This window comes from Spirulina sp. CCNP1310 (genome assembly GCF_034932185.1).
Classification (GTDB): Bacteria; Cyanobacteriota; Cyanobacteriia; order Cyanobacteriales; family Spirulinaceae; genus Spirulina.
In genome coordinates, this window is the sequence record NZ_JAYGHW010000094.1 from 1 (window position 1) to 56,453 (window position 56,453).

55 protein-coding genes (1 of these 55 running past the window's edge) are annotated in these 56,453 nt (G+C 51.9%); 23 read left to right on the forward strand and 32 right to left on the reverse strand.

Annotated features, from left to right (window positions below; genetic code table 11):
- Nucleotides 1–559 (reverse strand): response regulator (locus VB712_RS17370; protein WP_323257017.1); only part of this gene is annotated, 559 nt, incomplete at its 3' end.
- 185 nt (nt 560–744) lie between these two features.
- Between VB712_RS17370 and VB712_RS17375 the strand changes: the two genes are divergently transcribed.
- Nucleotides 745–2,187 carry a phospholipase D-like domain-containing protein gene (locus VB712_RS17375; RefSeq protein WP_323257019.1) on the forward strand — a complete coding sequence of 481 codons (1,443 nt, stop codon included), beginning with the start codon at nt 745–747 and terminating at the stop codon, nt 2,185–2,187.
- Between the two features lie 134 nt (nt 2,188–2,321).
- On the opposite strand, the gene VB712_RS17380 is transcribed toward VB712_RS17375, so the two are convergent.
- Genes VB712_RS17380 through VB712_RS17390 form a run of 3 tightly spaced genes read right to left on the reverse strand, consistent with a single transcriptional unit; the run spans nt 2,322 to nt 6,922 of the window.
- Complete coding sequence (locus VB712_RS17380) at nt 2,322–3,686, reverse strand: response regulator (RefSeq protein ID WP_323257021.1); 1,365 nt, start codon at nt 3,684–3,686, stop codon at nt 2,322–2,324.
- Entirely contained in the window at nt 3,679–6,027 is a 2,349-nt protein-coding gene (locus VB712_RS17385; protein ID WP_323257023.1) for an ATP-binding protein, read from the reverse strand. The genes VB712_RS17380 and VB712_RS17385 overlap by 8 nt, the downstream gene beginning before the upstream one ends.
- 25 nt (nt 6,028–6,052) lie before the next feature.
- Nucleotides 6,053–6,922 carry a phosphate/phosphite/phosphonate ABC transporter substrate-binding protein gene (locus tag VB712_RS17390; protein ID WP_323257025.1) on the reverse strand — a complete coding sequence of 290 codons (870 nt, stop codon included), beginning with the start codon at nt 6,920–6,922 and terminating at the stop codon, nt 6,053–6,055.
- 148 nt (nt 6,923–7,070) lie between these two features.
- On the opposite strand from VB712_RS17390, the gene VB712_RS17395 reads away from it, so the two are divergent.
- Genes VB712_RS17395 through VB712_RS17405 form a run of 3 tightly spaced genes read left to right on the forward strand, consistent with a single transcriptional unit; the run spans nt 7,071 to nt 10,749 of the window.
- Entirely contained in the window at nt 7,071–9,974 is a 2,904-nt protein-coding gene (locus VB712_RS17395) for a tetratricopeptide repeat protein (protein WP_323257027.1), read from the forward strand.
- 21 nt (nt 9,975–9,995) lie between these two features.
- The gene (locus tag VB712_RS17400) at nt 9,996–10,247 is read left to right on the forward strand and encodes a UPF0175 family protein (protein WP_323257029.1); all 252 of its coding nucleotides are present in this window, start codon (nt 9,996–9,998) and stop codon (nt 10,245–10,247) included.
- The gene (locus VB712_RS17405) at nt 10,240–10,749 is read left to right on the forward strand and encodes a DUF3368 domain-containing protein (RefSeq protein ID WP_323257031.1); all 510 of its coding nucleotides are present in this window, start codon (nt 10,240–10,242) and stop codon (nt 10,747–10,749) included. Before VB712_RS17400 ends, VB712_RS17405 begins: the two co-directional genes overlap by 8 nt.
- Nucleotides 10,750–10,875: 126 nt before the next feature.
- Here the strand turns inward: VB712_RS17405 and VB712_RS17410 are convergent, their stop codons facing one another.
- Entirely contained in the window at nt 10,876–11,628 is a 753-nt protein-coding gene (locus tag VB712_RS17410; RefSeq protein ID WP_416236389.1) for a pyridoxine 5'-phosphate synthase, read from the reverse strand.
- Between the two features lie 387 nt (nt 11,629–12,015).
- On the opposite strand from VB712_RS17410, the gene VB712_RS17415 reads away from it, so the two are divergent.
- Entirely contained in the window at nt 12,016–13,080 is a 1,065-nt protein-coding gene (locus VB712_RS17415) for a hypothetical protein (protein ID WP_323257035.1), read from the forward strand.
- 205 nt (nt 13,081–13,285) lie between these two features.
- Here VB712_RS17415 and VB712_RS17420 read toward each other — a convergent pair whose 3' ends face one another.
- The 4 genes from VB712_RS17420 to VB712_RS17435 all read right to left on the reverse strand — a co-directional run bounded on the left by VB712_RS17420 (nt 13,286) and on the right by VB712_RS17435 (nt 16,510).
- The gene (locus VB712_RS17420) at nt 13,286–13,669 is read right to left on the reverse strand and encodes a hypothetical protein (protein ID WP_323257037.1); all 384 of its coding nucleotides are present in this window, start codon (nt 13,667–13,669) and stop codon (nt 13,286–13,288) included.
- A gap of 177 nt (nt 13,670–13,846) precedes the next feature.
- Nucleotides 13,847–15,532: a GH3 auxin-responsive promoter family protein gene (locus tag VB712_RS17425; RefSeq protein WP_323257039.1), complete on the reverse strand. Its 1,686-nt coding sequence runs from the start codon at nt 15,530–15,532 to the stop codon at nt 13,847–13,849.
- Nucleotides 15,533–15,672: 140 nt separating this feature from the next.
- Nucleotides 15,673–15,921 (reverse strand): hypothetical protein, encoded by a 249-nt coding sequence (locus tag VB712_RS17430; protein ID WP_323257041.1) that lies wholly within the window; start codon nt 15,919–15,921, stop codon nt 15,673–15,675.
- 214 nt (nt 15,922–16,135) lie between these two features.
- The gene (locus VB712_RS17435; protein WP_323257044.1) at nt 16,136–16,510 is read right to left on the reverse strand and encodes a hypothetical protein; all 375 of its coding nucleotides are present in this window, start codon (nt 16,508–16,510) and stop codon (nt 16,136–16,138) included.
- Between the two features lie 88 nt (nt 16,511–16,598).
- On the opposite strand from VB712_RS17435, the gene VB712_RS17440 reads away from it, so the two are divergent.
- From VB712_RS17440 to VB712_RS17450, 3 genes are all read left to right on the forward strand, one after another.
- Nucleotides 16,599–16,781 (forward strand): hypothetical protein, encoded by a 183-nt coding sequence (locus tag VB712_RS17440; protein WP_323257046.1) that lies wholly within the window; start codon nt 16,599–16,601, stop codon nt 16,779–16,781.
- Nucleotides 16,782–16,830: 49 nt separating this feature from the next.
- Complete coding sequence (gene treS / locus VB712_RS17445) at nt 16,831–20,163, forward strand: maltose alpha-D-glucosyltransferase (protein ID WP_323257048.1); 3,333 nt, start codon at nt 16,831–16,833, stop codon at nt 20,161–20,163.
- Between the two features lie 182 nt (nt 20,164–20,345).
- A complete protein-coding gene (locus tag VB712_RS17450; protein ID WP_323257050.1) occupies nt 20,346–23,021 on the forward strand; it encodes a chloride channel protein in 2,676 nt (891 codons plus the stop codon).
- 53 nt (nt 23,022–23,074) lie between these two features.
- On the opposite strand, the gene VB712_RS17455 is transcribed toward VB712_RS17450, so the two are convergent.
- Together VB712_RS17455 and folD are read right to left on the reverse strand one after the other, a co-directional pair.
- Complete coding sequence (locus tag VB712_RS17455) at nt 23,075–24,175, reverse strand: quinone-dependent dihydroorotate dehydrogenase (protein WP_323257052.1); 1,101 nt, start codon at nt 24,173–24,175, stop codon at nt 23,075–23,077.
- Between the two features lie 2 nt (nt 24,176–24,177).
- The gene (folD, locus tag VB712_RS17460) at nt 24,178–25,047 is read right to left on the reverse strand and encodes a bifunctional methylenetetrahydrofolate dehydrogenase/methenyltetrahydrofolate cyclohydrolase FolD (RefSeq protein WP_323257054.1); all 870 of its coding nucleotides are present in this window, start codon (nt 25,045–25,047) and stop codon (nt 24,178–24,180) included.
- 81 nt (nt 25,048–25,128) lie between these two features.
- Between folD and VB712_RS17465 the strand changes: the two genes are divergently transcribed.
- From VB712_RS17465 to VB712_RS17475, 3 genes are all read left to right on the forward strand, one after another.
- Entirely contained in the window at nt 25,129–25,446 is a 318-nt protein-coding gene (locus VB712_RS17465) for a hypothetical protein (RefSeq protein WP_323257055.1), read from the forward strand.
- A gap of 359 nt (nt 25,447–25,805) precedes the next feature.
- A complete protein-coding gene (locus tag VB712_RS17470; protein WP_323257057.1) occupies nt 25,806–26,138 on the forward strand; it encodes a hypothetical protein in 333 nt (110 codons plus the stop codon).
- A gap of 48 nt (nt 26,139–26,186) precedes the next feature.
- Entirely contained in the window at nt 26,187–26,372 is a 186-nt protein-coding gene (locus tag VB712_RS17475) for a chlorophyll a/b-binding protein (RefSeq protein ID WP_323257059.1), read from the forward strand.
- 82 nt (nt 26,373–26,454) lie between these two features.
- Here VB712_RS17475 and VB712_RS17480 read toward each other — a convergent pair whose 3' ends face one another.
- From VB712_RS17480 to VB712_RS17500, 5 genes are all read right to left on the reverse strand, one after another.
- Complete coding sequence (locus VB712_RS17480; protein WP_323257061.1) at nt 26,455–27,666, reverse strand: NAD(P)/FAD-dependent oxidoreductase; 1,212 nt, start codon at nt 27,664–27,666, stop codon at nt 26,455–26,457.
- A complete protein-coding gene (locus VB712_RS17485) occupies nt 27,653–28,414 on the reverse strand; it encodes an HAD family hydrolase (RefSeq protein WP_323257063.1) in 762 nt (253 codons plus the stop codon). Before VB712_RS17485 ends, VB712_RS17480 begins: the two co-directional genes overlap by 14 nt.
- 123 nt (nt 28,415–28,537) lie before the next feature.
- On the reverse strand, nt 28,538–29,743 hold the full coding sequence (locus VB712_RS17490) for a nucleotidyltransferase family protein (RefSeq protein WP_323257065.1): 1,206 nt from the start codon (nt 29,741–29,743) through the stop codon (nt 28,538–28,540).
- The gene (locus VB712_RS17495; protein ID WP_323257067.1) at nt 29,716–30,339 is read right to left on the reverse strand and encodes an Npun_F5749 family FMN-dependent PPOX-type flavoprotein; all 624 of its coding nucleotides are present in this window, start codon (nt 30,337–30,339) and stop codon (nt 29,716–29,718) included. Before VB712_RS17495 ends, VB712_RS17490 begins: the two co-directional genes overlap by 28 nt.
- A 212-nt stretch (nt 30,340–30,551) precedes the next feature.
- Entirely contained in the window at nt 30,552–32,354 is a 1,803-nt protein-coding gene (locus tag VB712_RS17500) for a proline--tRNA ligase (protein WP_323257069.1), read from the reverse strand.
- 140 nt (nt 32,355–32,494) lie between these two features.
- Here VB712_RS17500 and VB712_RS17505 point away from each other — a divergent pair, with 140 nt between their 5' ends.
- Nucleotides 32,495–33,700 carry an aspartate aminotransferase gene (locus tag VB712_RS17505; protein WP_323257070.1) on the forward strand — a complete coding sequence of 402 codons (1,206 nt, stop codon included), beginning with the start codon at nt 32,495–32,497 and terminating at the stop codon, nt 33,698–33,700.
- Between the two features lie 124 nt (nt 33,701–33,824).
- Nucleotides 33,825–34,208 (forward strand): hypothetical protein, encoded by a 384-nt coding sequence (locus VB712_RS17510; protein WP_323257072.1) that lies wholly within the window; start codon nt 33,825–33,827, stop codon nt 34,206–34,208.
- A 104-nt stretch (nt 34,209–34,312) separates the two neighbouring features.
- Here the strand turns inward: VB712_RS17510 and VB712_RS17515 are convergent, their stop codons facing one another.
- From VB712_RS17515 to VB712_RS17540, 6 genes are all read right to left on the reverse strand, one after another.
- Nucleotides 34,313–35,119 carry a hypothetical protein gene (locus tag VB712_RS17515; RefSeq protein WP_323257073.1) on the reverse strand — a complete coding sequence of 269 codons (807 nt, stop codon included), beginning with the start codon at nt 35,117–35,119 and terminating at the stop codon, nt 34,313–34,315.
- Between the two features lie 191 nt (nt 35,120–35,310).
- A complete protein-coding gene (locus tag VB712_RS17520; RefSeq protein WP_323257075.1) occupies nt 35,311–36,507 on the reverse strand; it encodes a hypothetical protein in 1,197 nt (398 codons plus the stop codon).
- 11 nt (nt 36,508–36,518) lie between these two features.
- Nucleotides 36,519–37,238: a hypothetical protein gene (locus VB712_RS17525; RefSeq protein ID WP_416236386.1), complete on the reverse strand. Its 720-nt coding sequence runs from the start codon at nt 37,236–37,238 to the stop codon at nt 36,519–36,521.
- 369 nt (nt 37,239–37,607) lie between these two features.
- Nucleotides 37,608–37,913: a hypothetical protein gene (locus tag VB712_RS17530; protein WP_323257079.1), complete on the reverse strand. Its 306-nt coding sequence runs from the start codon at nt 37,911–37,913 to the stop codon at nt 37,608–37,610.
- 82 nt (nt 37,914–37,995) lie between these two features.
- On the reverse strand, nt 37,996–39,120 hold the full coding sequence (gene tgt, locus VB712_RS17535) for a tRNA guanosine(34) transglycosylase Tgt (protein ID WP_323257081.1): 1,125 nt from the start codon (nt 39,118–39,120) through the stop codon (nt 37,996–37,998).
- Between the two features lie 51 nt (nt 39,121–39,171).
- Nucleotides 39,172–39,624 (reverse strand): hypothetical protein, encoded by a 453-nt coding sequence (locus tag VB712_RS17540; RefSeq protein ID WP_323257082.1) that lies wholly within the window; start codon nt 39,622–39,624, stop codon nt 39,172–39,174.
- A 276-nt stretch (nt 39,625–39,900) separates the two neighbouring features.
- Here VB712_RS17540 and cobS point away from each other — a divergent pair, with 276 nt between their 5' ends.
- Nucleotides 39,901–40,695: an adenosylcobinamide-GDP ribazoletransferase gene (gene cobS, locus VB712_RS17545; protein ID WP_323257085.1), complete on the forward strand. Its 795-nt coding sequence runs from the start codon at nt 39,901–39,903 to the stop codon at nt 40,693–40,695.
- A gap of 163 nt (nt 40,696–40,858) precedes the next feature.
- Here cobS and glpK read toward each other — a convergent pair whose 3' ends face one another.
- Nucleotides 40,859–42,373, reverse strand: a complete 1,515-nt coding sequence (gene glpK / locus VB712_RS17550; protein ID WP_323257087.1) for a glycerol kinase GlpK — start codon at nt 42,371–42,373, stop codon at nt 40,859–40,861.
- A 208-nt stretch (nt 42,374–42,581) separates the two neighbouring features.
- Here glpK and pyk point away from each other — a divergent pair, with 208 nt between their 5' ends.
- The 4 genes from pyk to VB712_RS17570 all read left to right on the forward strand — a co-directional run bounded on the left by pyk (nt 42,582) and on the right by VB712_RS17570 (nt 46,122).
- Nucleotides 42,582–43,994 (forward strand): pyruvate kinase, encoded by a 1,413-nt coding sequence (pyk, locus tag VB712_RS17555; protein ID WP_323257089.1) that lies wholly within the window; start codon nt 42,582–42,584, stop codon nt 43,992–43,994.
- A 35-nt stretch (nt 43,995–44,029) separates the two neighbouring features.
- Nucleotides 44,030–45,109 carry a glycosyl transferase gene (locus VB712_RS17560; protein WP_323257091.1) on the forward strand — a complete coding sequence of 360 codons (1,080 nt, stop codon included), beginning with the start codon at nt 44,030–44,032 and terminating at the stop codon, nt 45,107–45,109.
- Nucleotides 45,060–45,701, forward strand: a complete 642-nt coding sequence (locus VB712_RS17565) for a hypothetical protein (RefSeq protein WP_323257093.1) — start codon at nt 45,060–45,062, stop codon at nt 45,699–45,701. The genes VB712_RS17560 and VB712_RS17565 overlap by 50 nt, the downstream gene beginning before the upstream one ends.
- A gap of 127 nt (nt 45,702–45,828) precedes the next feature.
- Nucleotides 45,829–46,122: a hypothetical protein gene (locus tag VB712_RS17570; protein WP_323257095.1), complete on the forward strand. Its 294-nt coding sequence runs from the start codon at nt 45,829–45,831 to the stop codon at nt 46,120–46,122.
- A 60-nt stretch (nt 46,123–46,182) separates the two neighbouring features.
- On the opposite strand, the gene VB712_RS17575 is transcribed toward VB712_RS17570, so the two are convergent.
- The gene (locus tag VB712_RS17575) at nt 46,183–46,767 is read right to left on the reverse strand and encodes a phycobiliprotein lyase (protein WP_323257097.1); all 585 of its coding nucleotides are present in this window, start codon (nt 46,765–46,767) and stop codon (nt 46,183–46,185) included.
- Nucleotides 46,768–46,954: 187 nt separating this feature from the next.
- On the opposite strand from VB712_RS17575, the gene VB712_RS17580 reads away from it, so the two are divergent.
- The 3 genes from VB712_RS17580 to VB712_RS17590 are packed head-to-tail and all read left to right on the forward strand — an operon-like array spanning nt 46,955 to nt 47,695.
- Nucleotides 46,955–47,257: a DUF2499 domain-containing protein gene (locus tag VB712_RS17580; protein ID WP_416236390.1), complete on the forward strand. Its 303-nt coding sequence runs from the start codon at nt 46,955–46,957 to the stop codon at nt 47,255–47,257.
- 4 nt (nt 47,258–47,261) lie between these two features.
- Nucleotides 47,262–47,555, forward strand: coding sequence for a DUF3593 domain-containing protein (locus tag VB712_RS17585; RefSeq protein ID WP_323257101.1), 294 nt, complete (start codon nt 47,262–47,264; stop codon nt 47,553–47,555).
- Nucleotides 47,556–47,566: 11 nt separating this feature from the next.
- Nucleotides 47,567–47,695 (forward strand): hypothetical protein, encoded by a 129-nt coding sequence (locus VB712_RS17590; RefSeq protein WP_323257103.1) that lies wholly within the window; start codon nt 47,567–47,569, stop codon nt 47,693–47,695.
- Nucleotides 47,696–47,727: 32 nt separating this feature from the next.
- On the opposite strand, the gene VB712_RS17595 is transcribed toward VB712_RS17590, so the two are convergent.
- The 5 genes from VB712_RS17595 to VB712_RS17615 all read right to left on the reverse strand — a co-directional run bounded on the left by VB712_RS17595 (nt 47,728) and on the right by VB712_RS17615 (nt 53,975).
- A complete protein-coding gene (locus tag VB712_RS17595; RefSeq protein WP_323257105.1) occupies nt 47,728–49,368 on the reverse strand; it encodes an NAD+ synthase in 1,641 nt (546 codons plus the stop codon).
- Nucleotides 49,365–49,685: a hypothetical protein gene (locus VB712_RS17600; RefSeq protein WP_323257107.1), complete on the reverse strand. Its 321-nt coding sequence runs from the start codon at nt 49,683–49,685 to the stop codon at nt 49,365–49,367. The genes VB712_RS17595 and VB712_RS17600 overlap by 4 nt, the downstream gene beginning before the upstream one ends.
- Nucleotides 49,686–49,827: 142 nt before the next feature.
- Nucleotides 49,828–51,288 carry an Asp-tRNA(Asn)/Glu-tRNA(Gln) amidotransferase subunit GatA gene (gatA, locus tag VB712_RS17605; RefSeq protein ID WP_323257109.1) on the reverse strand — a complete coding sequence of 487 codons (1,461 nt, stop codon included), beginning with the start codon at nt 51,286–51,288 and terminating at the stop codon, nt 49,828–49,830.
- Between the two features lie 64 nt (nt 51,289–51,352).
- On the reverse strand, nt 51,353–52,498 hold the full coding sequence (locus VB712_RS17610; protein ID WP_323257111.1) for a glycosyltransferase: 1,146 nt from the start codon (nt 52,496–52,498) through the stop codon (nt 51,353–51,355).
- A gap of 61 nt (nt 52,499–52,559) precedes the next feature.
- The gene (locus VB712_RS17615) at nt 52,560–53,975 is read right to left on the reverse strand and encodes a DUF3370 domain-containing protein (protein WP_323257113.1); all 1,416 of its coding nucleotides are present in this window, start codon (nt 53,973–53,975) and stop codon (nt 52,560–52,562) included.
- 347 nt (nt 53,976–54,322) lie between these two features.
- Between VB712_RS17615 and VB712_RS17620 the strand changes: the two genes are divergently transcribed.
- Nucleotides 54,323–54,496 carry a hypothetical protein gene (locus VB712_RS17620; protein ID WP_323257115.1) on the forward strand — a complete coding sequence of 58 codons (174 nt, stop codon included), beginning with the start codon at nt 54,323–54,325 and terminating at the stop codon, nt 54,494–54,496.
- Nucleotides 54,497–54,853: 357 nt separating this feature from the next.
- On the opposite strand, the gene VB712_RS17625 is transcribed toward VB712_RS17620, so the two are convergent.
- From VB712_RS17625 to VB712_RS17635, 3 genes are all read right to left on the reverse strand, one after another.
- Nucleotides 54,854–55,183, reverse strand: a complete 330-nt coding sequence (locus VB712_RS17625) for a hypothetical protein (RefSeq protein ID WP_323257117.1) — start codon at nt 55,181–55,183, stop codon at nt 54,854–54,856.
- A gap of 61 nt (nt 55,184–55,244) precedes the next feature.
- Nucleotides 55,245–55,595, reverse strand: coding sequence for a DUF5615 family PIN-like protein (locus tag VB712_RS17630; RefSeq protein WP_323257119.1), 351 nt, complete (start codon nt 55,593–55,595; stop codon nt 55,245–55,247).
- Nucleotides 55,592–55,921 (reverse strand): DUF433 domain-containing protein, encoded by a 330-nt coding sequence (locus VB712_RS17635; protein WP_323257121.1) that lies wholly within the window; start codon nt 55,919–55,921, stop codon nt 55,592–55,594. Before VB712_RS17635 ends, VB712_RS17630 begins: the two co-directional genes overlap by 4 nt.
- 225 nt (nt 55,922–56,146) lie before the next feature.
- On the opposite strand from VB712_RS17635, the gene VB712_RS17640 reads away from it, so the two are divergent.
- Nucleotides 56,147–56,453 carry the beginning of a heavy metal translocating P-type ATPase gene (locus VB712_RS17640; protein ID WP_323257123.1) on the forward strand. It continues 1,952 nt past the right edge of the window, so 307 of the gene's 2,259 nt are visible here — the first part of the coding sequence; its start codon is at nt 56,147–56,149; its stop codon lies off the right edge, out of view.

A 56,453-nucleotide genomic window follows, 5' to 3' on the forward strand; every position in this document is an offset into this window, starting at 1 on the left:
GTGTAGCAACCTGCGCTTTAGGAGGGGGAGGGGGAGCAGCAACCTTGGCCCGTTGGGAGGGCGGCGGGGGGGCGGGGACTTGTGCGGCTTTGGGGGGAGCTTTAGGGGGTGGGGGGGGTGCGGCTACTTTAGTTTTCGGCGGGGCGGTTTTCGCTGCTGCGGGCGCACCATCACGGGGGAGGGCGGCACGATGGACAGCTTGCTTAATGGCGTTTTGAAATTGTTTGCGGTTAAAGGGTTTATGGATAATCGCAAAATAGCGGGGTTCGGGCAAAACTTTGCTAACGGGATCATGGGCTTCTGCCACTAAAACCATGGGAATTTCCCGCAGTTTGGGGTGTTCCTGAGCTTTGCTGAGGATTTTCCAGCCACTCACTTGAGGGAGATTGAATTTCAGCACCATCAGGCGCAAATTTTTCACCTCATCTTTAATCACGGTGAGGGCAGCTTTCCCGTCCATGACTTCGATAAGGCTAAAATTTCCACCGGGAAGCATCCCGCGTAGCTCTCCGAGGCTCACGGGGTCGTCATCGAGGAGTAGCACTTTATGATCCGCCATTATTCGCCCTGATCGCTATGGCAAAAGTGTACCGAATTTCTGAACCCCTCGCTAGGGAAATTGTGATTCTGCGGGTGAGTGATCCCCCAGGAAAATCCTGATTTGGGAGGAGATTTGAGCAACAACCTCATTCGTCGCTAAAATTCTGATCAAAATCCTGATCAATGTATGGGGAACGTTCCAAGATGGCAAAGGTAGAGTATTGGATCCGGCGGCTAGGGAGGCGATCGCTCTCTTTAGCCCTTTTCGTCACCTTGGGGGGATGCCAACAGGCCGCCCCCTTGTTTCAGCAAGTTTTACCGATCGCGCCCCCACCGCAACGCCCCGCCCCTCTCCCCCAAGACCCCCAAATTCAGGTTTACATGAACCAAAACCTGGCCCAAGGGGCGGATTACCGCGATCCCTATCGCGAGATCGAGCGGCCTGGGGATGATCTTGAAGCGGTGATTTTAAGCCAGATTAACGGGGCAAAAACCAGTATTGATCTGGCGGTGCAGGAATTGCGCTTACCCGGTATTGCCCAGGCTTTGGTGGCGAAACAGCAAGCGGGGGTTAAGGTGCGGGTGGTGATTGAGAATAGCTACCATCGCTATTGGCATGAGAGTGATTCCGGCAGTTCGAGTTCTAGTGATTTTCAGCGGGAAGTATTGGCTTTTGTGGATACCGATGGAGATGGGCAGGTGAGCGCGGCGGAATTGGCGGTTAGGGATGCGATCGCCATTCTTCGTAATGGTCGCGTTCCCCTCCTCGATGACACCGCCGACGGCAGCAGGGGATCGGGGCTGATGCACCATAAATTCATGATCATTGATGGGGCAGTGGTGGTGACGGGTTCAGCAAATTTCACCCTCAGCGATGTCCATGGCGATGTGACAGAACCGGAAAGCCGGGGTAATGCCAATAATTTACTCGTAGTGAGCGATCGCCCCCTCGCCCAAGCCTTCACTGAAGAATTTAACCTGATGTGGGGGGATGGCCCTGGTGGCCGCCCAGATAGCCGGTTTGGGTTGCAAAAACCCCGCCGGTTGCCCCAAATGTTGCAAATCGGCAACTCCCGCGTCACGCTCAATTTTTCCCCCACCTCCCCCACCCGCCCCTGGGCCGAAAGCGGCAACGGCGTGATTGCCCTCGCTCTCCAATCCACCCAGCAGCGGGCAGATCTTGCCCTCTTTGTTTTTTCCGATCAGGGTTTAGGAAATACCCTCGGCAATCGTCACGCCCAAGGGGTGAAGCTCCGGGTTTTAATCGATCCCAGTTTTGCCTTTCGTTATTTCAGCGAAGGCTTAGATTTATTGGGGGTAGAAATACGCGAACAATGTCGCCTTGACCCCGATAATCGCCCTTGGCCCAACCCCATCGACACGGTGGGCGTTCCCAACCTACCACCAGGGGATAAGCTCCATCACAAGTTTGGGGTGGTGGATCAGCGGTTAGTGATTACCGGCTCTCACAATTGGTCAGCGGCGGCTAACCATACCAATGATGAGACAGTGTTAGTGATTGAAAATCCGGTGGTGGCGGCCCATTATGACCGGGAATTTGAGCGGCTTTATGGCGATGCTAGGTTAGGGTTAACATCCAAAACCAAGGAAAAAATTGCGGAAAATATTAAAACCTGTGGACGATGAGTTTTAGGAGTGAACGGTGCGTCAGACCTGTTAATTTATGATCAAAAAGAGCAGCATAACGGCTAACGCACCATTGACGACGCACCATTGATTATGGTGCAACCTGCGCAATATTAGTTCTTTAGAATCGATATTCATAGGACTGAATGGACTTGAGTGGGGGCTAGTAATGTTTCATGATTGGAAGGGATCAGGATGGGTAATTCAATTTCCATGGTTGTGCCTTGGCCTGGGGTGGAATAGCAACGGAGTTGGCCATGGTGTTTATCGACGATGATTTGATAGCTGATCGATAACCCTAAGCCTGTGCCTTTATTGATCGGCTTGGTGGTGAAAAAGGCATCAAAAATTTTGCCCTGTATGGCTTCATCAATACCCGGCCCATTGTCAGCAATCACAATGCAGATGCGATCGCCCCCGATCCGCTTGGTTTGGATCCGAATTTGCGGGGGATGATCCGGCGGGATTAGGTGATGGGCGATCGCCTCATCGAGGGCATCCAGGGAATTGCTCAAGATATTCATAAAGACCTGATTTAATTGGCTGGGATAACATTCCACTAAGGGCAAATCACCATAGTCTTTCTCAACGGTAAATTCCACCGTTCCCGCCTTCGCCTTAAAGCGATTATGCAAAATTAATAACGTACTTTCTAGCCCTTCATGAATATCCACTGCTTTGGTTTCTGATTCATCGAGCCGCGAAAAATTGCGCAACGACAGGACGAGATCACGAATCCGCTGGGTTCCCACGGTCATCGATTGCAGTAAACGGGGTAAATCAGCCCGGAGGAAATCAAGATCTATCTCTTCAATACGCTCCTTCACTTGAGCCGAAAGCTGGGGATTTTCTGCCCTTAATAAATCTACTAATGCTAACAAATCATGAATATAGTCTTGAGCGGGTTTTAAATTACCATAAATAAAATTAACCGGATTATTGATTTCATGGGCAATCCCCGCCACTAACTGCCCTAAAGAGGACATTTTTTCACCATGAACTAATTGCACCTGTGTATTTTTCAAGTCTTCCAAGGCTTGATGCAGAGCCGCTGTGCGTGCGGCCACCTGTTGTTCTAAATTCTTTTTCAAATGATGCAGTTGCAAATGAACATTCATCCGCGCCAATACTTCTTCATGTTGAATCGGCTTCGTAATATAGTCCACCGCCCCTAAATGCAATCCCTTAATCCGATTCACGGGATCTGAGAGGGCCGTCATGAAAATAATCGGAATATCCCCCGTCCCTGGCATGGCTTTAATCTGCTGACAGGTTTCAAAGCCATCTATCCCCCCCGGCATCATCACATCCAGGAGGATCAGGTCGGGAATATGGCGCTGCAAACATTTGAGGGCAGCTTCACCACTTTTGGCGATCGCCACCTGATAACCGGATTTATCCAACAGATCAAACAAAACTTGAATATTGGTCGGGGTATCATCCACCACCAGAATTGTGCTTGTGGGGGGCATCTCAGCCGCAATGATTAACTCAGACATAGGGTTCTAACCACTCCGTAATTGCTTCAAAATCAAAGGTATTCGCCATCTCCAGCAACCGATCCGCAAAGGGGACATAGGTTGATGAATGGAGTTTTAACTGTTGGGCTAAATGGCGCAGTTTTGTCACTAATCCCCCCTCAGCGGCTTGGTGTAAGGCTTGAAGATAGTCCAACGCCGGTAAAACCATTGCCCCAGGTAATGTAGCGGGCAAGTCTTCACCCGTTTCTGATTCTGGATAGCACCATGTTAGCGTGAGATGATCTTGCAGGGCAGTTAATAACTGATCAATGCTGACGGGTTTCGGCACAAACCTGTTGCAGCCGACCATAAAACTACGTTGGCGATCGGGCAAGGAAAGACTGGCAGAGCAGGCAATAATCGGTGTTTTCGCAAATTGGGGATCTTGGCGGAGGCGGCGGGTCATTTCTAAACCATCGAGTTCTGGCATCACCATATCGGTAATAATCAAATCTGGGGAGGATTGCATTGCCTGCTTTAACCCCTCCAAGCCATTTCTAGCCTCGATAACTGTAAATCCGAGGGGTTCTAAGATCCCCCGGATCACTGCCCGATTTTCAATGTAATCATCCACCACCAACACCGAGCGGCGCGGCCCTAAATACCCCACCACCGGCGGTTTAGGGGGCTGTTCTTCTAGGGCGATCGCCGCCTCTGCCACCGGAACATTCAAGTCAAAGCGAAAACAACTCCCCCGCCCCACTTGGCTTTCTACTTCAATTGCACTCCCCATGAGTTGAATGATTTGATGGGTAATGGCTAACCCTAATCCTGTGCCTTGTTCTTTCTGACTGTGATGGCCCACCTGTTCAAAGGGGAGAAAAATACTCTTAATTTTTTCCGGTGGAATCCCAGGGCCGGTATCTTGGATGGAAAAGTGAATACGAGCAGTTTTATTTTCACGGTTAACGGGATCTGCCAAGTTGACCCGAAATGTTACCACCCCCTGCTGGGTAAATTTCACCGCATTACTTAATAGATTTAACAACACCTGTCGCAGTCGTTTTTGATCGGCACAAATCACTAAAGGTAAATTAGGAGCGGGTTCAAAAATGAATTGCACACCTTTTTGTTCGGCTTTAATCCGACACATTTCCGCAGTGGTGGCTAAAAAGTTGGGAAGTTGCACCTCTTCGGGATACAGTTCAACGCGGCGGGCTTCAATTTTGGCCAGATCTAAGACATCACTAATCAACGTCAAGAGGTGCGTGCCACAGCGTTGAATAATTTGCACGCCTTGGATTTGTTGGCCGCTGAGGGTGGCATCTCGTTCGAGGATTTGGGCATAGCCGAGGATGCCATTGAGGGGGGTGCGGAGTTCGTGGTTCATGTTGGCGAGAAACTCGCTTTTGGCGTTGTTGGCGACTTCGGCGGCTTCTTTGGCCTGTTGGAGTTCAATGGCGCGGGCGGCTTGTTCGGCGAGGAGGGTTTGGACGCGATGGATCAGGTCGTTAAAGGATTGGGTAAGCTGGCCGATTTCGGCGTGGTCGGTTTGGGGGATTTGGCGATCAAAGTTGCTGTCTTGGGTGATTTGGCGGGCGATGTGGGTGACGTTTTGGAGGGGACGGGCGATCGCCCGACTCGTAAACACCGCCAAGGCGATCGCCACTCCGATGGAAACTGTTATACTCAGGGCAATAATCTGCATCCGCAAATTGCGGGCTTGCTTAAATTCTACCTGAGCCTGTTGGTATTGCTCATCCGCTGTGCGGGTGACTTGCAATAACTGCTCTGCCAATCGTTCAAACTGAATCACGAGCCGCAGTGTATCCCCGGTTGTGGTGAGGGTAAACACCTCTTGGCGGGCGGTTTGAAAATCGGGGCTATTGCGCACCACTTGGGCGGGGTTTACGGTTTCCCAAACGTTTTCCATTTGCCGCTCATAGGCTTCTGCGGTGGCCCGATAGTCCTGGGCTAGGGTTTGAAAGGTGTCATCATCGGCGGCGATATTGAGGTGAGTTTGGGATGCAAACCCTTTGAGGTCGTCACTGAGGGCCAGCACTTCTTTCACATCTTCTTCTAGGCGTTTGCGTTCGTATTGGATCCAGACTGAATTGCCCAAAACCGCTAATAACCGTTGGGGATGATCCTGTACTTCTAGGACGGCTTTTTCTAGCTGGGTGAGTAGGAGTTGTTGTTCTGTAGCGAGGGTGAGTTGTTCTAGGGCTTGCCGTTCTAGCCTTTCCCCAAGGATTAAGCCCGTGGTTACGCCAATGGTCGCGACTCCCAAGGTGAAGAGAAAACTAAGGCTGATCTTGGGAGCAATCCCTAAGGACTGGATGGCTGGGGCGATGCGGGTTGGGAAGGAGAAGAAGGGCATGAATTCAGGTTAAAAAAGAGCAAGGCTACTGGATAAATTCGCCCTGGCCAATGGCACGGTAGGCATCACGGATGGAGTCATAATCACTATCTTCAACGCTGGTTAGGGTGGAGCCGACATATTTGGCATGGTGGAGGGCGATCGCCTCTGTTAATGCTTCCTCATGGGCGAGCATCCGCTCTTTAATCACCGTGATCCATTCTGGCCGCAGGCTACTACTGGCGAGAAAAATATCATTGGGCAAGAGGGGGCCCTCTTCTAAAATCGGAAAGGCAGCGGCATCTCCTCCACTCAGGGCTTCATAGTCTGTTGCTGACCCGCCCCAGGCATCGACGGTTCCCTGTTGGAGTGCGGCAATACTACCATCATCCCCCAACATTTCCAGTTTGACATCGTTTTGGGGATCTAACCCTGCGGCGATAATCATCGCTACGGGGCCAAGATGGCCACTGGTGGAGCCAATATCAGAAAGGGCGATCGTTTTGCCTTTGAGGTTAGCGAGGGAGGTGATGGGTTTACCGGCTTTGGTGGCTAAAACGGAGCGGTAGTTGGGTCGCGTAATGCCCACGACGGGGACAGCATTACTGCGTGTGCGGATAACGACATATTCTGACGGCCCGGCTAAGGCTAGATCGATATCACCGGATTTAATGAGGACTGCTGCTGCGTTTTGATTTTCAACGGCGACGAATTCGACTTCGGTTTCGAGGGCTGCTGCTAAAGCCAGACGTAATTCTGAAAATTTTTCCTCTAGGGGTTCGATGCCGGTTTCATCGGTGACGCTGAAGCGAATCACCGCCGGGAGGGGGGGATTGTCGGCATTTTGGGAAACTTGAGCGCCGGTACAGCCGGCTAAGAAGAGGGCAAAAAATCCTAAAAACTGTCGTCGTTGCATGGTTTTGGCAGGATGAAGAAGTGGCTCAACATCATGAGTAGCGGCTGACCCTGTGGCCTTTAGGGTATTGAATCAGGGTTAACAGGAAATTAAGGGTTGAAAATTCTTAACTGTGGCTTTAGGCAGGGGGGAATATGGGGGGTTTAGAATGGTTGAAGATTTTGGTGGTGATGCCATGATGGATCGGGCGCTGGCTTGTCGGTTGGGGACGTTTGGGGCGGCGGTGGTGGTGGGGACGGCGGCGAGTGCGATCGCCGCTGCTAGTTTGGCCCCCGCACTTCCCCTGTTAATCGCAGGGACAGCAGGAACCGCTCTTGCGTCGGTGGCGGCGGGGCTGTTTGCCAATGATTTGGGGGGGATTGATGCTCTAGGTGATCCGGATTTACGCAATGGGCATTTAACGCAGGCGGTGGGGGAGGCGATCGCCCTTGTGATTGAGGATGTAGCGAAAAACCAGGAGGGGCGATCGCGCCTGGCCCTGGAGGCATTAGCCCAAAATGCTCGTCAAAACTGGCCCAACATTGTTAAAGAAATTCTAGGCGATCGCACTCCAGCGGGGCTATTTGAGGAACGTTTAGCGGCGAATTACTTTGCAACGGCGGCGGAGCGGTCTAGCGAGGTGAAGGCGTTGGAGCGTTGGGAAGATTGGCGGCTGGTGATTGATGGGTTGCGGCCAGGGGCGCGGCGTTGGTTGCGACAGTCGTTAGGGGGGCGATTGCGGCGGTGGCGTGCCGGTGGGGTGTATCCCTTGGGGGCGTTGGATCAGGGTTTGGTGGATGTGGTGGCGCAGGCTTTACATGAGCAGTTCCCGAAGGCGATCCGGGAGGTGTTGAAGCGGGATTTTGCGGCGGGAAAAGAGGCGTTTGCGGGGATGGTGTTTGATCTGTTGGGGAATGTAAAGGCGGGTCAGCAGGATTTGGCGAAACAGTTGGCGGAATGGCGGGCGGTTACGCCTTCTCTGTCTCAGGCATTGGCGGAGCAGTTGACGGCAGATTTGCAACGGTTAGAGGGGGTGGTGATTGAGCAGGGGATAGAAACCCGCAACACCGTAACCGAGGAGGGTGGAAAAACCCGCGACACCGTAACCCAAGAAGCGGATCGCATCATCTCAGAACTGAAACAACCACTCCCCACTCCCCACTCCCCACTTCCCCCTCCCACCAACCTCCCCCAATATCGTCGCACCGTCCCCAAGTTCGTCGGGCGGGATGTGGCGATGGATGAATTAACGGCGTTGGTGCAGGAATGCGAGACGGTGGCCATTGCGGCGGCGGTGTCCGGGATGGGGGGATTGGGTAAAACGGAGTTGGCTTGGCAGTGGGCGAATCGGGAATATGAGGCGGGGAATTTTCCCGGTGGGGTGGTGTGGTTGGATTTGGCGGCGGGGAATCCGGGGGAGCAGTTGGTGCTGTTTTATCAGACGGAGTTTAAGGTTGAAATTCCTGCTGAGTTAACGGAGGTTGGCCAGCGGGTGGACTATTGTTGGCGGCATTGGTTGCGGCCGGGGGCGGTGTTGGTGGTGTTGGATGATGTGGTGCGGGAGCGGGATGGGGCGAAGTTGGCGATGTTTGGGCCGGGGGGGGTGTTTCGGGTGTTGTGGACGACGCGGGAGGAATGGTCAGGGGTGAAGCGGTATCCGTTGGATCAGCTTTCGGATGGGGCGGCGCGGGAGTTGTTGGCGAGTTATATTGACGCGGCGCGGTTGGATGCGGAACCGGAGGCGGTGGCGGGGGTGTTGCGGTGGTTTGGGGGGTCGCCGTTGGGGTTGGAGTTGGCGGGGCGATATTTGGCGCTCTACCGACCGCTCAAACTGGCGAACTATCTGAAGAGTTTAACCCTCACCCACCAATCCCTAACGAAGGAGAAGCGCGAAGAGATGGGCTATCCCCACGGGCTGGAGGCGGCGTTGGCGTTGAGTTGGGAGCGGTTGGAGTCGGCGGCGGCGCGGCGGTTGGCGTTGCGGTGGGGGCTGTATGGGGCGGCTCCGATTCCGCTGACGGAGGCGGAGCAAGTGGACGGATTGGAGCCGTTGGTGGCGTTGATGAATTTGAGTTTGGTGGAGCAGGAGGGGGACGCGGTGCGGTTGCATCCGTTGGTGCGACAGTTTGTTCGTTCGCGTCTGGGTGTGGAGTTGACCCCGGAGGAGGGGGAGGTGTTGAAGCGAGAGGTGGCGGGCGCGATCGTAGCTCAGGGGCGACAGATTCCGGATGTGTTCACTATGGCGCAAGCGCGGGACTATGCCCCCTGGATTCCCCAATTGGAGGAGGTGGCGGGAGAGTTGTTGCCCTGGGTTGTGGATGAGGATGCTATATGGCCATTCATCAGTATTGCCCGATATTACCAAGGGCAAGGACTATATGAAACAGCCGAACCATGGAGGATTCAATGTGTTGAGATTGCACGGAAATTCTTGGGAGATCAAGATTCGGACACAGCAGGTGTAATTAACAGCTTAGCTTTGCTATATCGATTGCAAGGTAAGTATGAAAAAGCAGAAGCTCTGATTAATGAAGCCCTATCCATAATTAGCGAAAAATCACCTTCTAATCATCCCCACTTGGTTTATTTTCTCAGGAATTTAGGAGGATTATATCAGTTGCAAGGTAAGTATGAAAAAGCCGACCCTCTTTATTTTAAGGTCTTATCTATTGATCGTGAAAGTCAGTCACTTGATTCTGCTGCTTTAGCAAGTAGCCTCAATAATCTGGCAAATTTGTATCGATTACAGGAAAGATATGATGAAGCAACAGTTCTTTTTGAAGAAGCTCTTTCAATTCATCGCATTAGTCTAACTCCAAAAAATTCTAGTTTAGGTATGTGTCTTGTTAACTTTGCCCAATGTCAAGGAAAGCAGGGAAACCATGAAAGCGCTGAATCAAAAATGTTAGAGGGTATAGAAATATTATGTGATTCATTGAGCTTTGACCATCCAAAATTCCAAGAGAAGTTTCAGGAATGTATCAACTTCTACCGCACCGCCCTCGCCGCCGGACTCCCCGACACCCGCCTGCAAGCCCATCCCCTCGGCGACACGATCCGCTCTCGGTTGTAGTTTTTCCCATCCATCCCCATCATGAACAGTTTCACCATCACCTACCACGACACCCTCCCCGATGCCCTTCAAGTCAATCGCGATCGCTTTGAAGAAGAAGCACGGTGGGCAATGGCCGTCAAACTCTTTGAATTGGGGCGATTATCCTCCGGTTTAGCTGCAAGCTTAATCCCGTGCGATCGCGTTACCTTTTTGCTCAAACTTGCTGATTATGGCGTTGCCGCGATCGACCTTGACGAAGACGAATTAATTGCAGATCTTGATCATGCTTAACACCCTGCGCAAAACCATTGTCACCAATACCTCGCCACTCATTGCCATTGTTGCAGCGACAGGTGATCTAACCTTGCTTAAAAACTTACAATTGCAAACCATTGTTCCCTGTGAAGTAGCCCAAGAAATTCGTTGCGGTGGAGGCGATCGCCTAGGAACTCAAGCCTTTAATCAAGCGACTTGGTTAGAGATACAATCTGAACCGATCAATATTGCCCCTTATCTTCTCAATACCCTGGATCGCGGCGAAGCTTCCGTTATTCAAACTGCACTCAATCGTCAAATTGAAACTGTGTGTATTGATGAAAAAGTCGGGCGACGAGTTGCCCGCCTCAGTCAACTACAACTCACGGGTAGTATTGGTTTACTGCTCAAAGTCAAAGAAAATGGTCAACTAGATTCAATAGCAAACGCGATCCAGAGAATGCAACAATCAGGCATTCGTTTAAGTGAGCGTGTGATTCATTTTGCAATGGTGCGATCGGGAGAAATGCAGCAATGAGCTTTTACAAACGGCTTGAAAACCCAGTGCGATCGCCTAAATGTGGGCGCAAGCATTGCGCCCCTACAGAACAATCGCCGTAGGGGCGCAACGCTTGCGCCCTCCGATCCGCTTTTTTCGTAAAGTTTAGAGCTTTCCACGCATGGCCTTTTTCATATCCTGCACCGCCCGCTCCATCCCCACCAAAGCGGCCCGGCTGATAATCGTGTGGCCAATGTTCAATTCTTCCATGTGGGGAATTGTGGCAACGGGGTAAACGTTTTGGTAGGTGAGGCCATGGCCCGCATTGACCCGCAACCCCAAACGGTGGGCCAAGATCGCCCCTTCCGTGAGGATCGCCAATTCTCCGGCCCTTGCCGCTTCCCCTTCAGCGTTGGCATAGGTTCCGGTGTGGAGTTCGATAAATTGCGCTCCGGTTTGGGATGCGGCTTCGATTTGGGGGGCATCGGCATCAATGAACCAACTGACGGGAATGCCGGCCCCTTGGAGGCGATCCACTACAGAGCGATAGCGATCGCCATCCGCCAAAAGGTTTAACCCCCCCTCAGTGGTGATTTCTTCGCGTTTTTCGGGAACGAGGGTGACATAATCGGGTTTGATATCGAGGGCGATCGCCACCATCTCATCGGTAGCGGCCATTTCCAAATTCAAATGGGTCTGCACGGTTTCCCGCAACACCCGAATATCGCGGTCTTGAATATGGCGACGGTCTTCCCGCAAATGGGCGGTAATCCCATCGGCCCCCGCCAATTCCGCCAAAAATGCCGCCGCCACCGGCTCCGGCTCGACGGTCTGCCGCGCTTGGCGAATCGTTGCCACATGATCAATATTTACACCCAGAGTTGCCACAGTATTCTCTCCACAGATCCGGGAAATCATCCTACTACGAATCGTGGGCTGTCTCTCACTCCCCATCGCTTCGGGCCAATTCACCACCAGCCCCCGCGTCCTTAAAATCTAAAGGATTTGGGATGAGATGTAACATTTTATTCAAGATTTAGCTTTGTTTGTAAATTTTTGATGTGCAGATCGCTTGTCTTGACAAAGTGATCAAAAAATGTGTGTTATCTTTAGGCGGTGTTGGTTTGTCAAACTTCCGCGAAAATTATGAGCATGAAAATCTATCACACCTGCGCTGGCTTCCTCGCCGCTTGCCTTTGCTCCTTGAGTGCTGCGCCCACGTTAACCTAGTGTCCACCTGACATAGAGTTAAAAATTGCTCATTGTGGCATCTTCTTAATAATTGTTATCAAATGTAAAAAGATAATGAAAAAATATTTTCTTGATGAACAAAAAAGGCAAACAACTAAGAAATTATATCAACTAAATACTCTAAACATAATATTTTTAGGAGGACTACATCGTTTCCACATAGGACACAATAACCTATTGAGTTTTTTGTACTTATTAACGTGTGGGTTTGGAGGATTTGGTGCAGTCTTAGATTTAAGATGTATGCCTAATTTGGCAAAGAAAAAAATCCAGCCAACGCAAGAACACAATACTGCAATTCCAAAAGTGTGGCAGGGCTGTATGTTAGAATTTTCAGCAAGGTCTACTATTCAATCTCAAGTAAAAAATATAGAAACGTGCGTTCTGTCTATTGATTTTGAAAAGCAGCGAACCAAAAGAATTCTAAGACAGGTTGACAATAAAATACTGTCGTTGATAGAAGGTACTGCTGGTTTTTTTACATCAGCCTTGATCACAATTCTGGGTTCAAGTATTAAAGCTATGCTGACTGGAGACTTCGATTGGAGTATGGGATTCAGCATTGACAGTTTTCAGGACATTCAATACATTGCCGAATGTACAAAAAGTGGTGTTGAAGGATGGAGTACGTCAACGCTATCGCGTCAGCAAAAAGTTAACTATCTCGTTCTGGCAATCAAAAATCTTGAAGAGTTAAAAAAAAGCTATTGCCAACTAATTGATCTTGGCAGAAAGGCACAAATGTCCGACACATTTTTAAATGAAATAAAAAATAAAGAAAAACAATATATGGCATTTTGCCAAAAAATTCTAGGTAGGAATCAAAATATTCGAGATTTCATAACTATAGCTTGTTTCATTTTGTTGGCATTTGTTTACATTAAAATCATATTTTTTTCTTTGTTTTATTTTTGGATTCTCTTTTTTGTTGCATTACCTGTGGCCTCTCTCTTGTGTGTTTATCTTGATCACAATGCAAAAATCACTCTTTCTAAGATGCAAGAAGAAAATGAAATTGTAGTGATTTGGAAGAAAATTTATGAAATACAAAAAACCTTGACACAAATGCAATTTATTTCTGTTATCAAGAAGTTTGAAAACGATCTAAACTTGAAGTAATTTATCTCCTGTGATAATCTTCACTGAATCATCAAGAATTCTCATCATAATTCAAAAGAGTTATTTTTTGTCCCTAAATACTTCAGAAGTTAATAATGAACAGTTTCACCATGATCTACCACGACACCCTTCCCGATGCCCGCCAAATCGACTGCTTAATCTTGTGCGGGATGCTCACCCACCTGTGCCAAAACTCGACGCAGATTCACAACACTATCTCGATTTCTGGCGGGGTTAACATTGCGTATAAACTCTGAAAATCCACTTGACGCAATTGAGCTAAAGTGGCGATCGCCCCCACCCTTTCCGCATTCCACGCTTCCAACAAATCGCTATAGGTGAGAAATTCTTGATAGGCTCGGTCATCTAAAGTCTCAGTTGCTAATTGTTCCTGGAGTTTTTGCCATCGTGCCTGCTGCGAATCCGGTAAACGGCGTTGAATAATACTTAATAATTCCACTTCTTGGGCAGCTTGATTTATCCGCTGCGTAAGGTCTTCCAGATATTGCATCGCATCAGCTAAAGCTGTTGCGGGGAGTTGTTCCACTAATTGATGAAGGTGTTGGCGAGAGACGGTAGCAGATTCCATGAGCCTAGACGTAATCTACAATGCAATTGATTTTAACCAATAACTGAGCCTCCCATCCAGTCAATCGGTTTCTGAACCCTTGGGAAGACAACTATCCCAACATGGTTCAGGATGAACAACTGAGAGCATGAGACCCCGAATTCCCACCACATCAGCCGGGAGATCATCCTCCTCGAATCACTCCGCCGCCGGCCAATCCACCGCCAGCACCACCGGAAATTCCGTCAAAAACTCCCGGTCTTCCGTAATGTGGGGAATCTTTAATTGAGAATCAAACATTCCTCGCCGGATCTGCCGTTGGCGCACCTGCACAAAACTCCCCGGCGCTAACACCCGTAAACAAGGGGGCGGCACTTGGCTCGATCGCACCGTGCCATAGGGTTGATTAACCTGAATGAGCCAATATTCAAACCGCTGTAAAAAGGCTTGGGGATCGCTGAGATCATGACCGGGGGCCAATTCAATATTGACCACATAACGGGCGGGAAACTCCCCATCGGAAAGCGTGATACAAAAATCATCCAGCTTAATGCCAAACTCCGCCTGAAGCTTTTCCATCACCTGGATCGTGTGAAATTCCGTCGTTTTTTCCGTCGTCGAAGACAGCAAACCCCCGTAGCGATGGCGAAACACAATCAAGGGGGCCTCATGGTAATAGCCCACCACCTCCACCACATCGCCAATATCGTAGCGATAGAGGCCGCTATAACTGGTGACGAGAACACGATAGCGATCGCCCACCGTTAACTCATGGGGTAACAACGTTTGCGGCTGCTCCTGACCCCATTGATCCGGCGGCATAAACTCAAAAAAACCGCTCTCAATGGCGAGAATTCCTGCATCACTGTCTAAATCCGGGCAAACGCTAAAACTCGCTTCCGCCGTCCCATAGATCCCCCCAAATACCGGCGTATCGCCAAAATAATCCGGAAAACGGCGCAGATAAAAATCAGAAGTTCCCCCCCGTGCCGTGGTGATATAGCTGAGGTGGGGCCAGGCCAGTTGCGGCGTGAGGCGGCCATTAGCTCTGTAAATGGCGGCTAACTCCTCCGCCCTTTGGGGATGGGGCCGCCAGCGTTTTTCTAACTGTTGGCGGATGAGGGGATCGAGGGTGAGCCAGGGGGCGATCGCCCCTGTTCGCAAATCACTAATCAACGCCTCGGCGTACTGCTCCAAATAAGCACAGGTACGCAGAATCAACATCGGGAAATTCGCCACCCAACCCCGCAATTGTGGGTTAGCCAAGCCAAACAGCAGGCAAATATAATGGCGGCTATCAATATCGCCAATTTCCAACGCCGCAAAAGGTTGACTAAACAGTTGATCCACCAAATGCTTCCCCTCGCGGATACTGCCAGCGGTGACGGGGCCGTAGGGAATCCCCGCCGGAGTGAGGCCCTGGAGTTGGGCGTTATTCGTGAGCAGAGCTTTACCAAAGGGGCGGCCCCGTTTTTCCAGACCCGCAATCATAAACCCAATACTGGCCAGATCCGCCCGCCGCAGAAATTTCTGATAACGAGCGGTGACGGGGACGCGCTTTTTATTCCCCGTTGAGCCGCTGGTGAGGTTGATATATTTCACCGGGTCGGGGTTGAGCACATTCTGCTCCCCTTGGGCGATGCGATCGGCGTAGGGTTCGTAAAAACTGTAATTGTAGATGGGGACTTGTTCGCGAAATTGGCCCACAGTTTGGATCTGCCCTAACCCGAATTTTTGCCCCAGTTCTGTGGATTGATGGGCTGTTAAATATTTCGTCAAAAAGGCCGTTTGGGTAGCCGCTACCTGATGCGTTTTACGGATCAGGCGGTGCTTGGCATAGGTGGTATAGGCAGCAATCAGCGAAAAGGTAAGACTATCAGCCATGGGATCTGTTCAGGGGCGTAAAAAATAGGTCTATCCTCTTCAGGAAAGACCCGTCGCAAGTCTATCAGGAAAGTTGCGCCTTAGTGGGAAGGGAGTGAGCCAATTGGGATAGCGATCGCTCCCTTCCGCCATCAACGACCCTACCAGCCTAAACTGGTTTCTCCTTGTGTCCCCCGTTGACAGGTGGAGCAGGCACAGCCCAAGCCCTCAATCAGGGCATCATCTTGGACAAATTGGCTATGGGGAGCCATGCCTTGAGTTTGGAGGGCAATTTGCGCCGGATGCAATGCGATCGCCTCTGGAGTAGCCACAGCGGGCTGGGCCACCAAAAGGGCAACAGTGAGGGAACCAGAGCAGCCGAGCAACGTCAAAATAGAACCTTGATTCATAATTTAGCGCAGGATAAACGATGTTACCCCCACTATAGCAATCTAAATTGGCTGGAGAGATTCAGATCAAAAACAGCCCATTGCGGGCCACCACAAGGCTGATGGAGCGGACTCAATAACGAAGAATGGATGAGGGGAAAAGACCAATAGCCCCATCTTTTACGCAAAGATAGGGCTATTTTTGGAAGGTAGATGCTTGAATGAATCAGTTCGACTATTCCTCGTAGGTTACTTCAACCAAAATATCTTCGAGCAACTCAATCGCGGCGACAAAATATTCATCGCTAACCTCTTCATCATCAACGCCATCGACGACAACATCACAGGCAAAATCTAAAGCATCTTCTTCTTCATCATTGAGATATAGCCCCATTTCCTCTAAATCGTCAAAAGATTTTTCGCACAACTCCATGATGTTATGGATCAAAGCATCCATTTCCTCGTCAGTTTGAGCTTGGGCAGGCAAAACAGTTCCAGTTGCCGCAACCGTTAAACCGATAGTGAAGGCCAGAAGCTTTTTGATCAACATAGGATTTTGGATTTTGTAAAGAACAAGCCCATTATGCGCTATTGCTTTTGCGATTGCCAAGGGGGTTTTTGATGTTTTTTAAACAGGGATAAAAGGACGGCTGAATATTGCTTTTGAGTTTTGTAGCGATTAATTCAAAAGCACTGCTATGCAGGACTCATTAACAATCCCCACAACCCAACCCATGGATAGAGGTACGGATTGGAGCGCGGCGATCTGGGATCAAAAGGATCACCCCCAAGGCACAATCCACCGTGAGGACGTTGCGATCGCCCCCCCGCTAATGCTTACAATGGAAGGCGATTCGCGTAAGCGTACCCATCACCCATGAGACTGAACGGATGCATTCTACCTCCCTCCCCCCTTTACCCCTGGCTACGATGCAAACGACTCACCTCAATGATGATCCCCTCTGGTTTAAAGATGCGGTTATTTACGAAGTTCCCGTTAAATCCTTTGCTGATAGCAATGGGGACGGCATTGGCGACTTTCGCGGTCTGATGGAAAAGCTCGATTATTTACAGGATTTAGGCATTACCGCCATTTGGATCTTGCCCTTTTTCCCCTCACCCCTGCGGGATGATGGCTATGATATTGCTGATTATCTTTCTGTTAACCCCATCTACGGCGGCTTAGAAGACTTTCAAGAATTTCTCAACGAATCCCACGCTCGCGGCATTCGGGTGATTATTGAACTGATCGTTAACCACACCTCCGATCAGCATCCCTGGTTCCAGCGGGCCCGCCAGGCTCCCCCCGGTAGCTCCGAACGGGATTTCTATGTGTGGAGCGAGACCCCCGATCGCTTCCCCGATGTGCGGATTATTTTTCAAGATTTTGAAACCTCCAATTGGGCTTGGGATCCCGTGGCGAAGTCCTATTATTGGCATCGTTTTTACTCCCACCAGCCCGATATTAACTACCGCAACCCAGCGGTACAGCAGGCGGTGTTTGATGTGGTGGATTTTTGGATTGAAATGGGTGTCGATGGCTTGCGCATGGATGCAGTGCCTTACCTTTACGAGCAAGACGATACCAACTGCGAAAACCTGCCGGAAACCCATGCCTTTTTGAAACGGCTCCGCAGCCATGTGGATGAAAAATATAGCAATATCATGCTTCTGGCGGAAGCCAACCAATGGCCCGAAGATGCCGCCACCTACTACGGCCAGGGGGATGAATGCCACATGAATTTTCATTTCCCCCTGATGCCGCGCCTGTTTATGTCCCTACGGATGGAGGATAGTTTTCCCATTGCAGACATTCTCAAACAGACCCCGGCCATTCCCGATAATTGCCAATGGGCGTTATTTTTACGCAACCATGATGAGCTAACGCTGGAAATGGTCAGTGATGAAGACCGGGATTATATGTATCGCACCTATGCCCAAGATCCCCAAGCCCGGATTAATTTGGGGATTCGTCGCCGTTTAGCGCCCCTGTTGGGGAACGATCGCCGCCAAATAGAGTTAATGAATGGCCTGCTCATGTCCCTGCCCGGTACGCCTGTTTTATATTACGGCGATGAATTGGGGATGGGGGATAATATTTATCTGGGCGATCGCGATGGTGTGCGCACACCGATGCAATGGAGCGCCGATCGCAATGCTGGATTCAGCCGCGCCAACCCCCACCGCCTTTATCTCCCCGTCGTCCTCGATTCTGAATACCACTACGAAGCAGTGAATGTGGAGGCCCAGCGGGCGAATACTTCCTCCCTCTGGTGGTGGATGAAGCGGTTGCTGGCGGTGCGGGCGCGGTTTAAAGCCTTTGGCCGGGGGACGTTTGAGCTACTTTATCCCGAAAACCGTAAGGTGCTAGCCTTCACCCGCACCTATGGCGGTGAGCATATTTTAGTCGTGGCCAATTTATCGCGGTTTGTCCAGTCGGTGGAGTTGGATCTCACCGCCTTTCACGGCATGATTCCTGTGGAAATTTTCGGTCGCAACCCCTTCCCAGCGGTGGATAGAGCACCCTATTTCCTCAGTATTGCCCCCCATGCTTTTTATTGGTTCCTATTGCAACCAGCGGAGGTGCTCCAAGGGCCCGCCCAACGGGCCTACGAGCCGCCCACGTTGGAAGTACCGGGGCAATGGCAAAATCTCCTCACCCAAGCGGAATTTAAACCTGTGCTCGATGGTTTATTGAGCCGTTATTTGCTCACCTGCCCCTGGTTTCAGGGCAGCCAGCGCACGATTCAGGGGGTGAATGTTTTAGATACGATTCCGATTAATAGCCGCAATCAAGAGATTTTGATGGTGGTGTTGAAGGTGGAATATACGGAAGGTCTGCCGGAATGTTATTCTCTGCCCTTAACGTTTGGGATGGTGGAGCCGGAACAGGGAGAAGGGGCGATCGCTGAAATTGAGGTGATCTCAACAACGAAAACGAAGGGGAAAGAATCCGTCGCCAAAGGCTGGCTCATTGATGCGCTGTTTGAGCCGAGCTTTTTGCCGGTATTGTTGGAGGCGATCGCCAAAAAACGCCGCTACAAAGGCAACGAGGGGCAATTAGTGGCCACCACCACCGCCGCCATCAAAACCCTCGATCTAGGGGCTATGTCCCTAGAACCTCACCTCTATCGGGGCGAACAGGATAATAGTGCGATCGTCTACGGCGATCAACTGATGCTCAAGCTCTATCGCAATTTAGAGGACACGATCAACCCCGATTTGGAAATGAGCCAATTCCTCACCGAACGACAATCGGATCTGATTTCCCCCACCTATGGCGCATTGGAATACCGCCGCCCCAACCAGCCGGCCATGAGTGTGGGGATTTTGCGGGGTTATGTGCCGGATACGACGTTAGCTTGGAACTATAGCCTAGATCGCCTGCGGGATTATTTTGAGCAGGTGTTGGTGAATCAAACGCCGATTAGTGATCTCGAATTTCCCGACCCCACTATTGCCACCGCCCAAGGGATTGAAATCCCGGAAATTGTCTACGATCGCCTTGGCTCCTACCTCGGTTCCATCGAACTCCTGGGCCAACGCACAGCGGAACTCCATTTAGCCTTGGCAAACGATCAGCGAGAACCCGCCTTTGCTCCCGAACCCTTCACGTCCTTCTATCAACGCTCCATCTATCAATACAGCCGCAACCTCGCAGGGCAGGTGATGTTAACCCTCAAGAAACGGCTCAACCAATTCCCCGAACCCCTCCAACCCCTGATTCAAACCACGCTCAACCGCCAGGATCAAATTTTGGATCGCTTCCAACGGGTGTTAAACCAAAAAATCACCGCAATGCGATCGCGCTGCCATGGGGATTACCACCTAGGGCAAGTCCTCTATACTGGCAAAGACTTCGTGATGATTGACTTCAAAGGGGAAAGTAGCCGCCCGATGAGTGAACGGCGGATGAAGCGATCGCCCCTCCGGGATGTAGCGGGAATGCTGCAATCCTTCTACTACGCCGTCAGCATTGGGTTACGGCAAGAATTAAATAGCGGCTTAATTCGCCCCGAACAACAAGGTTATATGGAGCAATGGGCCGATTATTGGTATCGCTGGGTGAGTTTAACGTTCCTTCACCACTACCTCACCACCGCTGCACCGGGCCATTTCCTCCCCACCACAGAGCAGGAATGCCAAGTGATCCTCGACAGTTATCTCCTAGAAAAAGCCCTCCAGGAGTTAAGCGACAATCTGGAATATCGCCCCGATTGGATTGAACTAACGCTGCAACGGATTTTGCAATTGCTGGATTAAGGGATGGAGGGGCGAAAAGATGGGGTGCATCTCACTTTGGATACTCTGGGATAACGACTAAAGTCGTTACTACGAGCGTTTGTAGTAAGGACTTTAGTTCTCTCCAGACAACACTTTGCTCCGGAGCACCGCGCCCCTTTCGGGTTATTCTGAAAGGCCCAATCCTCCATTCCCCTGTTGTGATGAAGCGGTACTTACCCGCAGGACTTCAGACCTGGCTAGCGCGGCAGCATTTTGGCTCCTACGTCACCAGTGATCACTATGCCCTCCTCGAAGCCTGCTTAATTGGGTGTATTTCGGCGATCGCCGCCCTCATCCTCAAAGAAGGTATTGGGATGGTCGGCAACTTTCGCCTCCAACTGATCACCACCTTGCCCCAACTGGCCGGCCGGTGGCCCCTCAGCTTACCCCTGTTTAGCTTTGCCCTCTGTTGGCTCGCCGGGTGGCTCGTGGAAACCTGGGCCCCCGATGCCAAAGGGGGCGGTATTCCCCAAGTGAAGGCCGCCCTAGCAGAATTTCCAGTGCTGCTATCGCTGCGGGTGGCAGTGGTAAAAATGTTGGGAACGATTTTGATCCTGGGTGCGGGCCTCACCTTGGGCCGACGCGGCCCCACCGTCCACATCGGAGCCGCCCTCGCTGCCCAACTCAGCCAATGGGTTCCCACCTCCCCCCAGCACCGCCGCCAAATGATCGCCGCCGGAGCCGCCGCCGGGCTAGCCGCCGGGTTTAATACCCCCATTGCCGGGGTCTTATTCGTCATCGAGGAACTATCGCGGGATATGTCCGGCTTAACCCTCGAAACCGCCATCCTCGCCTCCTTCACCGGCTCGGTGGTCTCCCGCCTCTTGGGTTCAGCGGGTTTAAACCTACCCCCAGCGATGCTAGCAGTTAACCAATATCACCACTTCACTACAGGTGAGATCCCCTTGTTTCTTCTACTGGGAACCTTAGCCGGCCTTTTAGGGGTGGCTTTTAATCAGGGAATTTTAGCGAGTTTAGCCTTTCATCAACGGTGGCGCAGGTATCCCCTGGGCGGCTCGCCCCTCGCCTGGCGTATGGGGGTGGTGGGGTTAATCTCCGGGGCGGTGATTGCCTTTTCGCCCCCGACACTGCTCAATAATGCCGGCCTGCGGGATTTCCTCATTGCTGGGGGCGTGGGTTGGGAGCAAACCCTATTAATTTTTACGATTCATTTTTGCCTAACCATCCTTGCTTACAGTTCCGGCGCACCGGGGGGCCTCTTTTCTCCGGCTATGGTATTAGGTTCGGCTTTGGGGTATTGGGTGGGGGAATTGGCGGTCATTTTGGGGGGAGTGGATGCAAGGGTGACCTATGCGTTGGTGGGGATGGGGGCCTTTTTTACCGCTGTGGCCAGGGTTCCCATTACCGCCATTGTGATTGTTTTTGAACTGACGATGGATTTTCAATTGGTGCTGCCTTTAATGATTAGCACCGTGGCAGCCTATGGGGTGGCGGAAACGTTAAAATCTGGCTCCCTGTATCAGCATCTTTTGGGCGTGAGCGGTATTGATCTCAAGGATGAAACCAGTAAGCGGGAGATCTTGACGGATTTACAGGCGGTGGATGTGATGCAGCGTAAGGTGGAAACGCTCCTGGCAACGATGCGGGTGGGGGATGTCTATGGTGTGGTGGGGGAATCGTTACACCATGGTTTTCCGGTGGTGGATGAGGGGGAATTGGTGGGGATGGTGACGGAGCAAAATTTGGCGCGGTTGAATAGTTTGGATCCGGATCAGTTGGTACGGGAAATGATGACGGCGGGGCCGGTGACAGTGCCGCCGTTGTTGCCGGTGGGGGATGTGATGTATTTGATGGATCGCTATCAGGTTTCCCATTTGCCGGTGACGGAGGGGCGTAAACTGTTGGGGATTATTACCCGCAGTGATTTGATCCATGCGACGGCAAGCCATTTACAGGGGAAATCCACCCCAGGGATGCCGCGCCAGCCTTCCTATGTGGTGTACCAAACGCGGGGGCCGGCGGTGGGGAAGGGGCGGATTTTGTTGCCGTTGGCGAATCCGGAGACGGCTCCGAGTTTGTTGAAAATTGCGGGGGCGATCGCCCTTCAGGAGGGCTATGAGTTGGAATGTCTACTCATTAAGCCGGTTCCCCGCCATACGCCCCCGGCTCAGGCGCGGGTGGATTGGGGGCGAGAATATCAGTTTTTAGGGGAAATGATGGCGATGGCTGAATCCTTAACCTCGGTGGTTTCGCTCCACAGTCAAATCCGCCTAGCCCAAGATACCGCCCAAGGGATTTTAGAGACGATTCGCGATCGCCACATTGATCGGCTCATCCTCGGTTGGAAGGGGTCAACGAGTACACCGGGGCGGATTTTTGGCGATGTGGTGGATACGTTGGTACAGCGGGCCAGTTGTGAGGTGATGTTAATTAAATTTGGCACATTATCCCAGAATTATCCCAGTATGGCGGAGCATTCCCATTGGTTAATTCCCATGTCTGGGGGGCCAAATATTCGCCGCGCTCTCCATTACCTCCCAGCCTTAATCCAACTGCAAACCCCGGCCCAAATTTTCCTCGCCCAAGTCATTCCGCCCCATCGGAAATCCTTCAGTGGCCGAAGGCTCAAGGCCCTAGCTCAGGATTTACAAACCCATCTAGATTGTGAGATTACCCCCCTATTATTGCGCTCTACGGATGTGGTGGAATCTGTAACCCAATTCGCCCAACGGGAGGCTTGTCCTTTGATTATTGTGGGAGCGAGTCGGGAGGGGATGATTCAACAGGTGATCCATGGCAATATCCCGGAGGCGATCGCCTCCCAAACCGAGGCCACGGTGATCCTCCTGCGGGCGGGGGAGGGAGGGGAAGGATGAAGGATGAAGGATGAAGGATGAAGTGGGGAAGCAAAACTAATCTTGCCTATTGCCTATTCCTTATCCCCCAACGAACCAACCGCAGCCTTGAGGTTAGGAAAACCCCCAGCGGTTAACTTTGCCAATAACCCGGTTAAAACTTGCCGCACCATTAACGGCCCCCCATAGACCCAGCCGGTATAAACCTGGATCAGACTGGCTCCGGCGGTGATTTTTTCCCAGGCATCTTCGGCGGTGAAAATGCCCCCTACACCGATGATTGGGATGGTGCCGCCCGTCGCTTGCCAGAGTAAACGAATCACCGCCGTAGAGCGCGATCGCACCGGCTCCCCACTCACTCCCCCCGCTTCCGCCACCATGCCTGGGGTTTGTAGCCCATCGCGGCGAATCGTGGTGTTGGTGGCGATAATCCCCGCTAGGCCGTACTCCTGAGCGAGGGCCACCACCGTTAAAATCTCCTCATTCGTTAAATCGGGGGCAATTTTCACCAAGAGCGGTTTTTGTTCAGGATTCGCCTCCTGGAGCGTGGCGAGGATGGGGGCCAGTTGGTCGCGGGCTTGGAGCGATCGCAATCCTGGTGTATTGGGAGAACTGACATTGACGACAAAATAATCCCCCCAAGCCTTTAACCGTTCAAAGCTGCCCAGATAATCCGCCGCTGCTTCTGGTAAGGGGGTGATTTTCGATTTCCCCAAATTAATGCCGATGGGGATGTGGATCGGGGTTTGGCGTTGGGCTAACCGGGTTTGGAGGCGATCGCTCCCCTCGTTATTGAACCCCATGCGATTGAGGACGGCGCGATCGCGCACCAACCGGAATAAACGGGGTTGAGGATTGCCCGGTTGAGCGTGGTACGTCACCGTCCCCAACTCCGCAAACCCAAACCCCAACGATTCCCACAGCCCCGCCGCCACCCCATCCTTATCAAACCCCGCCGCCAACCCCACCGGGTTCGGGAACTCCACCCCCCAAAGGGTTTGAGCAAGGCGAGGATCGCGCAACGTACAGAGGCGATCGATCTGAGCAATCAGGCCAGCGGGACGGGTGCGATCCAACCAAGCCATCAGGGCCAAACTTTGGTTATGGAGGTGTTCCGCATCCCCCAACACCCCAGAAAACAACAATGGTCGCAGGCCATGGCGATACCAATCCATCCCTAACCCCCCAACCGTTGCTGATAACTCAACACCGTATTTTCTAACAACATCGCCACAGTCATTGGGCCAATACCCCCTGGTACAGGGGTAATCGCGCTGGCTAGGGGGGCAACCGATTCATAGTCCACATCCCCCACCAGGCGAGCTTTCCCCGTATCCAAATTCACTACCCGATTAATCCCCACATCCACCACCACCGCCCCCGGCTTCACCATCTCAGCGGTAATCAAGCCCGGCTTACCCACCGCCGAAACGAGAATATCCGCCCCACGGGTTAAACGGGCCAGGTCTTGGGTTTTATGGTGGGCAATTTGTACTGTGGCATCGGCGGCCAATAACATCAGGGCCATAGGTTTCCCCACTAAAATGCTGCGGCCCATCACTAACGCATCTTTACCCATCAAGGGAATCTCATATTCCTTCAGCAATCGCATCACCCCCGCAGGCGTGCAACTGCGGAGGCCCTGTTCATCCCGCATCAATCGCCCCATATTGAGGGGATGGAGGCCATCAGCATCTTTGTCGGGGTCAATTTCATGGAGGAGGGCGACGGCATTGAGGTGGGGGGGCAAGGGTAATTGAACGAGAATGCCATCAACGCGATCGTCGGCGTTGAGTTCATGGATCACTGCGATTAATTCGGCTTGGGAGGTCTGGGCGGGAAAATGGTGGCCAAAGGAGGCGATCCCCACTTTGGTACAGGCCCGCTCCTTGTTGCGCACATAGGCAGCGCTGGCAGGATTATCCCCCACCATCAGCACCGCTAAACCAGGGGGCCGCCCCCATTGGGTCAGGCCTTCCGTAACTTGGGCAGTGAGTTGAGTTTGAATTTTTTCAGCAAGAGCTTTGCCATCTAGGGTCTGCGTCATAGCATGATAAAGGTGGGGCTAAGTTCTGGATTGTACGAGAAACCGATGGTAAACGGAAAACTTCTTATACTTGCTTTAGTTTTGGGGGGATTAACCGGCTGTGGGGTGATTGCCGATCGCCTCGGTATTGGTGGCCAAATTAGCCACATTGAAGCCCAAGACGCTGGCCAATCGGTGCGTTTAGAGGGGGAGGTGACGCAACAAGCGGCATTTCTAGAGGGGGGAGCCTATGCGGTGGCGGATCGTTCGGGTCAGATTTGGGTATTAACGCGGGGGGAATTGCCCGCTGTGGGCGATCGCCTCATGGTTCAGGGGGAAGTTGTCTATGAGGACATTGGTATTGAGGGCATGGGGGAGGTGTATATTCAGGAGCTAGATCGCCAAAAGATTGAGAAGTGAGGAGTGAGATGCAATCTGGTTGTAGCGTTGATCAGTGTAGAGGCGTTGGCGTAAGCCTGCCGGAGGCACAAAAATGTTTCGCGCCTACGTCTCTATGCCCATCTCTTGGATAACCGGATTCTGCATTAGCACAATTTTTGCCCCTACACATCCGCTAAATCTTTCGTTAGGATCGGGGTAACTCGGCCATTTTAAGCAAACCCGCGCAAAATTTCCCCGTATCCCGATCTATGGTGATTCGGCTTGCAAGGAAAAGAAGGGGTTAAATTTTTAAGCTTTAACCCTCCGGTTGTGAACTTGTTTAATTTTTCTACGTCAGAGAAAATACCGAGTGTTTTTGTGATTCCTGTGGTTGTCCTATGAAATATCCCACTTTTTTGTTAATGCTCCTAGCGGGAGTGGCGATCGCCCTCATCCACCCCCAACTGACGACCGCCCAAACCACCACGGAAGCGACAGCGGCTTCCTATCCTGCTAGTGAGCGAGAGAGTTTTGTCAATAGTTGTGCCAGCGGTAGAGGGGCTGAGGTGCGATCGGTCTGTGCCTGTACCTATCAAAAAATTACCCAACGTTACAATTACGAGCAATATCAAGAAATTTATCGTCAAGTGGACAATGGCCAGGATCTCCCGGAAAGTATTCGGCTGATGATCCGCGATTGTCGTCAGGAAAATAGCAGCCTCTTAAATTAACCGCCTTTTTGCCCTAGACTAGACTCGAATTGAACCAGCATCCCCACCATGACCGCCGAACCCGAAGAAAATCCCATCACCCCCGAACCCGAAACCGAACCCCTGCCCACCTTTGGGTTTAATGCCTATGCCGAGCGCATCAATGGCCGCTTTGCGATGATTGGGTTTGCGATTTTAATGGTTTTAGAAATTGTTACCCATCAAGACCTATTCACCTGGCTAGGGCTGCGCTGAATCCCCTCACCCTGGTTGGGAGAGGGACTTTGAATCTGGCTCCCCTTCGCCCGCTTGGGGAGAAGAGGCTGGGGGATGAGGGCTAACCCGCCATCGCCCGACCCGCCAGCCAACCCGTCGTCCAGGCATTTTGAAAATTAAACCCCCCGGTTATGCCGTCAATATCGAGAACTTCCCCGGCAAAATAAAGGCCGGGATGGATGCGGCTGGCCATGGTTTTAAAGTCGATTTCCTTTAAACTCACACCGCCACAGGTGACAAATTCTTCCTTAAAAATTCCTTTACCCGTAATGCTGTATGCCCCTTGGGTGAGTTGAAGGGCGATCGCCCGTAAATCCCCCTTCGCCACCGTTGCCCAGGGTTGATCGGGGTCAGTGACGCTAGCGGTTAACAAACTCTGCCAGAGGCGTTTCGGCAGGGGAACGGGGCAGGCGGTGCTGAGTTTGCGCTTGGGGTGTTCCTGTTTGGTCTTGTTGAGGAGCGCGAGAACCGTTTCGAGATTTTCCCCCGGACACCAGTTGATCATCAGCGGCATTTGATAACCGGCATCGTGGAGGAGACGCGCCCCCCAAGCGGAAAGTTTGAGCACAGCAGGGCCACTCAGGCCCCAATGGGTGATTAATAACGGGCCGGTTTGTTGTAATTTCGTTTTTCCCGTCCCCAGTTGGAGCATCGCCGTGGGAACGCTCACCCCCGCGAGTCCGGCAAGGCGGCGATCGCTCACCTTAAACGTAAATAGCGAAGGCACTGGGGGAATCAGGGTATGGCCCAAAGTTTCCACCCAACGATAACCGAGGGGACTGCTGCCGGTGGCGATCAAGACAGCATCCCCCCGCCAATCCCCCTCCTTTAACCCCAACCGCCAACCCGGTTCAATGTGGCGCACGGGGGTTTTATTGCGGATCACCACCCCCGCCCGTTGGGCCGCACGGATTAAACAATCCACAATCGTTGCAGAATCGTCAGTGGTGGGGAACATCCGGCCATCGGCTTCGGTTTTGAGGGGGATGTGGCGATCGCCAAACCAGCGGATCGTATCCTGGGGCTGAAACCGACTAAAGGCCCCCCGCAACGCCCGCCCCCCCCGGGGATAATGCTGCACCAATTGGGCAGGATCAAAACAGTGATGGGTGACATTACAGCGACCACCGCCGGAAATGCGCACCTTTGCCAAGGGTTCCGCCGCCGCCTCAAACAGCGTCACCCGCGCCTGGGGATTCGCCTCAGCAGCGGTAATTGCGCCAAAAAAACCCGCTGCCCCGCCGCCAATCACAGCAATTTCAACCGGGGCCATAGTTTTTGCCTAAAGTCTTAGCCCAAGCCAGATCAAAATAGGAGCCAAGGGCTTTCCCCTGCCGTACCGCTAGGGGCTGATCCGGCTCCCCCAAATGATTCACCACCAAAACAGCAGCACGAAAATCATCGCCATGGGTGTAGTCGTTTTCGGTAATCACGGTTTTTAACCCGGCAGCAGTGGCGGCGGTTAATCCGGGGGCGGAATCTTCCAAGACTAAACAGGCTGTGGGGGGTAAATCTAAGGCCTGGAGGACGTAGCGATAAATATCCGGGGCGGGCTTTTTGCGGCGGACAATATCCCCAGCGGCGATCACTTCAAACCAGGCGGGATCGAGGTGATTTTCCAGGAGGGCGAGGGCATTGGGTAGGGCGCTGGTGGTGGCGATCGCCAGCCTCATCCCCAAGGCCCGTGCTTCGGTGATCAACCGCCTCACCCCTGGCCGTAATTGAATTTTACCTGTCGCCAACAATTTGCCATAATGCTCACTTTTATGGCGATGGAGGCGGGCGATAAAGGCCTCCGGGGGATCGGGGATGGGGGTATCGGCTTTCACGGTTTGCCAATAGTAGTGAATCCGCTCTTTACCGCCGCCAATGGCTAATAAATCTCGGTATTCAGTAATTGACCATTCCCAATCGAGGCCCGCTTCCGCAAAGGCGGCATTAAAGGCGACGCGGTGGCCGTCGCGCTCGGTTTCCGCTAACGTGCCATCCACATCAAAAATCAATGCTTGAGGGAAGCTCATGGTTTTGGTGATTTGCCTGGGCCCGATGCTCTGGATTTTAGCACTTTCCCCTCAATGCCTAGGGGCGAAAAATTTTTGTGCCTCCGGCAGGCTTACGCCAACGCCCCTAGATCTTCCCACTGCCTACTTCTCACGCTTTATCCACCACAGGGGATACTTAGCCAAAAGGCGGAGAATCCGGAGGGGATAGTAAAGCCAATCAAGCCAAGGCGGGAGGGCAATCCAAGCGAGATCGCGCTCATTAATGGGGAGGAGGAGGGTGAGGAGCGATCGCCCCCGACTACCCCAACCCCGTTGCAGTTGGAGGGGGAATAAATCCTGCTCTACCACTGAAGGGGTGAGGCAAAGGCCGCTCTTAAGTTGTTGGCAGATTTGGCTACTGAGATGGGCCACGGTGCGATCGCCCTCCATTTCTGCCATTAACCAGGGGGGCAACTCGATGGTAAACAGGGTGCGGGCCATGGCCAACCCCATTAATAGAACTCGTTCCCCTTCGTACTCCTGACACCGTTGCCACAACTGCCCCCAAGCTAAATCGGGATATTGCTGCAAACAGGCCACCAGATCACAAACCCGCTGCAACTCCAACCAGCCATCTTTCGCCCCATTCAAACAGAGGATCAACAGCAGATCCTCCGGGGCGCATTGATAGAATGTAATCCCCTGATGGGTTTCCCCTTGCGCCCGTTCCCAAAGGTGCGCCACGGGAATCTGACAACCGAAATAGGCAGGCACAAGCCGCCAATGGAGATCAATTTGTATCCCTGTAGCGGGGTTTTCCAGAAGCATTTCATAATGGGTAGCCCAGCGGCGGGCCTGTTGGGCGGGGGAGAGGCATTCTCGCTCTCGGTAGCCTTGGCGCTGCAATGCACCATAGACCGCCGGTAATTTTTCAGGATCGACGAGCAGATCTAGATCGCGCACCCGTCGTTGGGTGAGGTTGCCATAGACCGAGAGGGCAAACAGTACGCCTTTAATGGGAAGAATCGGTAATCCTTCCGCAGCCAAAGCCGGGAGCAACTGTTTCACCGTCAGTAATAGTTGGGCGTTGCGTTGCAGTTGTTGGTGAAAAAGGGTGGTTAATTGTTGTTGGATGGCGGGGGGAATTTTGGGCCAGTAATGTTGCTTGAGGCCATGGTAGGCCAAGGGTAGCACGCCATGCCATTGGGCTAATTCGATTAAAATATCCCAGGGAAAGCCACTCTTGATCTGGATGCTTGGCGTTGTCCACTGGCCATTTTTTTTTCCCCATGGTATTTGGCAACAATCCCGCAAAAGGGCAAAGGCAAGGGAGCGATCGCCTAGGGATTGACGGGTTGGCTGTGCCATGTTGCTGCGGTGTGCTCGTAAAGATAACGAAGGTGGGGATCGCCCAATTCTAAATGATCCACCCGTTGGGGTTCGAGCAACAACAGACAAAAATTAGCCGGGGGGTTGGTGGGGTCGAGGGCGATGGGGGCGTGATGGTCTTCCACTGGGGTTTGTCCATCAGCGATCGCTTTCTCCTGGGCAGATTGCACCGATTCTAAGGGGTGTTTGGGAGCAGGCCAACCAAATTGAGCGCGGGCCGGATCGGAAATATTTTGCCAAGTCACTTGGCGTTCACTGCGTAGTTTTGGATCTATCCCTTGGGCATCAATCAGGGTGATTTTGCCAAAAATTCGGAACTGTTCACGGGTTTTGACAAAATACCAACAAAGTTCGGCCCAGGGGTGATGCTGGAGTTGGGGGACTTTATCACTGCGGCGATCGCTAATGATTTTAATCTGATCCGTATCGCCATAGAAGCCCCGAAAGACAACGGTGCGGTTAGCGGGATGCCCCTCTGGGGTGACAGTTGCCAGTTGGAGATAGCGGGAATCGGTAGTAGCACGGTTACGGTGCAAAGCACGGGCAAGGGGCGATCGCCACGGCGCAATAGACATAAGCCTTGAAAAAAATGGACAGTAAACACACAGACTCCAACCTAACCGATTCTGGGGCAATCGTCATCCTCAAATCATCTTGGTTTTGAATCCGTATATTTACGGAGGGATCCCCCCCCTGCTTTTTAAGGGGGGGTTCAAGAGTACACCCCCTTTTTAAGGGGGTCGGCGTAGCCGGGGGGATCGTCAGCCTCACAACGAAGCAAGAAACCCTAACTCACCGCTGCCTCATACCACCCCTGAATCACCTCCACCACTGCATCAATGGGGATCTCTTCACTGGTTTTCGTCGCCCGCTGCACCACTTCCACTTTGCCCGCTTTGAGCGATCGCCCCGTCACAATCCGGTAGGGAATACCGATCAAATCCGCATCTTTAAACTTCACCCCCGCCCGCTCGTTCCGGTCATCTAAGAGGGTTTCAATCCCCGCTGCTGTTAGGTCTTGGTAGAGTTTTTCGGCAGCGGCGATCGCCTCCCCATCGTTCATATTGGGAATCACAATGATCACCGTATAGGGGGCAATGGCCACGGGCCAAATAATCCCATCCCCATCATGGCATTGCTCCACCGCCGCCTGAGCCAACCGGGACACCCCCACACCATAACAACCCATCACCAGAGGCAACTCTTCCCCCGCCTCATTGGTAAACGTCGCCCCCAACGCTGCGGAATATTTCGTGCCGAGTTGGAAAATATGGCCCACCTCAATGCCCCGTGCCGATAGCAGGGTTTGGTTAGGATCATGGAGAGCCTGATCCCCCGCCATCGCTTTGCGCACATCTACCACTGTTGGTAACGTGAACTGCTCCCCCCAATTGGCCCCAAAAACGTGATGACCCGGCTCATTAGCCCCCGTCACAAAATGCTTCAATTCCACCGCTGTTTCATCCACCCAGCGGATCAAGTGGGGATGCACCGAAGGCATATGGGCAATATAATCATCCCCTAAATCCGGGGCAATATAGCCTAAGGGCAAAGGTTTAGCGGCCCATTTTCCCTGAGCTTCCGCATCGGGAACTTCCACGGCTAAAACGGTACTGGCCCCCAACTCCGGAGCCAACCGCGCCGCCGCGTTATACAACTTCACATCATTCACATCCTGATCGCCGCGAATACTCACCAATAGCAAAACTAATAAGCCTGTATCATAGGTGACTTGATACAGCACATTTTTTAAAATCGCGCTGGGGGAACATTGGGCATATTCCGCTAAGGTTGCAATGGTGGGGGTGTTAGGGGTAGAGCGTTTTTCGTAGGCGGTGAAGGGGGAAGGAATGGCGGGGGTGGGAATGGCGATCGCCTTTTCCACATTGGCCGCATAGTGACCATCGGCGGTGTAGAGAATCTCATCCTCACCAATATCGGCAATCACCATAAATTCCTGAGAACCGGAGCCGCCAATGGCCCCGGAATCCGCCTCCACTGCCACAAATTCCACCCCACAGCGGCGGAACATATTGCGATAGGCCTGATCCATTGCCCCATAGGTGGCCTTTAAATCCTCAGCATCAGCATGGAAAGAATAACCATCCTTCATAATGAATTCCCGGCCCCGCATCAACCCAAACCGGGGGCGAATTTCGTCGCGGAATTTGCTTTGAATTTGATAAAGGTGTTGGGGGAGTTGGCGGTAGGAGCGGATCATGTCTTTGGCGATCGCCGTGATCACCTCCTCATGGGTGGGGCCCATGGCCACATCCCGACCCTGGCGATCCTGAAAGGCAAACATAATCCCTTCCGCCTTCGTGTAGGTATCCCAGCGTCCCGATTCCTGCCACAGTTCCGCCGGTTGTAGTTGGGGCAATAGGCATTCCTGCGCCCCCGTTGCATCCATTTCTTCCCGGACAATTTGCGACACCTTCCGCAACACCCGCCACATTAACGGCAAATAACTATAGACCCCGCTGCCAATGCGCCGGATATACCCCGCCCGGAGCAGGAGTTGATGGCTGGGAATCACCGCTTCAGCAGGGGATTCCCGGAGGGTGACGAAAAGCATCTGGGAGAGGCGCATGGCAAGGTTCCTTCGGTGATAACGGGCCATTTCCTAGAATATCAGAACGTCAGGGACGCACCCCCAACCCCTTGCCACCGGCCGCAAACCCGATTAGAATCAACCTCTTAACGGCTTGTTAATCTTGTCTTTTTCCTCCCATGCGTGAAAATTGGATTGCCCCGGCGGATCGCTTGGGTTCACTGCCTCCCTACGTTTTTGCTCGTTTAGATGAATTGAAAGCCCGCGCCCGTGAGCAGGGTCTGGATTTGATTGATTTAGGGATGGGCAATCCCGATGGGATGGCCCCCCGGCCGGTGATTGATGCGGCGATCGCCGCCTTTGAAAATCCCCTTGTCCATGGTTATCCCCCCTTTGAAGGTACAGCGGATTTTCGCCACGCGATCACAGAATGGTACAAACGTTGTTACAAAGTCGATCTCGATCCCGATAGTGAGGCGTTGCCGCTGTTGGGGTCAAAGGAGGGGTTAACCCATTTGGCCCTCGCCTATGTCAATCCGGGGGATGTGGTACTGGTTCCCAGTCCTGCCTATCCGGCCCATTTTCGGGGGCCGCTGATTGCTGGGGCGGATCTGCAAACCATGGAATTATCCGCCGAAGGGAATTGGCTGATTGATATTCAAGCCATCCCCGAAGATGTCGCCCGCCGCGCTAAACTCCTCTATTTCAACTATCCCAACAACCCGACAGCGGCCACCGCTCCCCGTGAATTTTTCGAGGAAATGGTAGACTTTGCCCGCCATTATGAAATCTTGCTGGTGCATGATCTCTGTTATGCCGAATTGGCCTTTGATGGTTATCAACCGACGAGTTTGCTAGAAATTCCCGGCGGCAAAGAAATTGGTGTCGAATTTCACACCCTTTCTAAAACCTACAATATGGCCGGTTGGCGTGTGGGGTTTGCGGTGGGTAAGAGCGAAATTATCCAAGGCTTACGGACGCTAAAAACCAATTTAGACTACGGCATTTTTTCCGCGATTCAAGCGGCGGCCCAAACGGCGTTACAGTTACCCGATGAATATGTGCAACGGGTACAACAACGCTATCGAGAGCGGCGGGATTTCCTGTTAGCGGGTTTAGCAGAGTTGGGTTGGTCGGTGGCCCCGACGAAGGCAACGATGTACCTGTGGATTCCTTGTTCTGTGGGGATGACTTCGGCGGATTTTGCCCTGGATTTGTTGCAAAAAACGGGGGTGGTGGTTACGCCGGGCAGTGCCTTTGGTGCGGGGGGTGAGGGTTATGTGCGGGTGAGCCTAATTGCGGATTGCGATCGCCTCGGTGAAGCCATCAGCCGCCTCAAGCAAGCGGGCATCCGCTACGACTACAGCACCGCCGGGGTGAGTTAACGGGTAAGGAGAAGGGGGGCGATCGCGCCCCTCTCGTTTCCCTGTTGAGGAGGCTTTGCCATTTATCGCCATGCTAAAATATGGTCAATGTTAGTAGCTTGTCAGAGAATGGGGGATTTTTGTGATGGATGTTTTAATTGAATCAACCCAAGATTTTGAAAAAGATCTCAAAAGCCTCAGTGATCCTGAAAGAAATATTGCCATTCAAAAAATTAATGATTGTGCTGCTCTTTTCCCAGAACATCAATCCAATGGCTATCGAAAACTGCGGCGAATTTGTTTACCATCAGGTTTGAGCGGATATGAATCTTCTGTTTTTACCTTAAGAGTCTCACAAAAATTAAGGGTTATTCTGGCTGTAGATGAAGATCCTATTTTTGACCAATTTATTTTTACACTTTTCCGGGTTGTTAAACGAGATGAGATTGAGCAGGTCTACCGAGGCATTGCAGAATCGTTATACCAAGAAATCCGCCATCATGATCGAGAACTAGCCACAATTTCATGATTTTTCACCATGGCTCAAACCCTCACTCTTTATGATGAATATGGCATTATTCATGAAGCGATGAAAATTTTTGCAGTTGAGTAGAGTTTATACCCACACTACTGCTAGAAAGACTGAAGAAACGCATTCCAGTTATCTTGATCTTCCATTTGCATTGTTTGTTGATTTTTAGGTTGTAATGCTAGCCAATGCTCATAATCAGCTTTCAACTCTTTATGGGTTTTAGAATTATTCCAATTCTGCCATTCCTCATCAGTTGCAAATTCATATTGTCCATTCAGATGTTCATTTAATTTCTTCCATGCCTTTTCGCTATTGTTTCCCAATAATCGTCTTAATCGCTGATCTATTTGATCTATTCCCAAGATATTTCTGAGAATATCTTCCAATAGTCCCGTTTGTACAAAGCTAGCATAATAATCAGGATCTTTTGTTATAAAGTCAATTACTGACCTTCCCCAAAATCTCTCGATTAAAGGGTCTAAAACCTCAAGAGAATAATGTATTGTTAACTTATCCATTCTTTCACTATTTGTTGGCATTGCCAAGTGAATAAGTTGGTTTCTAAGTCTACCAAATTTATTATATTGTTCAGCTTTATCAAGTTTAATTCCTGTCGTTGCCCATAGTTGATCAGGTAATTCCTCATATGATAAAGTACGACCTTTTTCTAATAAATCTACCATTGTAAGAGTACCTTGATTAGAAGAGGCTTTTGGTAGTTTGGAGAAAATTAGAAGGGGATGTTCTTGAGCTATTCGAGCTTTCAGTAAAATTTCGGCTGCATGAGCCGCATGCACTACACACATGAGCTTGTCACCCTGTAACGCTTCCATGAACGCATTGCGAAAAAGTAGCATACCTGTTCGCCTCATATTTCGAGGGACATCATTCATAGACGCTTTATCCATATTATCACCGTAACTCAAACTAGTTTAGCTAATTGTCCTAGATATTAACACCATTATCCTGGATCTTCTCTTGATTGATACAGCTTGTTCAGAAATCATCTGATTGGTTTTCAAAGTCCCTCTCCCGCTCTGGGAGAGGGATTTAGGGTGAGGGCAATGTGTTAAGCAATTGGCGAACAGGCTGTATTGACCTATTTATCAATATACTCAACGCTCCAAGATATTTGCCGACCTGAACGACCTGAACGGGAAAGCCGAAACCCTTCGTAGTCGAAAGTTTCAGGATTTTTAGTAATAAATGAACTAGATACACCAAGCAATTTTGCAATTTGATTGGTTGTTAACTCTGAGCCTTCAGATGCGGCCTTCATTAAAGGTTCTAAATATTTTGAAGAGTCTTCTACTGGTAATGAAGGAGATTCGATCTTTGATTTAGGTATAGATTTATTAGTAGTAGATGGATAAAAAACCTTAGCAAATGATTGGGTAAATGCTGAAGCAATGCGAGAATTTGAAACAATTAAGTAAGCGGTAAAATTCGCTGAAGCAAATCCAACGACTGCATACTTCACAATAGGAAGCTGACGATTATTTTTAAAACGTCGATCCGGGCCACCATCGCGGCGAACATATTTCCATGTTTTTCCAATAACAGTTGCATCACTGGGCAATGATTCTTGCTCCACATATTCGAGCTTTTCTAAAAAAACTTTAATTTCGTTGTAAGGAATTGCACTGTAAATACCATCTTGAAATACGAAAAAACGATCAGGAAGGAGGTAAAATTTGATGTTTCCAGCATCAACACCCCAAACTTCTACATTGGTTTTAAGTAGTTTTGGGGCTTGTTTACCTATTTTTGCAATATGACGAATTAATGCAGAATTAGAACCGGCATTTCTTTTCCAATCACTGACAGAAACTTTGGATTTCAATCGCCATGATCTTTGAGTTTTACCTAGATTGACAAAAAGTTCAATTTCATGACTGAACTTCTTCTCTGAATCGTTATCTGAAAATTCATAGAAAAGCGGCGTAGTTTTTCGTTTAATATCTTGCTGGTAAACTACATAAGTTATGACGAAAAAAACAATTAACACTATGGTAGAAAGAACATTAGAAACTGGTTGCAGAATTCCTACAAGTATTATTGCAGCAATTGCCCAATACAAAGAGTTATAAGGACTTTTCACTCGTTTATTGATTTGATCAATGATCTCTGCTGCAGATCTATCTAAAATAACTTCTTCATATGTTTCCGAAACTTTTTGTGTAGAGCCATAAGCCCTCTCCGCCTTTTTATAGTGTTTCTGTTGATATACATTGCCTTGTTTGCCAACCTTAATTAAGGTATCTGGAATTTTTGTATCTTTTTTTGATTTAGACATTGCAAAAAACCTCATTGATTGTTAACTGGAAATGATTGCCTTATTTGGCTAAAACGATACTGATTTGCAATAAATACTCCTGATATAAGAGTGATGGCTAATCCAAAGCAAATAATAAAAAAATTTGCTTTGATTAAATTAGGTTTTTGCGGCAAACTTTTGACAACATTACTTACATCTTTTGGAGGCAACAAAACTTTGTAAAGACGGCTTGAAAAAAGATGGACATCATTTTCAAGCTCCAGATTGTAAACTCTGTTAGATTCTAGTATTTTAGAGTTATTAATGGCTTTAATTAGCTTAGGATCAGGGGAACTTGGACGAAAATTATCCCACTGATATTCATGACTTTCGTAGAAAATTTGAAATTCTGTAATATCAAAAAGTCTAGCTTCATCTTTGTCAGCAACCACCAAAAACTCAACCTCATGCAAACGATTTTTTTTGAACAAGCGGTTAATATAATATACCGCTTGTGCAACAACTTTTGCTGAAATTTTTGTGTCAGTAAGAGTAACTGAATACTTAAATTCAAATAGAACTTTATTAACTAATAAATCATGCCTTTCTTTAGTCTTGACTGGCAAAGAAAATTCTCTAATGTAAGCTGCTTTGACTTCCTCTTCATTAGTTGCACTTCGCAAGGCAGAAGAAAAATTGAACTGTTGACACTCTGACCATATCTGTCTATGCCGATTTGCTTGCTTTGTTTGTTGTTCCCACACTCCCATATTCAAAAACCTTTTGTTAAAATTATATTTATGCCCTGATTATTATAGCTTATTTTAGAGATGCCGTCAATGAATCGTTGTGTTATTTGGATTTTTGTAACATAGCTCACATATTATTAGGCATGACTTCTCGCGAGATTCCCTTGCGTGTCTTTGCCGCCTGTAGACGTGAAGCCGAGCACCTTGGTTTTGTCGTTCGCTAAAGCCATCAACCACATCAAGCAAGCGGGCATCCGCTACGACTACAGCACCGCCAGGGCGAGTTAACGGGGTTAGAGTGGCTAAGGAGAAGGGGGGCGATCGCCCCTCAATCTCAGGTTTGGACTGATGCCGAATTGATGGCATTGGCCGGTAATGGGCAGTATTGCGTTAGTAAATAATGCCATAATTGAGTTCAGCACAACCTTGACAAATTTGATTATCATGCATCCAACCACGAAGTTTTCGCTGTTGGCAATCCTGACAAACTTGAAAATAACGTTTGTCTTCTAAAATTGCCAAAATTTGACCATCAATTTCCTCGGCTGAGGATGTTGTCGGCATGGTGGCAGCGATTGACCAATCAGATTGCGGCTCATGGGGATGGGGCCAGGAGATGTGACAAACAGAAATATTTAATTCAGCGTCTCCTGGTTCAACCTTGATAAATTGGGAAATGATCTCTGTATCATTCATGATTCATCATTTTGCATTAATGCTAAGAGAGATGTTTTAATCTTAAACGGGGCTGACAATACCAATATTGCTAACAATTGAATTATGCCGGATCATCCGTGAGCCAAGAGCCGAACTCATCGAGAAAGCGATCGCCTAAAATTGCCGCCCGAATCCGTTGGGTAAACCGCACCAACTCCGTCACATTATGGAGGGAAAGCAGAATATAGCCCAGCATTTCCTTAGACTTGATCAAATGGTGCAAATAGGCCCGCGTGAAATGGGTGCAGCAATAGCAGGGACAAGTGGGATCCAGGGGCGTGAAATCCTCCCGAAAAGGTGCATTTTTCAAATTAAGCCGCTTCCCCCCCACCATCGCCGTACCATGACGGCCGAAACGGGTGGGAATCACACAATCAAAGAGATCAATCCCAGCGGCGATCGCCCGCACCATTTCCCGATGCGTCCCCACCCCCATGAGATAACGGGGCTTATGGGCCGGCAACATTGGGGCCACCGCCTCCACCACCGGATACATCAACTCCGGTGGCTCCCCCACACTCACCCCCCCAATGGCATAGCCCGGCAAATCCAACGCAATCAACTGCGCCGCCGCCGCCACCCGCAACTCCGGATAAATTCCCCCCTGAACAATGCCAAACAACGCCTGATCCGCCGGGCGCTCATGGGCCGTAATACAGCGCTCCAACCAGCGATAGGTTCGCGCCGTTGCCGCCTCCACCTGGGCCAAAGTGGCGGGATAGGGCGGGCATTCATCAAAGGCCATAATCACATCCGCCCCCAGAGCATTCTGGATCTGGATCGATCGCTCCGGTGTGATGTGGATTTTGCGACCATCACGGGGGGAGCGGAACGTCACGCCATCTTCCGTCAGTTTCCGCAATTCCGTGAGGCTAAACACCTGAAACCCGCCGGAATCCGTCAAAATCGGCTGATTCCATCCCATAAAAGCGTGTAAACCGCCAGCGGCCGCAATCAACGCCTCACCGGGTTGGAGGTGGAGATGGTAGGTATTGGCCAAAATCATTTGGGCTTGGGTCGCTTCCACCTGGGCCGGGGTTAAACCCTTAATCGTACCCGCCGTACCGACAGGCATAAAACGCGGGGTTTCCACAATCCCGTGGGGGGTGTGGAATGTAGCGGCCCGCGCTTGGGTGTGGCCACAGGTGGCATCAATGTGCAGATCAAAGGGCTTGGCTGTAGTCATTGGGCGATCAGTACGCTCTCGCGAATCACCTCACCCACCCGGCTTAAAGCCTTAAAATGGACAGTCATCATCATCAATTTGTACATCCCATTTTGCCGACAATACTTCACTGAGCATAGCTTCTAGGGCCGCTTCATCCAAATTTTGGGCGGTCACTTCCTCTTGCAGGGGGTTGCTGAGGGGAATCAAGCGCAGCAGACGATTGTCCTGGACGAGATCATAATAGGTCTCGTAGTTGGGGGATTGATGGAGATGGAGGTAGTCAAAACTTTGGACATTGAGGTAGAGGCCATGGTTGGCCACTAGGGTGGCCTGCTGGGGATCGGTAAATACGTCGAGCACAAACCCTTCCCCCTCACTTTGCACTGCATAGTCAAGGGAATGAATGTAGCTGACCCGGCCGAGGGTGGACAGGAGGCGACGCATATCATCTTTGTTCACCACAATGCCGGTATCGACAATGCAGGGAGCAGGCAGGGAGTGAGGCAATTGATTAGGAGTCATGGGGAAACGCCGTTGATGCGGACGGATGCGAGTAAAGGAAAAGCTAAACGATCAAAATGCAGCAGCGGTTAACAAACTGCTAACCTTGCCTAGGCCAATTTACCCCGATCAATTCACTAACGCTGGGCTTGAGAAAGACTGGGATATGGAGTGATCAAGGGGGGATAAGTGAAGCACTATCCCGACTTGGGCTAGACTTGAAACCCTTGAATTCATCTTAACCCAAGTTTTTAAATTGTCTGCGTTTTTTAGGATCATCCCCTATCGCTCTAACCTATGTCTGATCAAACTTCCGTAAATTCTCGGATCTCCTTTGTTTATTCGTTACTGTGTTCCTTGGGGGGAGCTACGGTGTTTTATACAATTTTGCCGTTACCCCACCATTGGCCCCTCAATTTTGACCGCATGGCCCGCTGGGCCCCCTTGATTGGAATTATTTTGGGGGGGGCGTTGGCCTTGGTGGGTATGGGGTTGCGGGGGTTGGGGATGCCGCCTTTGCCCCTGGCGGTGGGGATGGTTTTGTTGGGGCTGTGGTGGACGGGGGGATTGCATTTTGATGGGGCGATGGACACCGCCGATGGTTTGGCGGTGTTGGAACCGGAGCGGCGGTTAGGGGTGATGCGGGATAGTGCGACGGGGGCCTTTGGGGTGATGGGGGCGATCGCCCTTTTTGCCCTCAAAGTCTCCGCTTTGGCGAGTTTGAACCATGGCCTTTGGCTGTTGCCGGTGGTGATGGGTTGGGGTCGCTGGGGTCAGGGGGTGGCGATCGCCCGCTATCCCTATCTCCATGCCACCGGCAAAGGGGCGATTCATAAAGAAACGTTAAAAGTGCCTCAAGATTTGCTGTTTGGCCTGATTTTTTTACTGGCCTTAATGGCATTGCAGATATCTCTGGATAAAGAAAAATATCTGTTAATTTTGATTGCCCATTGTTGCGCCGCCCTCCTCGCCTTGGGGATCGGGGCATGGTTGGCGCGGCAATTGGGGGGGCATACGGGGGATAGTTATGGCGCGATTGTGGAATGGACAGAGGCGATCGCCCTCTTTGCCTTTACCCTTACCGGCCCTTGAGCCGGAATCGGGTGATCCCCAGGGCGAAGCCCCGATGGTGATCCTCAATCGATCCTCGAGTTGATCTGCCCAAGGGCGTTGGCGTAAGCCTGCCGGAGGCACAAAAAGGTTTCGCCCCGACATCACCAACTGCTTGACACGCTCTGAGCAAGCGGATGGCATCTTAGGCCTCAATCCAATCCTTGGCACGGCTGACGGCCTTTTGCCATTGGCTGAAATTGCCTTGGGCTTCTGGTTGACCCGCCCCCGGTTCAAAGGTGCGGTCAACGCGGCGATGGGCAATGAGATCTGCATAGCTCTGCCAAAAGCCTTGGGCTAACCCCGCCCCAAAGGCGGCCCCCTGGGCGGTGGCATCGAGAATCACCGGCCGCTCGACGGGAATCCCCAAGACATCCGCTTGGAACTGCATCAACCAATCATTTTGGGATGCACCCCCATCCACTTTCAGGAGTTCAATGGCGGTGACTGTGCCGCTGGCGGCCTGGGCATCTTGGTTCATCGCCTCCACCACTTCTTTCACTTGGTAGGCGATCGCCTCCAACACCGCCCGCACCATATGGGCCGGCTGTACCCCGCCGGTAATCCCCTGGAACGAAGCCCGCGCATTCATATCCCAATGGGGCGCACCCAAACCACTCAAAGCCGGGACAAAAAACACGCCATCGGTATTGGGGACAGAGCGGGCCAGGGCATCAGTCTCTTGGGCGGATTGAATCAACTGCAACCCATCCCGGAGCCATTGAATACAGGCCCCGGTGGTGAACATCGCCCCTTCTAGGGCATAGTAATTTTCTTGGGGCGTTGTCCAGGCAATGGTGGAGAGGAGTTGCTGGTGCGATCGCACCAACGTTAATCCCATTTGCGCCACCAAAAAGCAGCCCGTGCCGTAGGTACATTTCAACAGACCCGGCGTATTGCACCCATGGGCAAACAGCGCCGCCTGTTGATCCCCAAAAATAGCCGTAATCGGCACAGCCCCCCCCAACAGGGAAGGCTCCGTCACCCCAAACTCCCCCAAACTGGGCTGAATCTGGGGCATCCACTGGAGCGGAATGCCAAACAGTTGCAACAAATCCTGATCCCATTCCCCTTGGGCCAAATTCATCAACATCGTGCGGCTGGCATTGCTGTGATCCGTGGCGTGGACTTTCCGCCCCGTCAGGTTCCAGAGAATCCAACTGTCGAGGGTTCCCGCCAGGATGTGATCCGGATGAACCTCCGGGCAATGGGTTTCTACCCAATGCTTCAGCCAAGCCAACTTGGTGGCGGAAAAATAGGCATCCAACACGAGGCCCGTGCGCTCTTCAATCAAACCTCGATGGCCCGCCCCCTCCAACTGGTGACACATCGCCGTTGTACGGCGGTCTTGCCAGACGATCGCCCGGTGCAGGGGTTTGCCGGTGGTTTGATCCCAGAGCAGACAGGTTTCCCGCTGCACCGTCAGGCCAATGGCGGCAATCTGACCGGCGGCCAGGTGGTGATCCGCCAACACCCGCTTGATTAAAATTTGCGTATCGCGCCAAATTTCTTCGGCATCATGTTCGAGCCAACCGGGTTCGGGATAATGTTGGGGCAATTCTTTATAGGCTTGGCCAGCAATATCACCCTCGGCATTGAATAGGATGGCGCGATTGCCCGTTGTGCCTAAATCAATGGCCAGTACGTATTCTGGGGTCATAGTTTTTGGTAATTCACAGCAAAACCCCTAGGGGTAGTCCGACAAATGTACCAAATCGCCTCCCTATCCTGAAGGATTGGGGGAATTTTGTTGAAAAAGTTTTCAAATCGGGAAAGGTGTGGCAGACAACAACCGCTTCAGGGAAGTCTGCTTTAGAGTAAAAGCGGGATTTTCCCAATTTTCACCCTTTTATCTGTCTCAAACTTTTATGCACTTGCTTCCCCATCGCACTAAAATCGTTGCCACCATTGGCCCGGCCAGTCGCTCCCCGGAGGTGATCCGCCAACTGATTCAAGCGGGCATGGGGGTGGCTCGCCTTAACTTTTCCCATGGCAGCTATGCCGATCATGCCGCCACGATTCAAACCCTGCGCCAGGTGGCGGCAGAATTAGATCACCCCTTAGCGTTGTTACAGGATTTACAGGGGCCGAAAATTCGGGTCGAGGCTTTGCCCGGCGGCGAATTGGATTTAGATGTGGGCCAGGGGATTAGCCTAGGCTATCGTCAGGATGGGGTGACAATTCCCATTGATTATCCGGGATTGGCGGGGGAGGCGATCGCCGGCACTCGCGTCCTCCTCGATGATGGCCAGTTAGAATTCCGCGTCACCGCCATTGATGGGGAAATTGTCTATGCCGAAGTGATGCGGGGGGGCATTCTCAAAAACCGTAAGGGGGTGAACTTCCCGGATTTGGCCCTGAATATGCCCTCCATGACCGATAAGGACTGTGAAGATCTGCTGTTTGGCCTGGAGCAGGGTGTGGATCTCGTCGCCCTCAGTTTTGTGCGCCAAGCGGAAGATGTTCAGGTGTTGAAACAATTTTTGATCGATCATGGGGCGGCGGATGTCCCCGTTCTCGCCAAAATTGAACGGCCCCAGGCGATCGCCCACCTGGAGGAATTGGTCAACCTTTGCGATGGGATTATGGTAGCCCGGGGGGATCTCGGTGTGGAAATGAACCCGGAAAAAGTGCCGATGCTCCAAAAGCAGATCATCCATGCCTGTAACCAAAAAGGCATCCCCGTGATCACCGCCACCCAAATGCTGGAAAGCATGATCCACAACTCCCAACCCACCCGCGCCGAAGCCAGCGATGTGGCCAACGCGATCATCGATGGCACCGATGCCGTCATGCTTTCGGGAGAATCCGCCGTGGGCCGCTATCCCGTCCAAGCGGTGCAAATGCTAGCCCGCATTGCCAAGGAAGTGGAACCGTTGATCGATTTTGTCAACTTCCCCCCCGCTGAACACACCGCCACCCATGCCCTCAGTGAGGCCCTCAATACCATTGATAAAATCCTCAATCTCCGCTGGATTGTCGCCTTCACCTCCACCGGCTACACCGCCAAACTGGTGGCCGCCGAACGCACCCATGCGCCGATTTTAGCCCTCACCACAGAGCGGAAGGTCTACCACCGCTTAAACCTGATTTGGGGGGTCACGCCGATTTTAATTGAGGGGCCGGTGGATTCGGTGGAAGTGTTAGCGGAAAAGGTTGAGGTGGTGCTCAAAAAATATGATCTGGCGGAACCGGGGGATCAGGTGCTGATCCTGGGCGGTAGCCCTGTCCAAATGACCCAAGGGACGAATTTCCTCAAAATTCACACCCTCCATGGTTAGGAGATAATGGGGGATGGCCTTCATCCCTTTTGCCCATGTCCCGACCCACCCTCTACATCCCGATCACCAACCACGGTTTCGGCCATGCGAGCCGGATGGCAACGGTGGCGGCGGCGATTCAACGCCTTTGTCCTGATGTGCTGTTGATCCTCACCACCACCGCCCCCCGTTGGTTAATTGAAAGCTATTTGCCGGGGGATTTTATCCTGCGGCCCCGGGCCTATGATGTGGGGGTGGTGCAGCCGGATAGTTTGACGATGGATAAGGCGGCAACCTTGGCGCAGTTGGGGCAGATTCGCGATCGCGCCCCCCAAATTATCGCCAAAGAGGTGGAATATTTACAAACCAATCAGGTAGACCTCGTTTTGGGGGATATTCCGCCCTTGGCGGCTCCTATTGCCCGCGCCGCCGGAATTCCAGGGTGGATGATGGGGAATTTTGGCTGGGATTTTATCTATCGGGATTGGGGGGGCGCATTTATTGAATTTGCCGATTGGATTGGGGATTGCTTTGGCCAGTGCGATCGCCTCTTTCGCCTCCCCTTTCATGAACCGATGGCGGCCTTTCCCGAAATCATCGATGTGGGTCTAACGGGGGATCAACCCCGCTATGATCCAGAGGAATTACGGGCCAATTTCCCCCTGATGGCAGAGGCCGAGCAGACGATTTTACTCACGTTTGGGGGATTGGGTCTGCAAGAAATTCCCTATAATAAAGTTAAGGACTTTCCCCATTGGCAGTTCATCACCTTTGATCGTCACGCGCCAGATTTTCCCAACCTGTTGCGGATTACCGACCGCCGCTATCGTCCGGTGGATCTCATGCCCTTGTGCGATCGCGTCCTGTCTAAGCCCGGCTTTAGTACCTTCTCTGAAGCCATTCGTTTAGGTGTGCCGATCATCTCCCTGGAACGGGCTGGTTTTGCGGAAACGCCTTTATTGTTGAAGGGCCTGCAAGCCTATAGCGATCACCAAATTCTCAGCCCGGATGCTTTTTTTGCGGGAGACTGGGAGATTTTGGCGCAACCCCTTGCCCCACCCCAATCCTCACACCCGCTTCCCTGCAATGGAACTGAAACTATCGCCAACGCTGTCCTCCGCCAACTCTGCCCCTAACATACTCCTCGAAACCCCCAACATCCCCCTCAATCCTCCCGTTGTCGATCTCCCCGTCAGCACCGGAGAAGTTCCTGCGGAGGGGAAACCGAAAAAAACACGGCTGGGGAATACCATTACCCTCGCCGCCCAAGACGTGCGATCGGTGTTGGCCCAACAGCGGGATCAGGGGCAGATCCTGACCACGAAATTAAATATTCTCTTTGTGGTCAATGGGGCGTTACTCACGAGTTTAACCATTTCCCGCTTAATGTTTATTCCCAGTTGGTTTGGTTTGGCGGAAATTATCGGGTTTTTGGTCAATTTCACGCTGCTGATTAATGCCTTTTTGCCCCGTCAAATTGCCATCAGCCCCAACCTCAGTGATAACAAATTTCTCGAACGGTATTTAACGTTAACGCCGGAGGAATATCAACTGCGGATGATGGTGAATTTGGTGCATACCTATCAGGCGAATCAGCAACGCATTGATGATGTGTCCCAAACCTTAAGCTATGCGGCCTACGTGACTTGGGCGATCGCCTTTTTGATTATGTGTCATGTCGTAGCGGGGGTGTTTGTGCCGGTGTTGCCGGAGCATTTGCCCTTTTAGGGCGATCGCTCCGGGGGCTACCCACATTTGCGATAGACTCATACCATGGCGGCCCGATATCCGGTATCATTGAATACTCTTTTTTGCCTCATCCCCCGCTGATTATTGCTTGTTGGCCAGGAGAACTATGACAGATACAATTCCCCAAAACTCCGCCCCACCCCCAACTCCCCCCCCTGAGGAGGGGGTGGCTCAAGCTGATCGAGCCGACCTTGATCTCCCGGAGCCGGATCCTGAAAACATTACCGTGTTAAGTAAAAGCCTCCCCAACAAGCCGATTCTGCCCTGGAATCGCTACGATTCCCCCTGGCAGGAAGAGGAGGAGCCACCACCGGAGGAGTTGGCGCTAGAGGAGTCTGAACAGGAGGCTGTGGCTGAGGTGGAGGCAGAAGAAGAGCCAGAACCGGATGAGGTGGATTGAGCAATTACCCTTCCCTTGTGCCTTGGCTCTGCCAAGGCATGAACAACCGGCGGCCCGCCCCTACCAACCCGTCAAAGCAGGGAGAAGGTTACTGACTTTATCGGCAATGGGGGCAGGACTTGGCTCACTGATCCGGGCTTCAGCGCAGAATGTCGCCGTATTAAATCCCCCAAACCGTTTCACGGCACTGGTGCGGAGGCGTAGGTTAGGGTTGGCGAACCAAAACCGCTCAATCACGCTCATCGTTTCGTATTCCGTGATCAGGTTCAACGCATCATCGGCATCCATTTCAAACCGACCCGCTACCGGGACAATTTCCGCATACCCCCGTTCCCGCAATAGCTTGCCATTGCGGGGATTATCGGCATCGGGAATCAAGGCGAAAACCGTTTCGCCCTTGTGGTCTTCCCCTTCCTTATCCCAAGCCATCGCCCCATCCCAGGTTACAAATGAGCCGCCCACACTTTGGGCGGGGTCTTCGTTGTGCATTTTGCAAATTTCAATAATGCGGGGATCATCAGCGCCGAGGGTTTCGACGGTGATCACGGAGCCGCCGTTTTCTGACCGCCGGAAGGGGAGATGGTGGGTGGTGCGTTGCGATCGCCACATCCCCGCGCTGCGTTGAAAAAATTCCATAGCATCCATAAATCACCGCTCCGAAATGTCAACGATTCCTATTATCCCGTTTTTGGGGGCATTGGGGAGTGGGGAGTGGGAAGTGGGGAGTGGGAAGTGGGAAGTGGGAAACTTCATGTCCTTTTCTATCCTCTCTTCTCTTGATCGCCAATCGGCTAAAATGAACCGGATCACCGATCTTGGAGGCTTCCCGATTATGCACGCCCTTTCAATTCCCACCTGGATGGTGCATATTTCCAGCGTCATCGAGTGGGTGGTGGCCATCGGGTTGGTGTGGCAATTGGGGGAGGTGACGGGCGATCGCCGTTGGTGGCCCCTGGCTTGGGGGATGTTACCGGCTTTCGTGAGTGCGCTCTGTGCCTGTACTTGGCATTTTTTTGACAATCCTCCTGCCCTTGATTGGCTCGTTACGGTTCAAGCGGCCACAACCGTTCTGGGTAACTGCACCCTCTGCGCGGCGGCTTGGTGGATCTATCGTGGAACCCTGAAAGAAAGTTAACCTCATGGCTCAACAAACTCTGTTTGCTTTATCGTTGCTGCCCTATTTGGGGTTTCTCTGGTTTATGACGCGATCGCGCCGTTTCCCCCGTTTGGCAGTGATTGGCTTTTATCTACTGCTGGTGTTTGTGGCGATTACAATCCCAGCGGGGATCTATGCCAAGGTTGCCTATGGGGAAACCTTGGCCAATATTGATTGGCTCCACGGCAGCGCAGAGTTATTTCTGACGATCTCGAATATCTGCGTTGTTTTGGGTTTTTACCAAGCAGTTCAGGCGGCCAAATCCCAGAATGAATAAACCCTCGTGCCATGGCTCCGCCGTGGCACGGGCATCAGGCGGCTCTGCCGCCTTGCTGTGTGGGGGCGGAAAATTTTGTGCCTCCGGCAGGCTTACGCCAACGCCCCTACCGTGGAGGCAGAGCCTCCGGGATTGCGTGACTTGGCAGAGCCAAGTCACGAGGAAGACGAGATCAACCCATTCGGCAGGCGATGGGCATCCGCCAGCCTGTGCCAAAGGCGCGATCGGTGATTTTTAAACCCGGTGGGGCTTGGCGACGTTTGAATTCGGCGCGGGAAACGAGGCGCACCACCCGCTCAACGGTGGCCCGGTCATGGCCGGCGGCGAGGATCGTCCCCATTCCCTGCCTTTCCTCTAAATATCGCGCCAAAATATCATCTAGAACTTCGTAGGGCGGCAAAGAATCTTGATCCAATTGCCCCGGTTTTAACTCAGCACTGGGGGGTTTGGTGATCACATTCGGGGGGATGATCTCCCGCTCCCGATTGAGCCAACGACAGAGGGCAAAAACTTGGGTTTTCGGCACATCAGCAATCACCGCTAAACCGCCATTCATATCACCGTAAAGCGTGCAATAGCCCACGGCCATTTCCGATTTATTCCCCGTGGATAGGAGTAAATGGCCAAACTTATTGGCGATCGCCATCAACACATTGCCCCGAATTCGCGATTGCAAATTTTCCTCCGCAATCCCAAATTCTGTACCCCTAAACAGGGGATCAAGGAGTTGATCAAACGCCTTCATGGCCGGCTCAATCGGGATCAGCCTCCTTTGAATCCCCAAATGATTCACCAAGGCCTCGGCATCGGTAATCGAATGATCAGAACTGTAGGGAGAAGGCATCAACACCCCTAAAACGTGATCAGGGCCTAAAGCTTCAGCGGCGATCGCCGCCACCAACGCCGAATCAATCCCCCCACTCAACCCCAACACCACCGACTTAAACCCACATTTCCGAGCATAGTCCCGCACCCCCAACACCAACGCCTGCCAAATTTCTGCCATCGGCTCATCGGCTAAAGGGGGCAACTGCACCGGCTTTGCCGTCAGATCCACCACCGCCAGATCCGTCCTAAAAGCCGCGCTCCGGTGGCACACCGCCCCATGCACCGCCACACTTTGGCCATCAAAAATCAGGTCATCATTCCCCCCCACCTGATTCACATAAAAAATCGGCACATTAAACCGCTGGGAAGCATGGATCAACATCGCCTCACGAAGGGCTTGAATCCCCACCCGGTAGGGAGAAGCAGAAAGATTGAGGATCACATTTACGCCAAGATTAGCGAGATCAGCAATGGGGTTAATACTATATTGCCGTTTGCCCCAAAACTGGTCATCATTCCACAGATCCTCGCAGATCGTCACCCCAAACCGGATGCCCTCTAGGGTAAATTCGTTAGGCTGATCTCCCGGCTCAAAATAGCGATCTTCATCGAAAACATCATAGGTGGGCAGCAACCGCTTCGGGAAAAATTGCTGCACCTCGCCACCGTGGAGCAGGGCCATGGCATTAAACAGCGGTTTTTGTCCCGATTCCTGTGCCTGGGCGTTGGTTTGGGCAATACCGACGAGGGTTGTTAAGGCCGGCGGTAAAGCCTGGGCGAGTTCCACCAGTTGATCCGCCATCGCAGTGATAAAACTCGGTTGGAGGAGGAGATCGCGGGGGGGATAACCACAGAGGGAGAGTTCCGGCGTGAGGAGCAGGTTTGCACCTTGGGCGATCGCCCCTTCCGCAGCGGCCAAAATTTGGGCCGCGTTGCCTTTGAGGTCGCCAATGGTGGGGTTAAGTTGGGCGATCGCCACTTTCATCGGTTCTGGCTTTGGAGAAGGGTTAAAACTTGTTGGGGATCATCAGGGGTAATCACCGACTGCACCCAATTATCCACCTCTTCGATGATCAAACATTGGTTTTTTTGCCAACGCTGGAGATCAAGATGAAACCAATGGGGACTCAACCCCATCCCCCATAACCGCCCGCCCCCATTCCAAAAATCCATTGTTTCGAGGGTGACACGGCGAATTTTGTCGTAGGGAATCCGCTTGCTCCCGACGGGAAAATAATAGTGCTCAATAGTCAAAGCATCACTGTCACAAAGCAAATATTGATCTTGATACAGAATTGCCATAACTGCTGATGTTCCCAGAAACTGCGCCCAATCTAACACAGCCGGTCATGTAGGGGCGAAAAATTTTTGTGCCTTCGGCAGGCTTACGCCAACGCCCCCACACCGCTCGCAACCAACGCTACATGATTGGAAATTTGAGGGTTTAAACCAAGGGGGGGGTTTGTAAATGCCATTCGGTAGATTGCTCGTAGGCATGGGCCACTTGAAAGAGCAAATCTTCCCGCAACACTTTACTGATTAACTGCATCCCAATGGGCAAACCTTGGCTATCAAAACCGCAGGGGATACTAATGCCTGGTAAGCCTGCTAAATTCACCGGAATTGTCATTAAATCCGAAAGATACATCGCTAAAGGATCATCGGTTTTTTCTCCGGCTTTAAAGGCCGTCGTGGGAGAGGTGGGACAAACCAAAATATCTACCTTTTCAAAGGCCGCATCAAAGTCCTGTTTGATCAACGTCCGTACTTTTTGGGCTTTGAGATAATAGGCATCGTAATAGCCAGCGGAAAGGGCATAGGTTCCCAACATAATCCGCCGCTTCACCTCTGTACCAAAGCCTTGGGCGCGGGTGGTTTTATACATCTCAATCAAATTATCCGCATCTTCAGCCCGGATCCCGTATTTCACCGCATCGTAGCGGGCCAGGTTTGCCGAGGCTTCCGAGGGGGCGATGATGTAATAGGCGGGTAAGCCGTAGCCAAAGCGCGGGCAGGAAATGACCTGAATTTCGGCCCCCAATTCTTGCAAGAGTTCCAATGCCTTTTTCACGGCATCTTCGACAACGGTTTCTAAACCACTGCCAAAGGTTTCTTTGATAATGCCAATGCGGAGGCGGGATTTCGGGCGAAAATTGGGGCGCAATAACTTGGCATAGTCGGGAATTTGCACGTTTAAGCTGGTGGAATCCTTGGGATCATGGCCGGCGATCGCCCCCAACAAAATTGCCGCATCCTCCACCGATCGCCCAAAGGGGCCAATTTGATCCAAAGAAGAGGCATAGGCCATCAGGCCATAGCGGGAGACTAAGCCATAGGTGGGCTTCATCCCCACCACGCCACAGAGCGCTGCCGGTTGCCGAATCGATCCCCCCGTATCCGACCCCAGGGCCACGGCGCATTGCCGGGCCGCCACCGCCGCCGCTGACCCGCCGGAGGATCCCCCCGGCACACGGTCTAAATCCCAGGGGTTACAGGTGCGGCCATAGCCGGAGTTTTCCGTGGAACTCCCCATGGCAAATTCATCTAAGTTGGTTTTGCCCACGATTACCGCCCCGGCATCTTTCAGCTTTTGGGTAACGGTGGATTCATAGGGGGGGACAAAGTTTTCTAAAATGCGTGAGCCGCCCGTGGTGGGAATGCCGGTAGTACAGAGATTATCTTTAATCGCAATGGGTACACCCGCCAACGGGCTAATGGTTTCCCCCGCCGCGATCTGAGCATCCACTTGTTGGGCTTGGGCCAAGGCTTCATCGGCCATGATGTGGAGGAAACTGTGAAGTTTTGGCTCAAGGGTGTTAATCCGCTCTAGGGTTTCTTGGGCAATTTCAACCGCAGAGCGCTCTTTACGAACCAGTTGTTTATGTAGCTCACGAATGGATGTCATGCGGGTCGGGCGCGAAGGAGAACGAAATCTAAAGTACAGTGTACTCGTTTCTGAAGCAACCAGACTACTCCCCACGGCCCCAAGGGGCGGCCAATTGGGCGGCTAAATTTTGCTTGAAGGCGCTGTAACCGTAGGCTTGGATTACGCCGGCCCGCAAGGCGGCGGGATTGTATAAACGGGGATGGGGATGGGTTTGGGTGAGGATGGCGGTGAGGGTTTGGGCGATCGCCCCCACATCGTCAGGATCCACCAATACCCCCAATTCTCCCCCCCGCAGGGCATCAATGGCCCCATCTTGATTCCCCCCAAGGGTGGGCTTGCCGGTGGCGATCGCCTCTAAATACACAATGCCAAACCCTTCCCCCCGGCTCGGCATCGCAAACAGATCACAAAGTTGATAATGGGCCGCTAATTCCGCATCCGGCACAAATCCCGCCAACGTCACCGACCCCTGAAGATCCAGATCAGTAATTAACTGCTCAATGCGGGGGCGATCGTTCCCCTTACCCACCAGCAGGTAATGAACATCGGGCAACCGCTGCCGCACCTGGGGCAAAGCCCGCAAAATTTGGTCATAACCCTTATAGGCTTGGCTCTGATCCAGACGGGCCACGGTGAGGATCACCGGCTGTTGAGGGGTGAGGCCGTAGCGGTGGAGGAGGGGCGGAGGTTTGGGGGCAGGGTAAAAGAGATTGGCATCGAAGGTATTGGGTAACACCGTGACGCGGGCCGGATCAATGGTAGGTTGTTCCGCCAGGAGGCGATCGCGGCTATAGTGGCTCACCGCCAAGAGGCGATCGGCCTGGGCAAAACTGGCAATCAACCGCCGATCCGTCACCCCCCACACCTCAATGCCATGGGCCACCGCCCAATAGGGAATCCCCCACCACCGCTTAATCAGGGCCGCGAGGGGGGCAAAGTTGGTATGGGTGGCAATGATTAAATCCGGGGGCGATCGCCACACCCCATAGAGCAACTGCACCACATAACCCCAAGTCCGCACCCTGAGGGGCCAATGACCCCCAAAATGAAACCGCGTCCGGGGCTGAATGAGATCCTGCCCCACCGTGCGGCAGTCATGTTTGAGAAACACCTCCAACTGCAAATCCGGCCGTAGATCCTGAATCCCCCGCAGCAAAAACCCTGAATAGGTTTGAATGCCTCCCTTAAACTCGAAAATATTTGGAACCCAAAGATGGATCACCCCCATAGCTCTTCCCCACGCCCCAACGGGTTCAGCGTTCCGCCAAAATTTTTCCTATCCTAGCCCCTTAGGGGTTGGCCGGAGGCAATGTCAAAATCGTGCGGGGTGGCGGAGTGTTTATGGTCAACACTTGAGGCGGTGTCGCATCGGGGGGATAAAGGAAATCCACCTGTACATCTCGCCGTTCCCCCGGTCGGAGACGTAATTCAACCAAGGGTTCTGCCCGTTGTCCCCGCCGTTGTACTAAATGAAAATATCGTTCCTGATCCCGATTGAAATCATCACGATAGCGGAACCGCACCGAACCCCGGAAGAAAATCCGATCCTCCGGCGGATTCAAAAACACCAACCGATCCTCTAAATTTTGCTTCAAAGGGGTTTGAATCGTCACCGTTACCGTTTGGGACTCACTGCTGGTGTTGTGGAGGGGCAGCGTCAGGTTGTAATGGACGGCATAGTTGCCATGGGCCCGCCGCGCTGTATCCCCATAGCGCACCAGCATCGGCGCACTTTGAATCTGTTCTGTGCCGTGAGTGCCGGTGTCAGTGGTGCTGAGGGGATAGGAGAAGGATTGTCCCCGCTCTGGAATCGTGAGGGTTTCTGCTTTGGGGGTATCTGTGAGGGTGGCTTGCCATTCTGAGCCGACGGAAATGCCTGCAACTCGGCCATAAACATAGCGGCTGGGAGATGCATAGGGGGCCAAATCCCGAGGACTCACCAGCCGGCCATTAATGGCAACATTGCGCCATTCTCCCATCGTCGGAGTGCGGTAGGTGGTGCGGGTGACGGGGTTGGGGTCATCGGTATTGAGGTCGATGGCGGTGCTTTGCTCCGCTACTTCGTAGAGGGCGAGGTTGGAGATATAAACGGGGCCAGTACTTTCAAGGCGCATCATCGTCGAGCGGGCGCTGCTAATGGGGATGGGCATCACCGTCAGCATCCGCAGTTCTCGCGGTTGAATGACAATTTGCGAGGGGAAATAGGGCTGATTCACACCCCGGATGATGTCCCCAGCGAGGCGAGAGCCGGGGCCGGAAAAAATTTGACCATAGGGATCTTCGAGACGGGGGGGCAGCTCCACAAAGGGGGCATCATGGGAGTTGAGGTAGCTGACGGCCTGTCTGACTTTGAGCGTGACGGGACGAGCGCCGGCATTGTAGACCATCACCCCTTGGTAGAGGGTGCGGGGTTCACCGGCCGGGCGAGAAATGTGGTGGGCAAAAAAATCAAACCGACCTTCTAAGGCTTGGTTGAGGTGGGCCTGGGGAATGGCGGTGCCTTGGGGGGGGAAGGTGGAGAGCAAAATGCCTTCGGTGGCGACGACTTCAGGGCTATTGCTGTTGAAAACGGGAATGCTATCCAGTTGCCCAGGCAAGGGGCGGATTTCATGCTGTTCAATCTGATATCGTTGGGGCGCGGATTCTGGAGCAACGAAGGCGGCAGGGGTTTGGGCCAGGAGGACGGGATACAGAAAAGGCAGCATTGAGTCGTTGATTCTCCTCTAAAAGAGCGTCAATGAATGGAGGTGGTTAAGTTAAGAGACAACTTTAACATTGATATCCATACTCTATCTGCACTCTGATGGTAGATTCGGGAGAGTTCCGGCGCGATCTGCCTCCCTCATTGAATCTCCGCTGAAGATAGCATCGTTATTGGGCGCAAGTGCAATTTTAGTGGTAAGAGCATTTTTAATTAACCAAATGAGTTCTTTTGTTCTGTTAAAAAGCAAGCCAATTGTTAAAATGCCACATTCGTTACAAATCGTGACACCATTCAGGCTACAATGCCCTATTGGTGTGAGTAAGTATATATAACTAGCAATAACCCATGATGCCTACTGCCTCTTTACCTCAGCTATCGAGCGATCGCGTCAACCCCAGCGTCAGTGCCTACAACCCTGATCAGCAGCTTAAATACCTGCATTTACAGGCAGAAGTCGAAGTTTTGATCCAGCAATTACAAACCCTGAAACTGCGCCAAGAGGTAGGCTGCCACCGAGATTAATCCCGCAGGATTGCCTTCCTTGAGTCCGACCGTGCTATACTACAAAATGTAGTGCTTTACGGTGCGCCATGCGACTCAAACGCTGGGAATCCCCCCGCCGCCAAGGCCGCAACGATAAGGGCAAAGGCGGCTCGGCTCGACAAAGACAGGTGAAAAAACAGCATAAGCTTTGGAGCCAAAGGCTCAAGCAAAACCAGAATGATTCTGAAGGAGGGCGATCGCCCTCCTTTTTTTATAGGGGCAAAATAGGGGCCAAAAACTTTTGCCAGAAGCCCACGATCCCCCCGGCTGCGCCGACCCCCTTAAAAAGGGGGTTAAATCTCAAAACCCCCCTTTTTAAGGGGGGCAGGGGGGATCCTAATGCTCGCCTTCGAGAAAATCATAAAGCACCTCATCGGGTTCATCCTCATCATCCGTCAAGGGTGAATGGAGGGAAAAAGGCATGGGCAATTGAGGGGGAGTAGGGATGGGGCGGGTGAGGGATTGCACCGCATTGCGGAGGGCGGCGACTTCCGCTTCTAGGCTATCGAGGCGGGCAGTGTGGGGGCCAATGGCTTCGCCTAGATAAGTGGCGATCGCCTCGCGCATTAAATCCGTCGGGGCAATTTTCCGCTCCGCCGCCAAGCGCTCTAGCTTGCTTTTCCACAGCAGGGGAATTTCACAATGGACTTTAATTAGATCACTCATGGCAGGGGGGCTGAATTGATCCCTATCCTAGCCCATTCAGCGAATTTCATATTATTCTGTCTCAAAGGGGCAGCTTGGCAATCCGATCAATCCACTCTTCTACGTCAGAGACTGCCCAAATCAACAGTAATTCTTCGATAACTAATTCAATCGATAATTTCCTGGAGACAATGATCAATCCTGAGCTTTGATGATTGGTGATAAATTCAGCAAACTCGGATGGCATCGTTCTGCGATCATGGCTGACCAAAATACGTCCTTGCTGTGCAGCGATCGCCAATACTTCTGAATCTTTAACCCCCTCTAATTCAGCAACAAAGGCAGATTGAAAGTCAATTGTTGGTTCTCGTCGTAAAACCCCGGTGACAATCGCCTGGTTTAAATCAGCATCGGCTTGATACAAGACGGTCACGACCCTACCTGCTGCCTTGCGGCCTTAGCTGCCATGAGCTTGTCATACAAAGCAGGAGCAGTCGTTTGTAACGGTTGGGGCATAGCATCGAAAGCGGTTTCTTCGGCTGCTAAATAGGCATCGATCTCAGCACGATCAGCAAGATAGAAAGCGATCGCTCCATAAACCTGTTCAAGGGTCAGCAAGGGAAAAGACTGAACAATACTTTCCGGTGACATCCCTTTTTGAAAAGCATAGACAATGGAGTCAAGGGAAATACGGGTTCCTTCTACCCAATAGGCATTGTTTTGATACGCTATGTAAGATTTAGGGACTAAAACTGGCATAATCTTTTCGCTTTCACTAAGCTGTTATGGGTTTAAATTTCCAGGGTGATCCCCGGCTAACAGTATAAACATTGTAGCGTCAAGAGCTGATGAACACTTATTAGGTAAAGATTAACAATCGCCCCCTCACCTTCTCACAATTGCCCCCAGGGTAGTTCGGGAACCCTTGACCCTCCCCTAGGCTGGAGGGTTTACCCTGAAGGTATCCCGATATCAGCCTTGACCATGACTCAGCAAACCCTCCAACTTCAGGGCATGAGTTGCGCCTCCTGCGCCCAAGCCATTGAACGGATCGTGAGCCGGATTGAAGGCGTAGAAGAATGTCGCGTTAACTTTGGGGCGGCGATCGCCACCCTCGATCATGACCCCCAAATTGCCCCCCTGGAAAAAATTCAAGGGGCGATCGCCCAAGCAGGCTACAGTTCTACCCCCTTCGTCGATCCCTTCAGTCTCCCCAATGATGACCCTGAAACGACCCAGGGGCAACAATTGCGGGCCAAGCTAACTTTGGGCATCATCGCCAGCAGCATCC

What these genes read in the sequence shown, in the direction of transcription:
- VB712_RS17375 (WP_323257019.1), top strand. Translation starts at nt 745, where the DNA reads ATGGCAAAGGTAGAGTATTGGATCCGGCGGCTAGGGAGGCGATCGCTC.
- VB712_RS17380 (WP_323257021.1), bottom strand. Translation starts at nt 3,686, where the DNA reads ATGTCTGAGTTAATCATTGCGGCTGAGATGCCCCCCACAAGCACAATT.
- VB712_RS17385 (WP_323257023.1), bottom strand. Translation starts at nt 6,027, where the DNA reads ATGCCCTTCTTCTCCTTCCCAACCCGCATCGCCCCAGCCATCCAGTCC.
- VB712_RS17390 (WP_323257025.1), bottom strand. Translation starts at nt 6,922, where the DNA reads ATGCAACGACGACAGTTTTTAGGATTTTTTGCCCTCTTCTTAGCCGGC.
- VB712_RS17395 (WP_323257027.1), top strand. Translation starts at nt 7,071, where the DNA reads ATGGTTGAAGATTTTGGTGGTGATGCCATGATGGATCGGGCGCTGGCT.
- VB712_RS17400 (WP_323257029.1), top strand. Translation starts at nt 9,996, where the DNA reads ATGAACAGTTTCACCATCACCTACCACGACACCCTCCCCGATGCCCTT.
- VB712_RS17405 (WP_323257031.1), top strand. Translation starts at nt 10,240, where the DNA reads ATGCTTAACACCCTGCGCAAAACCATTGTCACCAATACCTCGCCACTC.
- VB712_RS17410 (WP_416236389.1), bottom strand. Translation starts at nt 11,628, where the DNA reads ATGATTTCCCGGATCTGTGGAGAGAATACTGTGGCAACTCTGGGTGTA.
- VB712_RS17415 (WP_323257035.1), top strand. Translation starts at nt 12,016, where the DNA reads ATGAAAAAATATTTTCTTGATGAACAAAAAAGGCAAACAACTAAGAAA.
- VB712_RS17420 (WP_323257037.1), bottom strand. Translation starts at nt 13,669, where the DNA reads ATGGAATCTGCTACCGTCTCTCGCCAACACCTTCATCAATTAGTGGAA.
- VB712_RS17425 (WP_323257039.1), bottom strand. Translation starts at nt 15,532, where the DNA reads ATGGCTGATAGTCTTACCTTTTCGCTGATTGCTGCCTATACCACCTAT.
- VB712_RS17430 (WP_323257041.1), bottom strand. Translation starts at nt 15,921, where the DNA reads ATGAATCAAGGTTCTATTTTGACGTTGCTCGGCTGCTCTGGTTCCCTC.
- VB712_RS17440 (WP_323257046.1), top strand. Translation starts at nt 16,599, where the DNA reads ATGCAGGACTCATTAACAATCCCCACAACCCAACCCATGGATAGAGGT.
- treS (WP_323257048.1), top strand. Translation starts at nt 16,831, where the DNA reads ATGCAAACGACTCACCTCAATGATGATCCCCTCTGGTTTAAAGATGCG.
- VB712_RS17450 (WP_323257050.1), top strand. Translation starts at nt 20,346, where the DNA reads ATGAAGCGGTACTTACCCGCAGGACTTCAGACCTGGCTAGCGCGGCAG.
- VB712_RS17455 (WP_323257052.1), bottom strand. Translation starts at nt 24,175, where the DNA reads ATGGATTGGTATCGCCATGGCCTGCGACCATTGTTGTTTTCTGGGGTG.
- folD (WP_323257054.1), bottom strand. Translation starts at nt 25,047, where the DNA reads ATGACGCAGACCCTAGATGGCAAAGCTCTTGCTGAAAAAATTCAAACT.
- VB712_RS17470 (WP_323257057.1), top strand. Translation starts at nt 25,806, where the DNA reads ATGAAATATCCCACTTTTTTGTTAATGCTCCTAGCGGGAGTGGCGATC.
- VB712_RS17475 (WP_323257059.1), top strand. Translation starts at nt 26,187, where the DNA reads ATGACCGCCGAACCCGAAGAAAATCCCATCACCCCCGAACCCGAAACC.
- VB712_RS17480 (WP_323257061.1), bottom strand. Translation starts at nt 27,666, where the DNA reads ATGGCCCCGGTTGAAATTGCTGTGATTGGCGGCGGGGCAGCGGGTTTT.
- VB712_RS17485 (WP_323257063.1), bottom strand. Translation starts at nt 28,414, where the DNA reads ATGAGCTTCCCTCAAGCATTGATTTTTGATGTGGATGGCACGTTAGCG.
- VB712_RS17490 (WP_323257065.1), bottom strand. Translation starts at nt 29,743, where the DNA reads ATGGCACAGCCAACCCGTCAATCCCTAGGCGATCGCTCCCTTGCCTTT.
- VB712_RS17495 (WP_323257067.1), bottom strand. Translation starts at nt 30,339, where the DNA reads ATGTCTATTGCGCCGTGGCGATCGCCCCTTGCCCGTGCTTTGCACCGT.
- VB712_RS17500 (WP_323257069.1), bottom strand. Translation starts at nt 32,354, where the DNA reads ATGCGCCTCTCCCAGATGCTTTTCGTCACCCTCCGGGAATCCCCTGCT.
- VB712_RS17505 (WP_323257070.1), top strand. Translation starts at nt 32,495, where the DNA reads ATGCGTGAAAATTGGATTGCCCCGGCGGATCGCTTGGGTTCACTGCCT.
- VB712_RS17510 (WP_323257072.1), top strand. Translation starts at nt 33,825, where the DNA reads ATGGATGTTTTAATTGAATCAACCCAAGATTTTGAAAAAGATCTCAAA.
- VB712_RS17515 (WP_323257073.1), bottom strand. Translation starts at nt 35,119, where the DNA reads ATGGATAAAGCGTCTATGAATGATGTCCCTCGAAATATGAGGCGAACA.
- VB712_RS17520 (WP_323257075.1), bottom strand. Translation starts at nt 36,507, where the DNA reads ATGTCTAAATCAAAAAAAGATACAAAAATTCCAGATACCTTAATTAAG.
- VB712_RS17525 (WP_416236386.1), bottom strand. Translation starts at nt 37,238, where the DNA reads ATGGGAGTGTGGGAACAACAAACAAAGCAAGCAAATCGGCATAGACAG.
- VB712_RS17530 (WP_323257079.1), bottom strand. Translation starts at nt 37,913, where the DNA reads ATGAATGATACAGAGATCATTTCCCAATTTATCAAGGTTGAACCAGGA.
- tgt (WP_323257081.1), bottom strand. Translation starts at nt 39,120, where the DNA reads ATGACTACAGCCAAGCCCTTTGATCTGCACATTGATGCCACCTGTGGC.
- VB712_RS17540 (WP_323257082.1), bottom strand. Translation starts at nt 39,624, where the DNA reads ATGACTCCTAATCAATTGCCTCACTCCCTGCCTGCTCCCTGCATTGTC.
- cobS (WP_323257085.1), top strand. Translation starts at nt 39,901, where the DNA reads ATGTCTGATCAAACTTCCGTAAATTCTCGGATCTCCTTTGTTTATTCG.
- glpK (WP_323257087.1), bottom strand. Translation starts at nt 42,373, where the DNA reads ATGACCCCAGAATACGTACTGGCCATTGATTTAGGCACAACGGGCAAT.
- pyk (WP_323257089.1), top strand. Translation starts at nt 42,582, where the DNA reads ATGCACTTGCTTCCCCATCGCACTAAAATCGTTGCCACCATTGGCCCG.
- VB712_RS17560 (WP_323257091.1), top strand. Translation starts at nt 44,030, where the DNA reads ATGTCCCGACCCACCCTCTACATCCCGATCACCAACCACGGTTTCGGC.
- VB712_RS17565 (WP_323257093.1), top strand. Translation starts at nt 45,060, where the DNA reads ATGGAACTGAAACTATCGCCAACGCTGTCCTCCGCCAACTCTGCCCCT.
- VB712_RS17570 (WP_323257095.1), top strand. Translation starts at nt 45,829, where the DNA reads ATGACAGATACAATTCCCCAAAACTCCGCCCCACCCCCAACTCCCCCC.
- VB712_RS17575 (WP_323257097.1), bottom strand. Translation starts at nt 46,767, where the DNA reads ATGGATGCTATGGAATTTTTTCAACGCAGCGCGGGGATGTGGCGATCG.
- VB712_RS17580 (WP_416236390.1), top strand. Translation starts at nt 46,955, where the DNA reads ATGCACGCCCTTTCAATTCCCACCTGGATGGTGCATATTTCCAGCGTC.
- VB712_RS17585 (WP_323257101.1), top strand. Translation starts at nt 47,262, where the DNA reads ATGGCTCAACAAACTCTGTTTGCTTTATCGTTGCTGCCCTATTTGGGG.
- VB712_RS17590 (WP_323257103.1), top strand. Translation starts at nt 47,567, where the DNA reads ATGGCTCCGCCGTGGCACGGGCATCAGGCGGCTCTGCCGCCTTGCTGT.
- VB712_RS17595 (WP_323257105.1), bottom strand. Translation starts at nt 49,368, where the DNA reads ATGAAAGTGGCGATCGCCCAACTTAACCCCACCATTGGCGACCTCAAA.
- VB712_RS17600 (WP_323257107.1), bottom strand. Translation starts at nt 49,685, where the DNA reads ATGGCAATTCTGTATCAAGATCAATATTTGCTTTGTGACAGTGATGCT.
- gatA (WP_323257109.1), bottom strand. Translation starts at nt 51,288, where the DNA reads ATGACATCCATTCGTGAGCTACATAAACAACTGGTTCGTAAAGAGCGC.
- VB712_RS17610 (WP_323257111.1), bottom strand. Translation starts at nt 52,498, where the DNA reads ATGGGGGTGATCCATCTTTGGGTTCCAAATATTTTCGAGTTTAAGGGA.
- VB712_RS17615 (WP_323257113.1), bottom strand. Translation starts at nt 53,975, where the DNA reads ATGCTGCCTTTTCTGTATCCCGTCCTCCTGGCCCAAACCCCTGCCGCC.
- VB712_RS17620 (WP_323257115.1), top strand. Translation starts at nt 54,323, where the DNA reads ATGCCTACTGCCTCTTTACCTCAGCTATCGAGCGATCGCGTCAACCCC.
- VB712_RS17625 (WP_323257117.1), bottom strand. Translation starts at nt 55,183, where the DNA reads ATGAGTGATCTAATTAAAGTCCATTGTGAAATTCCCCTGCTGTGGAAA.
- VB712_RS17635 (WP_323257121.1), bottom strand. Translation starts at nt 55,921, where the DNA reads ATGCCAGTTTTAGTCCCTAAATCTTACATAGCGTATCAAAACAATGCC.